Here is a 56093-nt window from a genome sequence, read left to right as displayed (position 1 = left end):
TAATGGCCGGCATGATTTATCCCTCCTTTTTCGGGAGGTATTTCTCGATATACTCCGGCTTGATACGCTTCAGCTCCGCGCGGGGCAGCAGGCTCAGCAGATCCCAGCCCAGGTCCAGGGTCTCGATGATGGAGCGGTTCTCATCGGTGCCCTGGGAGACATAGCGCTTCTCAAACTCGTCGGCAAACTTGGCGTACTGCAGATCGGTGGGAGAGAGGGCGGCCTCGCCCAGGATGCTCATGAGCTCCTTGTTCTCCTTACCGGTGGAGTAGGCGGCGAACAGCTGGTTCATGGTGCCCGCGTGGTCCTCGCGGGTCTTGCCGGGGCCCACGCCCTTATCCTTCAGACGGGACAGAGAGGGCAGCACGTCCACCGGCGGGTTGATGCCCTTGCGGTACAGCTCGCGGGACAGGATGATCTGGCCCTCGGTGATATAGCCGGTCAGGTCGGGAATGGGGTGGGTCTTGTCGTCCTCGGGCATGGTCAGAATGGGGATCATGGTGATGGAGCCCTTCTTGCCCAGCTGACGGCCGGCGCGCTCGTACATGGTGGCCAGGTCGGTGTACAGGTAGCCGGGGTAGCCGCGGCGGCCGGGGACTTCCTTCTTGGCCGCGGACACCTCACGGAGGGCCTCGGCGTAGTTGGTGATATCGGTCAGGATGACCAGCACGTGCATATCCTTCTCAAAGGCCAGGTACTCGGCGGCGGTGAGGGCCATACGGGGGGTGGCGATACGCTCGACGGCGGGGTCGTTGGCCAGGTTGGTGAAGAGCACGGTACGGTCGATGGCGCCGGTGCGGCGGAACTCCTGCACGAAGAAGTCGGACTCCTCGAAGGTGATACCGATGGCGGCGAACACCACGGCGAAGTTGCCGGCGTCGTCCCCCAGCACCTTGGCCTGACGGGCGATCTGGGCGGCCAGAGCGGCGTGGGGCAGGCCGGAGCCGGAGAAGATGGGCAGCTTCTGGCCGCGGACCAGGGTATTCAGACCGTCGATGGTGGAGATGCCGGTCTGGATGAACTCGTTGGGGTAGTCCCGGGCGGCGGGATTCATGGGCAGGCCGTTGATGTCACGGTACTCCTCGGCCATGATCTCGGGGCCGCCGTCAATGGGACGGCCCATGCCGTTGAACACCCGGCCCAGCATATCGCCGGACACGGGGAGCTGAAGGGGGTGACCCAGGAAGCGGACCTTGGACTGGGCCAGGTTGATGCCGGCGGAGGACTCGAAGAGCTGCACAACCGCGTTGTCGCCGTTGACCTCCAGCACCTTACAGCGGCGGATGGAGCCGTCGGACAGCTCGATCTCGGCCAGCTCATCGTAGGTGACGCCGGAGACCTTGCGGACCACCATCAGGGGGCCGTTGATCTCCTGAATGGTACGGTATTCACGGATCATGCCTCTTCACCTCCCTTGGCCGCAATGGCCTCGATCTCCTCTTCCATTTCCCGGGCCATATCGGCGTAGACGGCCTTGAACTGGTCGTCGGGCACGCTCTTGGCACGGCCCATCTTCTCACGGAAGGGGATATTGAACAGCTCTGCCACAGGGGCGCCCTTCTCGATGGCCGCCCGGCACAGCTTGTCGTAGTCCAGAATCATCTGGATCATCTTGTCCTGGCGCTCGTAGCTGGAGTACCAGTCCACTTCCATAAAGCCGTTCTGCTGGAGGAAATCCTCGCGGAGCATCTTGGCAGTCTCCAGGGTCAGCTGGTCGCCGGCGGACAGGGAGTCCTTACCAACCAGCTGCACGATCTCGTTCAGGCTGGCCTCCTCCTGGAGGATGGACATGGACTTGTCGCGGTTGACCATGAACTGGGGACCCAGGTGCTCGTCGTACCAGGGCTTCAGGGAGTCCAGGTACAGGGAGTAGGAGTTCAGCCAGTTGATGGCGGGGAAGTGACGGCGGTAGGCCAGGGAGGCGTCCAGGGCCCAGAACACCTTGACGATACGCATGGTGGCCTGGGACACGGGCTCGGACAGGTCGCCGCCGGGCGGGGAAACCGCGCCCACGGCGGTCAGGGAGCCCCGGCGGTCCTCGTCGGAGCCGATGCACTCCACCATACCTGCCCGCTCGTAGAACTGGGCCAGACGGGAGGACAGGTAGGCGGGGTAACCTTCTTCGCCGGGCATCTCTTCCAGACGGCCGGACATCTCACGCAGGGCCTCGGCCCAGCGGGAGGTGGAGTCGGCGATGACGGCCACATGGTAGCCCATGTCGCGGAAGTACTCGGCGATGGTGATGCCGGTATAGATGGAGGCCTCACGGGCGGCCACGGGCATATCAGAGGTGTTGGCAATCAGCACGGTCCGCTTCATCAGGGACTCGCCGGTACGGGGGTCCACCAGCTCGGGGAACTCCCGCAGCACGTCGGTCATCTCGTTGCCCCGCTCGCCGCAGCCGATGTAGACCACGATGTCCACGTCGGACCACTTGGCCAGCTGGTGCTGCATGACGGTCTTGCCGGAGCCGAAGGGGCCGGGGATGGCGGCGGTGCCGCCCTTGGCCACGGGGAACATGGCGTCCACGATACGCTGGCCGGACAGCAGGGGGGTCTTGGGGGGATACTTATGCTTGTAGGGGCGGCCCACACGGACGGGCCACTTCTGCACCATGGTGAGATTATGCTTCTCGCCCTTGTCGTCCACCAGCACAGCCACGGTGTCCAGCACGGTGAACTCGCCGGACTGGATGGACTCGATGGTGCCGCTCATCTTGGGGGGGATCATGATCTTGTGGAGCACCACGCTGGTCTCCTGGACGGTGCCGATGACGTCGCCGCCGATGACCTTGGCGCCGGGCTGGACGGTGGCGTTGAACTGCCACTTCTTCTCCCGGTCCAGGGCGGGGACCTCCACGCCGCGGGGCAGGTTGTTGGAGCCCGCCTTCTTCATGATGCCCTCCAGGGGGCGCTGGATGCCGTCGTAGATGTTCTCAATAATGCCGGGGCCCAGCTCCACGGACATGGGGGCGCCGGTGGTCTCCACCACGGCGCCGGGGCCCAGGCCGGAGGTCTCCTCGTAGACCTGGATGGAGGCGGAGTCGCCGTTCATGGTGAGGATCTCACCGATGAGGCGCTGCTCGCCCACACGGACCACGTCGGCCATGTTGGCGTCGGTCAGTCCGGTGGCCACCACCAGCGGGCCGGAGACTTTGACGATTTTTCCGCTCAAATAGCTCAACCTTCTTTCTCGTCGGCGCAAACTTCACATCCTTCGCGTCCCCGTAAACGGGAACACTCACTCGTGCCGTTGCGCCTCCTCCTCCCCGTCCGACCCGCTTGCGCTGGGCTCGGTCGGGGGTGCGGGCGGCCGTAAAGGCCGCCCCTACGTGCCTCGCAGAGTTTCCGGCGTATGGCGCCGGAAAGAAGATCAAAATCTGTGCGCAGCAGGACACGCGCCTGCGGAGCACACCCCTGCCTGCTCCGCCACCGGCGGGCAGCCACCCGCGCGGGCGCGGGTGAGGGGGGTATCGAAGGCGGTTTCCTCGGGAACCGCCTTCGTATCCAGGGTCGAACCTGCCGGGGGCAGGTTCGATGGAAATCAGGCGTTAGCCACCTTGATCTCAAAAGACATCGTCCCCCCTGGAAGGTCAGAGGATATCCGCGCCCACGGCCCGTTCCACGGCGCTCTTGACGTTGGCCATGCCGATGCCCAGAGAGCCGTCCTTGCCGGGGATGAGGATGATGGCCGGGGTGAGCTCATCCTTGTACCGGGCCACCTCCGCCGTCATACCGGCGGCGTACTGCTCGGTGAGGTAGATCACCGCGTAATTTTCCTTGGCCAGCTGGTGGAGGGTCTGCTTGGCCTCCTCCACCGTTTCAGCAGGAAACACATCCAGCCCCAGGGCCTTGAAGCCCAGCACGCTGTCCTTGTCTCCCAGCACTGCGATTCTGTACTTAGACATTTGGCCGCTCCTTTCTCCGCGCCCCGTCACACTGACAGACCGCGGGAGCGGTCAAATGTGTGCGCATATGCCGCGCGCCGCCGCGGCACGCGCTCTTATCAAATGTTTGAACTTGTTCAAACATAGGCTTCACGCAGCCTTTCCCGGATGGTGTCCCCGTCCAGCCCCGCCATGCGGCCGGACAGAATGGTGCGGATGGCGGTGAACTCGTTCTCCCTGGCGTACAGGTAGCCGATCACCGCCTGCTCCCCGAAGGGGATGCGGCGGGCCTGGGCCAGATAGCCCATCACCGCGTTGTCGCACAGGCGCTCAAAGGCGGTGAGCTCCCCGCTGCCGGGGGCGGTGAGGGCGGCGCCTGCGGCGGCCGCCTCGCTGAGGGGGCCCGCCCGGAACAGGGCGGCCAGGTCGCTGCCCTTGCCGGAAGTGAGGGTGTGTACCTCCACGTTGCCGCCGGGCAGCAGCACCTGATTGAGGAAATCGTTGCCCTTGCCCATACGGGCGGCCCGGACGGCGGAGCGCAGGTTGGTGGAATCAATGAGCAGGCGGACATACCCCTCCAGGAAGGGACTGCCCACCGCCTTGGCGGCCTCGCTCATCTCGGCGAAGTAGGCCCGGTCCAGCACGAAGTCGGCCAGCTGGGGATCGTTGCCGCCGTTGAGCAGCTCCCGGGCCTGGACGATGGCCTGCCGGAAGGGATCGGTGAAGTCCCGCAGGTTGTCCCGCTGGTAGGCCTCCTTGATCTGGGCGGCGGTCCAGCGACCGCCCTCCATCAGCAGCCGGTCGGGCTCAGCCCCTACGGCAGCGGCCTTGATAAGGGTCTTGGCGTTGTGGTAGTCGTATTTCATCTGGAACACGTCCACCAGCCGCTTGTCGGGCACCGCGCCCTTCAGCTCCTTGTACAGAGCGGCCCGGGCGGCGGAGAGCAGTTCGTCCAGCCCGGCATGGGTGAGGGCGGTCAGCTCCCCGTAGCCGCACTCGGTGAGGACCTTGGCGGCCTCATCGTCGGTGCGGGCGTCCAGCATCCGCTCCATCCGCTCCCGGGTGAGGAGACGGTTCTCCATGGCCCGGATACGGGCGGATATGGTCAGATAGTCGGTATCTTTGATCTTAGCCAAAATGTTGCCTCCTTACTTGCAAGGAGCGCATCAGTCAAAGAGCACCTTGGCCACCTCGCGGTCCATTTCGCCCCGCTGGAGGCGCACCAGCGTCTCAAAGGTGCAGTTGACCTCCACGTCCCCGTCGCTGAGGATGAGGCCCCCCTGAATGGGGCGGGACTGCTCGGACATGGTCAGGTGTCCGTCGCCCAGCTTCTCGTTGGCCTGGGTGACCACGGCCTTGCCGTAGCGGGCGCGGTCCTTCTGGGAGAAGATAACCGCCTCCCGGCCGGTGGAGGAGGCCTTCACGGCCAGGTCGGCCAGCAGGTTCACATACTCCTTGTCGGGCAGGTTCACCAGCTTCTCCAGCGCCAGGTCGTAGGCCTTGGAGAGCATCTCCTGCTTGGCGGCCAGCTCCAGCTTGCGGGCGTCCAGCTGGGCCACGCTGGCCAGCCGCTCTACGCGCTCGTCGGCGTTGCGGCGGCCACGGGAGAGGATCTCCTCGCTCTCCCGCTGGGCCTGAGCCTCATACCGGGCCGTGATCTCGTCGGCCTGACGGCGGGCCTCGGCGTTGATGTCGTCGATCTCCCGTCCGGCGTCGGCCGCGATGCGTCCGGTGATTTTTTCAATTCCGTCCATAGTCTACCTCTTGCTTAGAAGCCGAACATGATCATCAGGAAGGAGATGAGCAGAGACAGGATGGCGTAGAACTCCACGATGATACACAGCACCATGCCCTTGGACCAGTCGTTGGGGTTCTTGGCCACGATGTTGATGGAGGCAGCAGCCACGCGGCCCTGAGCGATACCGGAGAGCAGACCGCCGAGGGCCATGGGGATGCAGGCGGCCAGGACGATGAGGCCCTGAGCGATGGTCAGCTCACCCACGGTGCCGCTGAACAGGCCCATCTTCATCAGGGCCAGGAAGCCGATGACCAGGCCGTACAGGCCCTGGGTGCCGGGGATAACCTGCAGGATCATACACTTGGAGAACTGAGAGGGGTCCTCGGCCAGCAGGCCGGCGCCCGCCTCACCGGCCAGGCCGGTGCCCTTGGCGGAACCAACGCAGGCCAGGCCTGCAGCAAGAGCGGCGCCCAGGAAACCAAAGAACGCGCCAGCGTATTGGGTCAGAAATTCACCGAATGTCATGTTACTCTTCCTCCTTAATGTCGACATACTTTGTCGCAATGTTCAGGGGCCGCCAGGGGCGTCCGCCCTCTTCATAGAACTGCTTGAAAAATTCCAGGTATTGCAGACGGGACGTGTGGACGTAGGTGCCGATCACGTTCAGGCCGATGTTGAAGGCGTGGCCGATGATAAAGATGATGAAGAAGATGGGGATGCCGATGGCCGGGGGCATTCCGCCGCCGGGCATGGCGCCCAGAATGTTGAACACCTGGCCGATGACGGAACCGGCCAGCATCATGACCATCAGACGGGAGTAGGAGAGGATGTCTCCGAAGTAGCCCGTCACGCCGTTGTACACCGCACCGATGATGGCGGTCACCTTGCCGAAGCCCTTGGCCGTGCGGCCCTGGCCCAGCAGCATCAGGCAGCCGATGATGAGCACCACCGGGTAGCCCGCCACATTGCCGATGCCTGCGGCAAAGAGGCCGATACCCACAAAGATGACCCACCAGGTACCGATGTCCAGGATGGCGTCCACCACCTGGCCCCGGCGGCACAGCATCCAGAACTTCACCGCCATGCCCACCACGATCTGCACAAAGCCCACGGCCAGCGCAAAGACCAGCACGGTCATGGGGTCGCCCATGACGTTGAGCAGGGGACCGGGCACGCCCGTCACCCCGTCGGGCACCGACAGGAAGGGGATCACCGGCTGAGACAGGCCCAGCATACTGGTGAACTGAGCCAGGAAGTCGGAGAAGAAGCCGCCGGTGAAGAAGCCGATGACGGCAGAGGAAATGCCGCACATGATCATCAGCCGGATCAGCTGTCCGAAGCCACCCTTGGGGTGGACCTTGTGGTTGATGAAGGCGCAGGCCCCCGCCAGGATCAGGCCGTAGCCCAGATCGGCGAACATGAAGCCGAAGAAGAACACATAGAAGGGCATCATCAGCCCGTTGGGGTCCACACCGTCATAGGCGGGCAGGGAGTACATCTCCGTAATGGTGGTCAGCGGCTCGGTAAAGCGGTTGTTCTTCAGCTTCACCGGCACCACCGGGTAGTCCTCGGGCGCCGGGTCCTGGGTCTCCCAGCAGCAGGTGTACTGCCCCAGCTGCTCCAGCAGCTTTTTCTCGTCGGGGACAGGTACCCAGCCCTCCAGGAAGAAGGCGGAGCTGCTGTCCAGCAGGCGGCAGCGGGCCTCCTCCCGGGCGATCTCCTGATCCGCCCGGTCCAGGCACTGCTCCAGGGCGCCCTTTCTGGAGGCGTATTCCCCCACCTGGGCGATGGTGGACTCCAGCTCACGGGCGGCGTCGGCCAGCTGTTCATCCAGCCGCTTGTCGTTCTCCGCCGCCGTTCCCGTCCAGCCCCGCAGGGCCGCCCGGGAGAAGCCGTACTCCTTGAGCACCGCCTGGCAGTCCTCCTCCACGCTGCGGTGGCAGAGGAACACCAGATATTTCAGTTCGTTGTCCGCCCCCGCCCGCATGAGCTCATACAGGTCGGTGACCGCCCCCAGGGCCCCGTCCATGGCGTCCAGATCGGTGGACGCGGCCACGGTGCCGAAGGACACCGCCACCTCCGGGGTAGAGGCCGTCTCCAGGGGGATATCCAGCGCCAGCCAGGGAGCCAGCGCCAGCTTTTGAGTCCGCAGTTTGTTCTGCTCGGCGTACAGAGCCGAGATCTTCCGCTCCAGGGCCACCAGCTGCCCGGCGTCCGCCAGGCCGGTCCGGTAGGCCGCGTCGTCGAAGAGCTCTCCCTCTGTAATCACCGGTCTGGGGGTGAGGAGCCCGCCCTTCTGTTTGGGGCCGTACTTCTTCAGGGCTTTCAGGGCGTTCTCCACGCTGGAACGGGCATCCCTGGCCTCGTTCAGCGCCCCGGTGTCCGGCCGTGTGAGGCTGGCCCAGTCGGGGTCGTCCTTGCGGTCCCCCGGCTCGTCAATCTCCACACAGCCCAAATGCTGAAGCAGCCGCAGCATGGACTCCCGCTCGGATTGCATTCCGATGAGCCGCAGCCGCTTCATTTTCACAATGGACATCAGTTCTTCACTACCCTTCTCACGATGCTCTCAGCGGCGTCGGCCAGACGGCCCTCCGCCTTGGAGCGCAGGGCGTCGCAGGCCTTCTGCGTCTGGGCGTTGACCTCAGCGGCGTGCTTGGCCGCCGTTTCCTCCGCCGCCCGCATAAACTCACGGGCCTGGGCCTCGGCCTGAGCCCGGGCTTCCGCCAGCCGGGCCTTGCCAGCCCGCTCGGCCTCCGCCACGGTGCGCTTGGCCTCGGCCTGGGCCTCCGCCTTGCGCTGCTTGTTGGCCTGCTCGGCCTCAGTCACCTGCTTGATCGCTTCCAGAGACATACATTCACCGCCTTTCCCCATCTCTTGTCCCTCCGGACAATTTTCCCGATGTTACCTGAATCATACTTCAATCCCAGGCTGATTGCAAGTTTTAAAATTATGAGTTTAGTTTTTTATATGCATTTTTTCATCCTCAAAATCTTTTTATTTTCAGCTGTTTTTTTGTTAATCATGCAAATTCTTTAAATATTTTGCATGATTTTAATATGGCGCAAACTTCGTTAAATTCTTCACAAAAAATTTTGTGTATTTTTACCATAGTGTAAACAGGTAAAAAAAGGGCGCGCCGCGGCTGCGGCGCGCCCTTGGAGGCGGGGTTAGTCATCGCTGAGATAGTAAGGTTTCATCAGGCTGGGCTGCTCGGTGGAGTCCTTCTGGCCGTTGGAGCGCAGCACGATCTCCGGCGGACGGTCGGCACGGCCTCTGCCGCCCCGCTTCTTCCGTCCGCTCTTGGAGGCGGGGGCGGGGGACTGGGCCGCCGTCTGCTTCCCTCTCTGGGCCTTGGGCTGCTTCTGGGGCGTCTTCTCCTGAGTGGCCTGCTTCTCCTTGGGCCGCTTTTCCTTCCGGTTCTCCGTCTTCTCGGACCGGGGAGCGGGCTTCCGGGAGGCCAGCAGCCGGGCGGTGGCATCCATAATGATGTCGCTGGCCAGGGGATCGGGCCGGTGGAAGTCCTCAAACGCCGGCTCGGGCGCGGCAGGGCGGGTGGGAGCGGTGGCTACCAGGGCCTCCTCCAGGGTGGCGCTGTTGCGTACCCCCCGCCTGGACTTCTTCTTTTGTTCCAGCTGGGCGGGGGCAGGCTGCTCCGCCGCCTCAGCCGCTTTCTGGGCAGCCTTGGCCTTGCGCTCGGCAGCGGCGGCCTTGTTGGCGGCATCCCGCTGGCGGCGCTTCTCCTTGGCGGCGGCCCGGGCCTCGGCGTCCTCCGGGTTGATAATCCGGCCCTTCTTATCCTTGGGCAGGGGCTCAAAGACCTCCATGGGCCAGGGGTGGTCCTCCACCACCGGGATGGCCTTGCCCAGCAGCTTCTGGATGCCCTTGAGCTCCTCCTTCTCATTGATGTCGCAGAAGGAGATGGCGGTGCCGCCGTGGCCCGCCCGACCGGTACGGCCGATGCGGTGGACGTAGGTCTCGGGTACATCGGGCAGGTTGTAGTTAAAGACGTGGCTCAGCTCCTCGATGTCCAGGCCCCGGGCGGCGATATCTGTGGCCACCAGGGCGGTGACTTTGCCGCTCTTGAAGTCGGCCAGAGCCTGCTGCCGGGCGGTCTGGCTCTTGTTGCCGTGGATGGCGGCGGCGGCGATGCCAGCCTTCACCAGATCCCCGGCCACCTTGTTGGCGCCGTGCTTGGTGCGGGTGAACACCAGGGCATTCTTCACGTCGGGCTCCAGGATCAGGGAGGCCAGCAGCTTGGTCTTGTTGCCCCGGTCCACATAGTAGAGCTTCTGGTCGATGACCTCCGCCGGGGAGGACACCGGGTCCACCGCCACCTTCACCGGATTCACCAGCAGGGAGTCCACCAGTCCCTGGACCTCCGGGGGCATGGTGGCAGAGAAGAAGAGGGTCTGCTTCTTCTTGGGCAGCCAGCCCAGAATGCGGCGGACATCGTGGATGAAGCCCATGTCCAGCATCCGGTCGGCCTCGTCCAGCACAAAGACCTCCAGCCTGGACAGGTCCACAAACTTCTGGTTGTACAGGTCGCCCAGGCGGCCGGGGGTGGCCACCAGGATGTCCACACCCTTTTTCAGCTGCTCCACCTGGGGGTTCTGGCCCACGCCGCCGAAGATGACGGCGGAGCGGATGGGCAGGTGGCGGCTGTAGGCCACAATGTTCTCCTGGATCTGGAGGGCCAGCTCCCGGGTGGGGGTGAGGATGAGGGCCCGGATGCCCTTGCCCTTGCGGTCGCTGAGCCGCTGGAGGATGGGGGCAGCAAAGGCGCAGGTCTTGCCGGTGCCGGTCTGGGCGCAGCCCAGCACGTCCCGGCCTGCCAGAGCGGGGGGAATGGCTTTTTCCTGAATGGGGGAGGGGCGTTCATACCCCTGTTCGGCCAGCGCCTTCAGGATGGGCGCTTTCAGGCCGAGGTCCTGGAATGTCATGCGGTTCGTTCCTTTCGTTAGAAATGCCCCTTCCGCGCCGGGGGCACAAAAAATAAGACTGCCGCGCGGAGGCAGAAAAAACACGACGAAGCCCGCCGGCCAGCCGGCGGGCATTTCGTACATGATAGTTTACTGGAATATAGTATATCATTATTTCAAAAAAATACAAGGGGCGGTCAGCCCAGCCGGGCCACCACTGCCGCCACCGTCTGTTCCAGGGTGTTTCCCCCCGTCACATCCACCGTCAGGTCGGCGTATTTGCGGTACAGAGGCTCCCGGGCGGCGTACACGTCGGCCAGGGTCTGGCCGGGGGACATGGCAATGCCCCGGGTGGTGATGTTGCGGATGCGCCGCTCCAGCTCCTCCAGAGGCACATGGAGATACACCACCAGCCCCAGCTCCTTGAGGTGGCGGGCGGCCTCCTCCCGGCAAATTGCGCTGCCGCCGGGGGCAATGACAGTGCGGGTGCAGTCCAGATCCCGGATGACGGCCTCCTCTACGTCCAGGAAGGCCTCCACGCCCCGCTGGTCCAGGATGTCCTGGAGCAGGGCGCCCTCCCGCTGCTGGATCAGCAGATCGGCATCCACAAAGCGATAGCCCAGGGTCTTGGCCAGCAGCACCCCCACGGTGCTCTTGCCCGAGCCGGGCATTCCGATCAAGGTAACGTTTTGATACTCCACAGCGGGGTCATCCTTTCCCATGTCATGATCTTTGCCAGTATATCAAATCTTTTCCCCGGTTGCAAGGAAAATCGCCCCTTTTTCTGAACCTGGCGGTTTCCTATTTCCCCTCAAAAAAAGTGCTTGCAAAAATCGAACATATGTTGTATACTGAACGCGAACAAAAGTTCTAATCCTGTGTCGGGAACTTTTTGCCGCTCTGCGCCGTCAGAAAAGTACAAGGGTCCTTACAAAGTACGTTTTATAGGACACCTTATCCCGTATACTGGGATCAAACGCCGGAACAACAGGAGGGAAACGGTATGGAGACCATTTATCTGAATCTGGATGCCAGACGGATCACAGGATACGCAAACGAGTCGGACCAAAAGGCCTGCGTAGGTCAGGAGACGGTGTGCTATACCGTGCTGCCCCGGCGGAAGCCCGCCCGGCCGGAGGGAAAGGTGCTGGACTTTGAGGCCTGCCGCCGGGCCCTGGAAGGGGAGCCTGCGGCAGAAGAGATCCCGGAGGAGATTCCCGCGCCGGAGAAGGAAGCCCGGCCCCGCCGCCGGCTGGACCTGGCCCTGGCCGCCGATCTCATCGCGTCGGCGGGGATGCTTACCGCCGTGGCGGCGGTGGCAGTCCGGTTCTTCCTGGGATAATCAAAAACAGAACGCAGGACACCCAAAGGATGTCCTGCGTTTTTGTTGTGGTTATGGAATCCACAAAACCGGCCCTTCGGGTCGGCGGCGCTTTTGCGCCGTTCGAGCGTTTTGGCCTTTGGGCCAAAACCTCGGCGCAGGCGGAATTCATTTCCGCCGAGCATTTCAAATTCTCACGGAATCCAGAAAAAGAAAGAGACAGGACATATGTCCTGTCTCTTTCTTTTTCTGGAGCAGGTGACGAGGCTCGAACTCGCTACCTCCACCTTGGCAAGGTGGCGCTCTACCAGATGAGCTACACCTGCAAGCGACGGATGTTATTATAGCAATCCGTGCTTCCAATGTCAAGGGAATTTTTCGATTTTTTTATTTTTTCTTTTCAGGCCTCCTGGTCTGTCCACTGATAGCCCATTTCAGCCATTTGGGCCGCCGTCCAGGTCTTGCCGGTGCTGCGGCTCAGATCCACCCACACGGTCTGTCCGTTGCGGTCCACCTGGTTGAAAAAGTGGGGCTGACCCTGCAGGGTACCCTCTATGATCTGACCCTTCAGCCCCAGGCCGTCGCACAGCAGCTGGAAGGCTAAGGCCAGTCCCTCATCGTTGGCCCCCTGACCTACCAGCGCGTCCCAGGCGGTGGCGCCGCCGGTCTCCAGGTCCACCTTCACCACGTTGGGCAGCGTCCCCATCAGCAGGTCCAGCCGCCGGCTGGCGATCTGGTGCTGGATGGGGGTGAGGATGGCCGCCGACTGCTCCTGGAGCTGCTGGCTCTTCCGCTGGAGGGCCGTGGGCTCCTCCGGGTAGTCCAGCAGGATCTCCACAATGCGCTGGGTGCCGGTGTCGGTTTTGGGATAGAGCTCCACCGAGCACTCCGGCATCCCCAGCGCGGCGGCGGGGGTGTCGTAATAGGCCTGCCGTACCTGCTCCTCCACCGCAGCGGCGTCCCCGGTGAAGTAGCCCACCCGCAGGGCAAGCTCGGTCTTGAAGGCCGACAGGGCCTGGACCGCCTCCTCCCGGATGGCGCTGGTACCGGTGATGTTCACCAGGCTGCCCACCTGCTCGGGGGAGCGGCGGTAAGAGATAGTAATGGTGGCCTCATAGGTGGTGATGATGGTGGTATAGTCGTTCTTGATGAAGTCCACCGCGTAGGCTCCCAGGGGGTCGTCCTTGGCTACCTCCAGGCAGGCCCGGTTCAGGTCGGCCTCCACGTCGCCGTTATAGTCGGTGATCTGGATAACGCCCTCTTCTACCCCCTGGGAGACGAAAAACAGTATGCCGTTGACCAGCTCGGAATAGGTGCTGGCCTTGATGGTGGACTCATTTTCCCCCAGAACAGGATGCTCCGCGTGGGGCTCCACCACCGTATAGGCCTGCCCCGACAGGGAGCACCCGCCCAGCAGCAGGGCCAGGCTCAGGGCCAGGGCCGGTATGCACTTTTTCACAGGCCCCGCCCCCTTTCTTTCCTCAAAAGCCCAGGTCCTCGTCGATGAGCACCACCTCGGTGCGTCCGATGCCGTTGGATGCCTGCCACAGCACCGTCATGCCCCGGCACAGCCGCTCGGGGCTGTTGCAGTCGTAGCACTTGTCCCCCTTGACGGCGCAGGGGGTCTTACGCTGGAGACGGATGGCGTTTTTGGGGGAGGCCACGTTGCGGGCCCGCCATACCGCGCCGTCATAGTCGGGGGCTAACTTGTTGCGGCCCACCACCAGATAGAGCTCCTCATGGCCGAACACGGTGGAGGCAATGCGGTTGCCCACCCCGTCGATGTTCACCATCTCGCCGGTCTCCGCCAGACCGTTCACCGAGCACAGGTAGACCTGGGTGAAGGCGGCGTCCTCCTTGCGGCTGCCCTCCCAGTGGGAGACCACGGTGTTGTGGGTCTTGAGCCGGTCCAGAAGGCCCATCTCCCTGACGGTCACCGAACCGCCGATGCCGATGGTCTTGCCGTCCAGCTTGCCATCCAGATAGCCGGCGGCCTCCGCCGCCGTGGCAAAGCAGGACACGGCGTAGCCCCGCTTCTCCAGGTTGGCTTTTACCTTGGTGAAATCCGTCATGGAAACCCTTCCTTTCTCTGTGGGAGCCAATTAAATATCATCCTTGCTGTAGGTGCGGAAGCCCTCGCCCAGTACGTCGTGGGCGTCGCACACAATGAGGAAGGAGTGGGGATCAATCTCGTTGACCTTCTCCTTCAGGGGCACGATCTCCTTCTGCTTGAAGGCCACCATCAGTACCTTTTTCTCATTGCCGGAGTAGACTCCCTCGCCGTGGAGGAGGGTTGCTCCCCGGTCCATGGCGATGATGGCGTCGGCGATCTCCCGGTAGGAGTCGCTGATGATATAGGCCACCTTGGAGCTGTCCAGGCCGTACAGAACGGTGTCCATCACCTTGGTGGTGATATAGAGGGACACAATGCCGTACAGGGCGCTCTCCACCTTGCCGAAGGCGATGGCGGCCAGCACGATGACAATGAAGTCGGGGATAAGCACCAGGGTGCCCATGGGCAGCCAGGCAAACTTCAGCTTGAGCAGCCGGGCGATCAGGTCGGTGCCGCCGGTGGTAGCCCCCTTGGCGAACACCAGACCGATGCCGGCCCCCAGCAGGGCCCCACCAAAGATGGCCGCCAGCATGGTATCCATGGGCGGGAACTGATAGATCATATCCATCACGTCGATGGCAAAGGAGCTGAAGGTCATAGCGTACAGGGAGGACACCAGCAGGTGCCCACCGATGAACTTCCACCCCAGGAAGAAGAGGGGCACATTCATCACAAACACCGTGGTGCCCACCGGCAGGACGGGGATCAGGGCGTTGAGCACCTGGCCCAGGCCGGTGAGGCCGCCCATGGCCACCAGGTTGGGGGCGTAGAAGATGTTATAGGCCAGAGCGTACAGGATGGAGCCCAGGGTAATGACCACATAGCTTTTTACATAATAGCTCACAGTGTGTTTCAACGAATATTCCTCATTTCTCTGGCTGGATCACAGCAGGCTGATCTGTTCCTCGCCCCGGTCCTCCTCCTTGAGCAGGGCCCCCGCCACCGGCAGGGACCGTGCCCGGTACCGGGCGGCGTTGACAATGGTGGTATCCGCCAGCGGCACGGCCTTTTCCACCTTCCACTTGGGCTTGAGGGTCATGACGTTGACCCCCTGGGTGGAGCGGGTGGTCTTGGGGGTGAGGGCGGCGGTGTGGAACACCAGGCAGCGGCCCTCGGTGGAGGTGACTGCCACCTCCAAATCCTCCCTGATGTGGAGGGCGGCGGCCAGGGGGGACTTGTCGGAGTAGGCGCCGGTGAGCTTTCTCCGCTTGGTCTGAGTCTGGTAGGCAGCCACCTCTACCCGGGCTACCTTGCCGTTCTCAAAGAAGAAGAGGATATGGCCGGAGTAGTCGCTGGTCAGGCAGGCCCACACGAAGCTCTCGCCGGAGTCCATGCCCAGCTTGGTGGGTAAAAAGTCGCCCAGCACGCTGGCCTTGGCGTCGTCGAACTCGCTGAGGGGGGCCTTGTAACACTGCTGCTTGTCGGTGAACACCAGCAGCATATCCCGGTTGTTGCCCTCCCAGTACAGGTAGGGGCCGTCCCCCTCCTTGTACTTCTGCTCGCTGCTCATGCGGAGAGACTGGGGGGTGATCTTCTTGAAGTAGCCCTCCCTGGAGCAGAACACATGGACAGGATAGTCGGGGGTCTCGTCCTCCTCCTCCACGGCGCCGGCGGCCTGATAGTCGTAGACGATCTCGGTGCGCCGGGGAGAGGCGTACTTCTTCTTCACCGCCGAGAGTTCCTGGGAAATAATCTTCTTGATGCGGCCCGGGTTGTTGACGATGTCCTGGAGGTCGGCGATCTCCTCCTCCAGCCCGGCCACCTCTTCAATCCGCTTGAGGATATACTCCTTGTTGATGTTGCGCAGCTTGATGTCGGCCACATATTCCGCCTGGATGTTGTCGATGCCGAAGCCGATCATCAGGTTGGGCACCACCTCGGCGTCCTCCTCGGTCTCCCGGATGATCTTGATGGCCCGGTCAATGTCCAGCAGGATCTTTTTCAGGCCTTTGAGCAGGTGGAGCTTCTCCTGCTTCTTCTTCATCACATAGTAGGTGCGGCGGCGCACTCCGTCCATCCGCCAGCCGGTCCACTCCTCCAGAATCTCTCCCACGCCCATGACCCGGGGCATCCCGGCGATCAGGATGTTGAAGTTGCAGGAGCAGGCGTCCTGGAGGGTGGTGGACTTGAACAGCCTGGCCATCAGCTTGTCCGGGTCGGTGCCCCGCTTGAGGTCGATGGTGATTTTCAGGCCGTTCAGGTCGGTCTCGTCCCGCATATCGGCGATCTCTTTGATCTTGCCCGCCTTGATGAGCTCGGCCACCTTGTCCATGATGGCCTCCACCGTGGTGGTGTATGGGATTTCATACACCTCGATGAGATTTTCGCTCTTGAGGTAGCGCCACCGGGCCCGCACCTGGAAGGAGCCCCGGCCGGTGTCGTAGATCTGCTTTAAAGCAGCCTCGTCGTACAAAAGCTCGCCGCCGGTGGGGAAGTCGGGGGCCTTCAGGTACTCCATCAGGTTGACCTTGGGGTTTTTCAGATAGGCCGCCGTGGCGTCGCACACCTCAGCCAGGTTGAAGCCGCACAGGTTGGAGGCCATACCCACGGCAATGCCCTGGTTGGCGCTCACCAGCACGTTGGGGAAGGTGGTAGGCAGCAGGGTGGGCTCTTTCATGGAGCCGTCGTAGTTGTCCACAAAGTCCACCGTGTCCTGGTCGATGTCCCGGAAGAGCTCGGCGCAGATGGGGTCCAGCCGCACCTCGGTGTAACGGCTGGCCGCCCAGGCCATGTCCCGGGAGTACACCTTACCAAAGTTACCCTTGGAGTCCACCAGGGGGTGGAGCAGGGCGCCGTAGCCCCGGGAGAGGCGCACCATGGTGTCGTAGATGGCGGCGTCGCCGTGGGGGTTGAGCTTCATGGTCTGGCCCACCACGTTGGCGCTCTTGGTGCGGTTGCCGCCCAGCAGGTGCATCTGGTACATGGTGTACAGCAGCTTCCGGTGGGAGGGCTTGAACCCGTCGATCTCCGGGATGGCCCGGGAGACGATAACGCTCATGGCGTAGGGCATATAGTTGAGCTCCAGCGTCTCGGTGATGGGCTGCTCCAGCACCTCGGGCCGCAGGCCCATGACGTTGGGGTTGTTGACCTTCTTCGCCCCCTCCTGGGGGTCCTTTTTCTTTGCCAAATCGAATCATTCCTTTGTCAGTACAGACTGGCCGCTTTCAGTGGTTAGAATTATATCATTCCTTTGAAAAAAACGCAATTCATCGCCGTAAAGCGCCAAAACAAAGACCGGCGGCCTGCGCGTTGCGCAGGCCGCCGGAAGGGTTTACTCCATGACAGGAATGGTGACGTAGGTGCCGGTGCAGTCCACCGTAAAGTTGGTGACGGTCTCGGGCCAGTAGGTAACCTCCGGGTCCACGGAGTAGAGCACCAGGGCCAGCTGGTGGCCGGCCTCCACGGTGTAGTCCATGGGCTGGAGCTCCAGCTGGAAGGTGTAGAACTCGCCGGGAGTGACGGTGTCCACATTGTAGATGGAAGTGCGGTTCTGGATGTCCATCCAGCCACGGGTGATGATCTTGTGGTCGGTCTGGGTCAGGGCAAACTGCTGCAGGTCCTTGGCCGTCAGGCCGCCGCCCTGCCACACCGCGCCGCTCTCCAGGGTCTCGGTGGCCACAGCCTCACTGTACTGCTCCAGCATGACGGCCTTCATGCCGCCCTCGGGGGCCAGATCCACCAGCATGGCGCTGAGGATACCGGTGGGCTGGTCGGCGCTGGCCTTGATGGTGACGGTGGGAGTACCGTTGATGTGCAGGTCCTCCTCCACATCGAAGGTGAACACCTTGCTGGCGCTGGTGCTGCCGGAGATCACATCGTTCTCCCAGGCGTAGGCCATGTCGGTGCAGTACTCGATCCAGCCCTCGTCCACGTCAGCCAGAGAGGTGTCGAAGCTGGTGGCGGACAGGTCGCTGGAGAAGGCCGCCTGGCCCTCCCCGGCGTCAAAGCGCACGGTGGTGTCGCTGCCCCAGCTGTCATAGCTGGCCCAGCTCAGGTCGGTGTTGCTCTGGATGCGGACGTTGGCCTCGTCCTCGGCGCCGTTGTCCACCCCGTACAGATAGTGGGCGTACCAGCGGCCCAGGATGCCGTTCAGGTCCAGGCCGTCGATCTGGTCGGGAGTCATGTGGGCGCCCTGGTGGAGGACCAGCTTGGCCTCCTGACCGGCGGACTGGAAGGCGTCATACATCAGGTTAAACTGCTTGGGCCGCACGTTGAAGTCGTTGAGGCCGTGGATGATGAGGGCGGAACAGTTCAGGTTCTCCGCGCCGTTGGTGTAGTTGCGCTCGTCCCAGAAGAAGTTGTAGTCGCCGGAGAGGGCGTCCTGCTCCTCCACCATACCGCTGAGGTAGCGCTCATAGTCCAGCTGGATGGTGGAGTAGTCCGCCGGTTCCAGCTGGCGGGACATACAGTAGTCGGCCAGGATGTTGCAGTCGTCGCCGGGGTAGTACAGGCCGCCCGCCGCGGTGCCCTGGGAGCGGTAGTAGTCGTACCAGCTGGCGATGCCCGCCCGGGGCACGATGGTCTTGAGGCCCTCCACACCGGTGGAGGCCACGGCGAAGGCGGTGGAACCGGCATAGGACTGGCCGGTCATGGCCACATTGCCGTTGGACCAGTCGGCCTTTACCTCAATGCCGGAGGTCTTGTCGGTGTAAGCCTTCACGCTCTCGTCCCCGGCCAGCCACTGCACCACCGCGGCAAAGGCGGCGGTCTCATCAGCGCTGGCGCAGGTCTCAAAGCCGTCGGAGCCCAGGGTGCCCGGTCCAGCGCAGGACACATAGGCGTAGCCCCGCACCAGCCAGTAGTCATAGGAATCCACGTTCTCGGTGGTGGTCCACACATCGCCGCCGTCCCCGGCCTCGCCGGTGCCGGTGGCGGTCTGCCGGGTCAGCTGGGCCTCCTCGGTCTCAGCGGCAGTCCAGTCCCAGTCCTCCTTGGTCGTGGTGGTGGACTGCTGGGCCTGGGTGAGCTTGGCATCCACGATATGGGCGTTCCAGGTGTCCAGGTCATAGGCGTCGGTGCAGCCGGCGGAGTAGGGCCGGGCCTCAAAAATGGTGGCGGCCTTCATGCCCTCCTCGGTGGCGGCGGGGCGCTGGATCAGCACCTTGACCAGGTCGGCCTTGCCGTCGCTGTCGGTGTCCACGGGGGTCTCCACATACACCACTTCCCGGATGATGGTGTCATAGGGGAAGATGGGCTGGGCCTCGCCGTTGACGAACAGGGGCGCGGGGGTCTCGGCCTGGATGGTCTCCCGGTACTGGGCGGCCAGCTCCGCCATCTCCTTCAGGGAGCTTTCGGTCAGTACGTCCCCTCCGGCCAGAGTCAGACTGTGGGCCAGGGCGCTGTAATCGTTGGGCCAGGCGCCGATCTGTTTGTCGCTCAGACCCGCCCAGCGCATCAGGGCGGTGGCCGCCTCCAGCGGGGTGGCGGTACGCTGGGGCTGGAAGGCTCCGCCGCCGCTGCCCTGCATCAGGCCCTTGGCCTGGAGCAGATTGGCGGCGCCCTGACAGGCCGCGTCATCCGCCACGTCGGTGTAGACGCTGGGCTGGGCCTCGTAGGTCTCCAGCTCCTGGGTGTAGCCGCACAGCTCTACCAGCTGCTGTGCCAGCTCCCCCCGGGTCAGACCCTGGTCGGCGGCAAAAGCGGGGGTGAGCAGGCTCCCGCACAGCGCCAGGGTAAGGCCACAAGAAAGCAATTTTCTCACAATGATCCCTCCTGATCCATATTTTGTATTCTTCTGAATACGATGCGGATAAATTATACCAAACGCCGGTTATTTTTGCAAGAATATACAGGCCGGGATCTTTTCAGATCCCGGCCTGTATCCGTTACGAAATGTCTGCCAATTCCAGATATTTGTATCCATTTTCGGCGATGTGGTCCTTCCGGCCCTGGAGGTTGTCCCCCAGCAGCAGATCAAACACCCGGGCGGTGTTTTCCACATCCTCAGGCATGACCTTGATAAGCCGCCGTGTCTCGGGATTCATGGTGGTGAGCCACATCATGTCGGGTTCGTTCTCGCCCAGACCTTTGGAGCGGTTGATGGAGCACTTCTTGCCCGCCAGCTCGCCGTTTACAATGTCGTTCTTCTCGGCGTCGGAGTAGGCGAACCAGGTCTTTTCCTTATAATTGATCTCATACAGGGGGGATTCCGCGATATACACATAGCCCCGCTGGATGAGGGTGGGGGTGAGGCGGTAGAGCATGGTCAGAATCAGGGTGCGGATCTGGAAGCCGTCCACGTCGGCATCGGTACAGATGACGATCTTGTTCCACCGCAGGTTCATGAGGTCGAAGGCGGCCAGATCCTTGGCGTGCTTGTCGTGGACCTCCACGCCGCAGCCCAGCACCTTCAAAAGATCGGTGATGATCTCGCTCTTGAAGATCTTGGCGTAGTCGGCCTTGAGGCAGTTCAAAATCTTACCCCGGACGGGCATGATACCCTGGAACTCCGCGTCCCGGCTCAGCTTGACGCTGCCCAGAGCCGAGTCGCCCTCCACGATATACAGCTCCCGGCGGGTGGTGTCCTTGGTGCGGCAGTCCACAAACTTCTGCACCCGGTTGGAGATATCCACATTGCCGGACAGCTTCTTCTTGATGTTCAGCCGGGTGCGCTCGGCGTTCTCACGGGAGCGCTTGTTGATGAGCACCTGCTCGCCGATCTTGGCGGCGTCGAAGGGGTTCTCGATGAAGTAGACCTCCAGCTGGGAGCGGAGGAACTCGGTCATGGCCTCCTGGACAAACTTGTTGGTGATGGCCTTCTTGGTCTGGTTCTCGTAGGAGGTCTGGGTGGAGAAGTTGTTGCTCACCAGCACCAGGCAGTCCTCCACGTCGGCCCAGGTGATCTTGCTCTCGCTCTTCTGATACTTGCCCTGGGCCTTGAGCCAGGCGTCGATGCCCCCCACGAAGGCCGACTTCACCGCCTTCTCCGGGGAGCCGCCATGCTCCAGCCAGGAGGAGTTGTGGTAGTGTTCAATGATCTGCACCGTGTTGGAGAAGCAGAAGGACACAGACAGCTTCACCTTGTACTCGTCCTTGTCCGCCCGGTCACGGCCCCGCCGCTCGGTCTGCCAGAACACCGGCTGGGTCAGGGGGTTGTCCCCCGCCAGCTCCTTCACATAGTCCTCGATACCGTTTTCATACTTGAAGTCGGTGGTCTCGAACTTGCCCCCCACCTGATTGCGGAACCGGAAGGTAATACCGGCATTGACCACCGCCTGCCGCTTCAGCACGTCCAGGTAGTACTCCACCGGAATGTCGATGTCGGTGAACACGTCCAGGTCGGGCAGCCAGCGGAATTTGGAGCCGGTCTTTTTGCCGGAGTAGGGCTCCTTCTTCAGGCCGCCGATGTTTTCACCCTTCTCAAAATGGAGGGTATACTCGAAGCCGTCCCGGTGGATCACCGCGTCAAAGTAGCGGCTGGCATACTGGGTGGCGCAGGAGCCCAGGCCGTTGAGGCCCAGGGAGTACTCGTAGTTGTCGCCGGCGTTGTTGTTATACTTGCCGCCGGCGTACAGCTCGCAGAATACCAGCTCCCAGTTGAACTTCTGCTCCTTCTCGTTCCAGTCCACCGGGCAGCCCCGGCCGAAGTCCTCCACCTCGATGGACTTGTCCTCATACCGGGTGACAGTAATGAGATTACCGTGGCCCTCCCGGGCCTCGTCGATGGCGTTGGACAGGATCTCAAACACCGCGTGTTCGCAGCCCTCCAGCCCGTCGGAGCCGAAGATAACGGCCGGGCGCTTGCGGACTCGATCCGCCCCCTTCAGGGAGGAAATGGAGTCATTGCCGTAACTTTTTGGGGAAGAACTTCTTGCCATGGGCCTCTCCTCATATCGTAAAACTGCCGGCCCTCAGAGCCGGCGCAAAAGATGCGTATATATTATTATATTACCCTATTCCCGCCTAAAGTGTCAAGAAAGGCCGGACCACGGCAATCCGTGGTCCGGCCCTGTTGCTTATGCGGCCAGGTCCTCCAGTTCGGCCAGCGCCTCCCCCTGGGAGTCGGCGGAAAACCGGAAGCGTCCGGCGGCGTCGTATACCTCAATGTGTCCGTTTACATAGCGAAGTTCAAATTCCATGGTTCAGCGCTCCTTTCCTGTATCGTTGGGTACAGGATACCAGAGCAACTGTCCAATAAAACGGACTATTCTTGCAAGTCAGCCTTAAATTGTTCCCACGCCTCCGGGTTTCGAACATAATAAAGGGGACATTCCTTGCCGGTGACATCGTAGTGCCGGATGACTTGGTCGGTGTCCAGGCGGTACTCGTCCATAAGCCAGCGGACCAGCTTGATAAGGGAGTCGTAGGTGGCCTGAGTGAAGGCCCCGGTGTCGTCGGGGTGGCAGCACTCGATGGAGATGGTGTCCACATTCCGGGGGCCGGTACAGTAGGCGATCTCGTCCAGGGGGACGTTGCAGATGATCTCCCCGTCCAGGCCGATGAGGAAATGGCTGGAGGCGTAGGTCTCTCCGGTGGTGGCCAGGTTTCGGAAGTAGCTGTTGTTCTGCTGGGCGGTGGTGCCCGGGTTGCCCACATAGTGGACCACCACGCCGTTGACCTCCTCCAGGGGCTCGCCGGGCCGGGAATAGGGATTGATGGGGAGCAGCTCCTCGGTGATCCAGTCAGGCAGATCGCCGGAGGGCTGGGGGGCGGAGAAGGCCAGCCGCCAGATCAGGAAGGCCGCTCCAATCAGCACAAGAATGATAAGGGCGGGCAGCAGAGGGGAACGGCGGCGTTTTTTCACACGGGTGGGCATGGGCTTGTCCCTCCTTTTGGGGCTAAAACGCAGAAACACAGGCCCGCCGCCTGTTGCGGGCCTGTGTTTCCAAGATCTGAAAAAGAGAGGAAAGAGAGGAGTGGTATGTCTCAACCACGGTTCTTATCCTAACCTCTCACTGTGAACCCGTTTTGAACCGGATATGAACGTTTTGTAAAGGCTGATCCTGGTTATTCCGCCAGAGCCTTGGCCACGTCGGCCAGGTAATTCTGCTCCAGATCCTCGATCTTGCCGGCGTCGCAGGCGGCGGCCACAGCGGGATCGATGGGCAGACGGGCCAGCACCTTCAGGCCCAGACCGGCGGCCACCTGGTCGATGTGGCTCTCGCCGAAGATGGCGTGGCGCTTGCCGCAGTCGGGGCACTGGAAGTAGGAGTAGTTTTCCACCAGGCCCAGCACGGGGATGTGCATCATCTCGGCCATCTTGACGGCCTTGGTGACGATCATGCTCACCAGATCCTGGGGAGAGGTGACCACCACGATGCCGTCGATGGGCAGGGACTGGAACACGGTCAGGGGCACGTCGCCGGTTCCGGGAGGCATATCCACGAACATATAGTCCACGTCGCCCCAGATCACGTCGGTCCAGAACTGCTTGACGGTGCCGGCGATGACGGGACCGCGCCAGATGACGGGGTCGGTCTCATGCTCGGTGAGCAGGTTGAGGCTCATGATGCCGATGCCGGTGCGGGTCTCGGCGGGGTAAATGCCCAGCTCGCTGCCCTCGGCCCGGGTGTGGATGCCGAAGGCGGCGGGGATGGAGGGACCGGTAATGTCGGCGTCCAGCACGGCCACCTTCTTGCCCATGCGGCGCATAGCCACCGCCAGGGAGGAGGTCACCAGGCTCTTGCCTACGCCGCCCTTGCCGCTGACCACGGCAATGACCTTGCCGATGTGGGACAGGCCGTTGGCAGGGACGTGGAGATCTTGAGGGGCAGTGCGCTCGCCGCAGCTCTCGCCGCAGGAGGAACAGTTGTGGGTACATTCAGACATGGTATTTTTCCTTCTTTCCTATGTTGTTACCAGAGTTTTCGGATAGAAATAAGTCCGCAGGCGAATTCATTTCGCCGCAGGACACCGCTGCTTGCTCCGCCACCGGCGGGCAACCACCCGCGTGGGCGCGGGTGAGGGGGGTATCAGCCCTGCTGTGCCGCCTGCGGCGCGGCGGGGCTGTATCCAGGGGGGACTGGTCCCCCCTGGACATGATCAGTAACTGTATGTTCCGCCGCCGATAAACTCCCGGATCAGGGACTCGGGAGGCACCAGGGCCGGGTCCACCGGCTCAAAATACCCGAAGGCGTCCACCAGATCGTGGAACTCATGACAGCGGGGGTTGTCGGCGGGGATCTGTGCCACCGCTTCTCTCAAAGCGTGAGCGTAGTTGGCAAACACCGGCACCTCGTAGGGCAGGGAGGAGTCGATGATGATATTGGCCCGGTTCTTAAAGGGGGAGATGTACGTCTTCTCGCCCCGGCGCACATTATACCACATCAAAAGGGTTTCCAAAAGGTCTGTGCCCCGGAAATTATAGTCACGGACCGCCCGGCGGGAAATGCGCATCCAGGTGCCCTTGAACCGCATCTCCTCCCCCTCCAGCACGTTGGAGCGGGCGGAGATGTACAGGCCGGTGGCCTCGGGGTGGCGGCCGAAGATGTCGTCGTTGAGGGCGTGGATGCCCTCAAAGATGGCAATCTCGTTTTTGTCCAGCTTCAGGAAGGTGCCCCGGCTGTCGTTGCGCATCTGCCGGGCAAACTCATACTTGGGTACCACCACCCACTCGCCCTGGGACAGCCGGGAGAAGGTCTCGTCCAGCAGGTCCAGGTCCAACAGCGCCGGAGACTCGTAGTCGATGTCCCCCTCGGGGGTGCGGGGGGCGGTCTTGCGGTTGAGGGTTTTATAGTAGTTGTCCATGGAGATGGTGTGGGTATTCACACCCCGGCGCTCCAGCTCCTGCTCCAGCTTGAGGGCAGTGGTGGTCTTGCCCGAGCCGGAGGGGCCGGACAGCAGCACGATGGGGCTCTCCTTCATCCGCTCCAGGATGCGGTCCACCGCCGACGCAATGCGGCTTTGATAGGCGGCGTCGCAGGCCTCCAGAAATCCCTTGGGGTCGGTGCGGATGCTCTCGTTGATCTCTTGCAGCTGATAGGGCATAACGGACCTCCTTACAGGGCGCCGTGGAAGCGGGCCACCCGCTCCTTTCCGGCGCAGACAGCGTCGATCTTCTCGATATACTCCTTGGGATACTTGGGGTTGGCCACACGCTCGATGTAGCCGGTGGCCGGGTTGACCAGCTTGGTCACCCCGCCGCCTCCCAGGGAGACGATGGTGTGCAGCTCCTCCATCATGCAGATGTTATAGAGGCTCTCGGTGCCCGGCAGGCACCAGCCCACGTTCTCAAAGGAGCCGGACATATATTTCTGACGGTAGAGGTAATAGGGGATCTGCCCCGCCGTACGCAGGGCGGACCAGGCGTACTCCAGCATGGCGGCCACCTCTTCATCGGCGGGCACGCCGCTCCCCTCCTCCATCAGCCGGGAACCCTTCTTCATGGCCAGGGTGTGGACGGTGATATTCTCCGGCGCCAGGGCCAGCACCTGGTCCAGGGAGGACCGGAAGCCGTCCACGCTGTCGGCAGGCAGACCGGCGATGAGATCCATGTTGACGCAGGGAATGCCGCTGTCCCGGGCCATGGCGTAGGCCCTGCGGATGTCCTCGGCCCGATGGGCCCGGCCCATGGCGGCCAGCACATGGTCCTGCATGGTCTGGGGATTCACCGACACCCGGCCGCAGCCCCGGCGGAAGAGGACCTCCAACTTTTCCCGGGTAATGGTGTCGGGCCGTCCCGCCTCCACGGTGTACTCGGTGCAGGCGGACAGGTCGATGGAATCGGCGATCTCCCCCATGAGCCGGTCCAGCTGGGGGGCCGACAGGGTGGTGGGGGTGCCGCCGCCGAAGTAGACCGAGCGCACCTTCAACCCCGCCCCCGCCAGCATCTCACCGGTGGCCTTGATTTCCCGGGAAAGGCAGTCCAGGAAGGGGTCGATGAGCTTGAGGGCACGGCCCACGTCGGCGGACACAAAGGAGCAGTAGGCGCACCGGGTGGGGCAGAAAGGGATGCCCACATAGAGGGACACCTCTTCCGGTTTCAGACTCCGCTGGGCGTCCAGACTGGCCTGGGCGCAGTCCATGGCCAGCTGCCGCCGCAGGGGGGACACTCGGTAGGTATCTTTGAGTACCTTCTCCGCCTGGACGGGGGTGGCTCCGGCCAGCATGGCCTTGGTGGGGATCTTCACCGGCCGCACGCCGGTCAGGGCTCCCCAGGGGGGCTCGTTCCCCCGGGCGGCCACCCCGGCGTCGTAGAAGGCCAGCTTCAAGATCCGCTGGAGGGCCCGGCTGGTGGAGAGGTCGTCGGTGAGCTCTTCCAGTTTACACCGGCGGCTTGCCCCATATGACTGACCGTTGTAAGTCAGCCTGGCGGTGGCAGTGGCCCACAGCTCCCCCCGGCTCAGAGAGAGCACCAGATGGTCCTCTCCGGCAGCGGGGGGCTGGTCGTCGTATTCCGGCCGCTGGTCGGGGAAGAGGGTCAATAACATCTGTTCAGCGGCGTATTTGTAGTCGTGGCCGCGGAGGTAGAGTTTCATAGCGGAATGATCCTTTCCGGGGAAATCAGATTACCCCATGGCCTCCTGCATATAGTAGTTGCTCTTCCGCTCGGCCTCCAGGGTGGACATACCCATGTGGCCGGGGAGGACGTGGAAGTCCCCGGGCAGCTTGGCCAACCGGGCCAGGGAGGCCATAATCTCCTCATAGCTGCCGCCGGGCAGGTCGGTGCGGCCCATGGAGCCCTGGAACAGGGTGTCGCCGGTAAAGAGGGCCTCCCCCGCCATCAGGCACACCCCGCCGGGGGTGTGGCCGGGGGTATGGAGCACCTGCACGTCGATGCCCCCCACCTTCACCAGGTCGCCGTCGTCATAGGGGGTGGGCTCGGTGCCCAGCGGGGGGAACACCTGGCTGCCCAGCCGGGCGATATCGGCGGGGTGGAGGTACACCGGGATGTTGGGCAGGGCCTTGAGCAGCCCGGCCACGCCGGTGGTGTGGTCATAGTGGGCGTGGGTCAGCAGGATGGACTGGATCTCCACCCCATCCTCCCTGGCCTGGGCCAGGATGCGGCCGGCCTCGTCGCCGGGGTCCACCACGGCGGCGGTGTGGGTGTCCTCGTCCTCCAGCAGATAGCAGTTGGTGCCGATGGGCCCCACCTGTAAAACGCGAATTTTCATGGGTTGTCTGCCCCCTTCTTTACATGGTATCGGTGTCCAGCAGAATGGTCACAGGACCGTCATTCTGAGAATAAACCTGCATATCCGCCCCAAACTCGCCATGTTCGACGGTGAAGCCCCGTCCGGCGCACTCGGCCATGAACTTCTCGTACAGAGGGATGGCGATATCCGGCTTGGCAGCCCCGGAGAAGCCGGGGCGGCGGGACTTGGTGTCGGCGTAGAGGGTGAACTGGCTCACCACCAGCAGGGAGCCCCCCACCGCCTCCAGATTCAGGTTCATCTTCTCGTTCTCGTCCTCAAAGATACGCAGGCCGCACACTTTGTCGGCCATCTTGACGGCCTGGGCCTCGGTATCGCCGGGGGCCACCCCCAGCAGCACCAGGAAGCCCTGGCCGATCTCGCCGTTCACCTTGCCGTCAATGGTGACGGAGGCGTTCTTTACGCGGGTCACAACTGCACGCATAGTATAAATTCCTTTCTCATTTACCGGTATTCACGGACAAACCCCTTGGCAAAAATGGGGTCGATATCGAACACCGCCTTGTCTCCGGCGGTACATTTCAGGTCGGTCACGTCCACAATGGTCTCGATGGCGCCGATGCCGCCGATGACCCTGGCCTTCTGGCCGTTGACCCGGACGGTAATCTGCCGCTGGGTGAGCCACCGGCGAATGGCGTCCAGCAGGCCTCCCGCCCAGGGGCGGCCCATGCCGAAGCCGTTCTGGTACCCCACGGGCAGCACCGCCACCCGGGTGTTCTTCTTCAGGGGCGCGGGGGTGTTGCCCCCCACGATGTGGCCCTTGGGCACCCAGCGGGTCTCCTCCACCTTGACCTCGCCGTAGCCCACCCGGCGCAGGCCGTCCCCTCTGGCCCGGCGGCACCGGCCCATGAGCACCGTGCCCGCCCGGACGCCCCCCAGCCGGGCGGCGGGGTGGTGCATCAGCACATAGGACCCGGCGGCGTGGACGGTGCCCGTCTCAAATCCGGCGGCGTGGATGGCCTCCACCGTTTTGGTGAACTCCTCCACCTGGGCCGCCAGGGCCTTGCCCTTGCGGCTCTTGGTGTACAGCTGGGTACACACCCCGGACACGGCGATGCTGGACAGGTCCCGGAAGGTGGACAGGATCTTCTCCGGCTCGCTGGAGAGAAAGCCCCCGAAGCCCATGCCGGTGTCAATCTGGATGTGGGCCTCGGCAATGGTGGACCGGGCCTCTGCCACCCCGTTGAGGGCCATGCCGCTGTCGTGGGAGCCCACGGTGCAGATCACGTTCAGGTCCAGCAGCTGCTCCAGCTCCTCCCGGTCGGTGGTACAGCGGAGCATGAGGATCTCCTCCTCCACAAAGCCCGCCTTCCGCAGGGCGGCGGCCTCCGCCACCTCGGACACGGCGAAGCGGCCGATGCCCTCGGCCCGGAGGGCCTTTGCCAGCTCCACCAGACCGGCTCCCTGGCCGTCTCCGGTGACCACGCCGTAGATCACGGCGCCCCCCGCCCGCTCCTTGACCACGGAGATATTATTCTTCAGTGCATCCCGCTCGATGACCAGGGTTTTCATGGCTCCGCCGCCTTTCCGTGGATAGTCCTTTCCATTATATACTCCCTGCCGATTTGAGTCAATGAAAAGGGGACAGGCCTTGTGTTTGAGTGCAAAAAGTGCTATGATTGAGTATTGATACAGACTTTTCGGGAGGAACCGTTTTGAACCGACAGACCACCAAAATTTCTCCCGCCGACGTGGCGCGTCAGCGGGACTTCTGCCAGAAACTCCATGAGCGTAACGCCGCCCGTCCCACGCCCCCGCTGGCCTTCGTGGACACCTACGGCTGCCAGCAGAACGAGGCCGACTCCGAGCGGCTGCGGGGCTACCTGCAGGAGATGGGCTACGACTTTACAAACAGCGAGGCCGAGGCCGATCTCATCCTCATCAATACCTGCGCCATCCGGGAACACGCCGAAATGCGGGTGCTGGGCAACGTGGGCGCCCTGGTCCACACCAAGCGGGCAAAGCCCAACCAGCTTATCTGCGTGTGCGGCTGCATGGCCCAGGAGCCCCACCGTGCCCAGAAGATCAAGGAGAGCTACCGGCAGGTGGACCTGGTGTTCGGGCCCCACGCTCTGTGGCGGTTCCCGGAGCTCTTGTACCGGCTGGTGACCCGCCGGGGCCGCATTTTCGACATCACCGACGAGCCCGGCTCCATCGCCGAGGGCATCCCGGTGGTGCGCCAGGACAAGGTGAAGGCCTGGGTGTCCATCATGTACGGCTGCAACAACTTCTGCACCTACTGCATCGTGCCCTACGTCCGGGGCCGGGAGCGCTCCCGCCAGCCGGAGATTATTCTGGAGGAGATCCGGGGCCTGGTGGCCGAGGGATACAAGGACATCACCCTGCTGGGCCAGAACGTCAACTCCTACGGCAAGGATTTGGACAATCCCATGGACTTCGCCGACCTCTTGAAGGCGGCCTCCCAGATCGAGGGGGACTTCCTGCTGCGCTTTATGACCAGCCATCCCAAGGACGCCTCCCAGAAGCTCTTTGACACCATGGCGTCCTCCCCCAAGATCGCCCCCTGCTTCCACCTGCCCTTCCAGGCGGGCAGCGACCGGGTGCTGAAGGCCATGAACCGGGTGTATGACCGCTCGGGCTACCTGGACAAGGTGCGCCGTTTGCGTGAGGCCATCCCCGATGTGGTCATCACCTCCGACGTGATCGTGGGCTTCCCCGGGGAAACCGCCCAGGAGTTCGAGCAGACCATGACCCTGCTGGACGAGGTGCGGTTTGACGCCCTCTTTACCTTTATCTATTCCCCCCGTGTGGGCACCCCCGCCGCCAAGATGGACGACCCCGTCTCCAAGGAGGAGAAGGCGGCCTGGTTCCAGCGGCTGGTGGAGCGGCAGGACCAGATTTCCGAGGAAAAGCACGCGGCCTACATCGGCAAGACGGTGCGCTGCCTGGTGGACGGCACCGACGACAAGGGCCTCACCGCCCGCACCCCCGGCAACCGGCTGGTGCGCCTCACCGGGGACGAGTCCCTCATCGGCCAGTTTGTGGACGTGAAGATCACCGGGGCCAATAAGTGGTCTTTGATGGGGGAGAAGGCGGAGTAAAATACGGATTGCCACGCCAGTGTGCGCACTGGCTCGCAATGACAGGCAGGAGAACGGAGCCATGTATTACGTCTATATCCTGGCAAACGCCACCAATGTAGCCATTTACACCGGGGTAACCCGGGACCTGGTCCGCCGGGTCGCCCAGCACCGCGCCCATGCCGATCCCGCCAGCTATACCGCCCGTTATGATATTACAAAATTGGTCTATTTTGAGGCCACCCCATCCATCCAATCAGCCATTGCCCGAGAAAAGCAGATCAAATCCTGGTCCAGGAAACGAAAAAACGCCCTGGTCAACCGCCGGAATCCCGGATGGACTGATCTGTACCCCACACTATAGGGCCGTCATTGCGAGCCAGTGCGCACACCGGCGCGGCAATCCGTCCCTTTCCATTTCAATTATCATTTAGAAAAGGAGCGCCCGCCATGCCGTCCGAGCTGACCCCCATGATGCGCCAATATCTGAAAATGAAAGAGCTTCACCCGGACTGCATCCTCTTTTTCCGGCTGGGTGACTTCTATGAGATGTTCCAGGAGGACGCCAAGCTGGCCTCCAAGGAGTTGGATCTCACCCTCACCACCCGGGACCGGGGCAAGCCGGAGGATCAGCGCACCCCCATGTGCGGCGTGCCCTACCACAGTGCCGACGCCTACATCGCCCGGCTCATCGCCAAGGGCTACAAGGTGGCCATCTGCGAGCAGATGGAGGACCCCGCCACCGCCAAGGGGCTGGTGGACCGGGACATCATCCGCATCGTCACCCCCGGCACCATCATCGCCTCCTCCATGCTGGAGGAGGGCCGCAACAACTTCATCTGCGCCATCTACCAGGACTCCGCCGGGGCGGGGCTGTGCTTCTGCGACATCTCCACCGGAGAGATCTCCGTCACCTCCTTTACCGGCCCCGACAGCAGGGAGCACCTGTGCAACGAGCTGGGCCGCTTCTCCCCCCGGGAGGCCATGCTGTCCGACGGGGCCTACAGCGACGCCGCCCTGCTGGACTTTCTCACAGGCAAGCTGGAATGCCGGTGCGAGAACGGCGGGGAGGCCCGCTTCCGGCCCGATTCCGCCCGCGCCCTGGTGGAGGAACAGTTCACCGGCGGCCTGGATCAGCTGCCCCAGGGGGACGACCACGCCCTCCAGGCGGTGGGCGGCCTTCTCAGCTACCTCTACGAGACCCAGAAAACCGACCTCAGCCACATCACCACCCTCACCTGGTTCACCTCCGGCCAGTTCATGGAGCTGGACCTCACCGCCCGGCGCAACCTGGAGCTCACCGAGACCCTCCGCTCCAAGGAGAAGAAGGGGAGCCTGCTGTGGGTGCTGGACAAGACCCGCACCGCCATGGGCCACCGGCTCATCCGCGCCTGGATGGAGCGGCCCCTGCTCTCTCCCGGCGCCATCAGCCGCCGGCTGGGGGCGGTGGAGGAGCTGGTGGGCGACCCCATCGGCCGGGACGAGCTGAAAAACACCCTGCGGGAGGTCACCGATCTGGAGCGGCTCATCGGCCGCATCGTATACGGCACCGCCGGAGGCCGGGACCTGGCCGCTCTGGCCGCCGGTCTGGGCAGGCTGCCCCGGCTGCGGGAGCTGCTCTCCCCCTATTCCGGGGCCCTGCTCACCGCCCTGTCCGCCGCCCTGGACGACCTGCCCGACCTGCGGGAACTCATCGGACGGGCCATTGTGGACGAGCCTCCCTTCTCCGTCCGGGAGGGCGGCTTCATCCGGGCGGGATACGACCCGGAGGTGGACCGCCTGCGGGACATCCTCACCAACGGCAAGGACCTGGTGGCCGCCGTGGAAGCCCGGGAGAAGGAAAAGACCGGCATCAAGAGCCTGAAGGTGGGCTTCAACAAGGTATTCGGTTACTACATCGAGGTATCCAAGTCCTACTATGACCAGGTGCCCGAGGATTACATCCGCAAGCAGACCCTGGTCAACTGTGAGCGATTCATCACCCAGGAGCTGAAGGACCTGGAGCACGAGATCCTGTCCGCCCAGGACCGGGTCACCGCCCTGGAGTATCAGCTGTTCTGCGACCTGCAGCAGCAAGCTGCCGCCCGGGTGGGGGACATCCAGCGCTCCGCCGCCGCCGTAGCCCAGGTGGACGTGCTGGCCTCCTTTGCCGCCGTAGCCGTCGAGAACGGCTACTGCCGCCCCGAGGTGGACCTGTCCGACACCATCGACATCTCCGAGGGCCGCCATCCCGTGGTGGAAAAAATGCTGAAAAACGCCCTCTTTGTCCCCAACGATACCCGGATGGACGGAAAAGACAACACGGTGGCCATCATCACCGGCCCCAACATGGCAGGCAAGTCCACCTATATGCGGCAGGTGGCCCTCATCGTCCTGATGGCCCAGATGGGCTCCTTCGTCCCCGCCCGCTCGGCCCGCATCGGCATCGTGGACCGGGTATTCACCCGCATCGGAGCCAGCGACGACCTGAGCGCCGGCCAGTCCACCTTTATGGTGGAGATGACTGAGGTGGCGGAACTCTTAAAAAACGCCACCAGCAAGAGTTTGCTCATCCTGGACGAGATTGGCCGGGGCACCTCCACCTACGACGGTATGTCCATCGCCCGTGCGGTGCTGGAGTACTGCGCCGACAAAAAGCGGCTGGGGGCCAAGACCCTCTTCGCCACCCACTACCATGAGATCACCGCCCTGGAGGGAGTTATCCCCGGGGTGAAGAACTACAACATCGCCGCCAAGAAGAAGGGGGACGACATCCTCTTCCTGCGGAAGATCGTCCCCGGCGGGGCCGACCAGAGCTACGGCATCGAGGTGGCCAAGCTGGCCGGGGTGCCCGACAGGGTCATCACCCGGGCCCGCCACATTCTGAAAGAGCTGGAGGCCGGCGGGGTCCAGGCTCCCCAGGCCCCGGCGGCTCCGGCCACCGGCCAGATGTCCCTGCTGGACATGGGAGGCGGAGAGGTGGCCCGACGGCTCCAGGGGGTGGATCTCAACACCCTCACTCCCATCGAGGCCATGAACCTGCTCTTTGAATTGAAGCAGCTGGTATAAAACCAACCACAAAAAAGGAGGAACACACCATGCTCACCGGACGGCGCCGCCCCTGGCGCTCCCAGATCACCCGGGCGGAGTTTTACCGGGGCTGGGTCTTTTTCGCCCTGTATGTGTTTCTCTTCCCCTGGCTCATGGGCTGGGTCCAGCGCTCCTATCAGGGGGAGTTCCCGGTGGCCGAGGCCAACGTGGTCTACTACCTCATCATTGCCTGCCTCACCTTTCTGGTATTCTGGTCCTTCCTGAAAACCGGCTTCCGGCTGCTGCTGGACTGGCTGCCCGAGAACCTGTTTGCCTTTATCACCGGCCTGGTGGGAGCCGAGGTGCTCTCCTTCCTGGTGGGCCTGATCCCCCTGCCGGTGCAGAACCCCAACCTGATCAGCTACCCCGAGCAATACTACTTCGCCCCCACCGCCACCGTCTTTATTCTGGTGGTACTCATGCCCCTGGTGGAGGAGCCCCTGTTCCGGGGCCTGCTCTTCGGCTCGGTCCGCAGCTACAGCCGGCCCCTGGGCTATGTGCTGTCGGTGGTCCTCTATTCCTTCTACTGCGCCGTCCAGTTCGTGTATGCCTTCGGGACCCTGGACCTGCGGTACCTGCTGCTGATGCTCCAATACGCCCCCATGGCCCTGGCTCTGGCCTGGTGCTACGATCGGGGCGGCTCCATCTGGAGCGCCATCGTCCTGCATATGGCCCTCAATGGGTTTACGCTGCTGGGGGCGCTGCACTGATCCCGCGGAGTGCCGGGTGCGCCGCCCCTGCATTCATCCATTCCTCCGTTTAGAAAGCAGGTATTTCTATGCCTCACATCCAACAACTTGACTCCCATGTAGCCGACCTGATCGCCGCCGGCGAGGTGGTGGAGCGGCCCGCCTCCGTGGTGAAGGAGCTGATGGAAAACGCCATCGACGCCGGAGCGGACAAGCTGACGGTGGAGATCCAGCACGGGGGCATGACCCTGATCCGGGTCACCGACAATGGCTGCGGCATTGCCGCCGATGAGGCCCCCACCGCCTTTCTCCGTCACGCCACCAGCAAGCTGCGTACCGAGTACGACCTGGAGGCCATCGGCACCCTGGGCTTCCGGGGCGAAGCTCTGGCCGCCATCTCCGCCGTGTCCCGGATGGAGCTGCTCACCCGCACCGCCGACGCCCCCCTGGGCACCGCCCTCTCTCTGGAGGCGGGGGTGGTGGTAAGTCAGGAGGAGGCGGGCTGTCCCCAGGGCACCACCATGGTGGTGAAGGATCTGTTCTACAACACCCCCGCCCGGCTCAAGTTTATGAAGAAGGACTCTGCCGAGAGCGCCGCCTGCTTCGCCATGATCCAGCGGCTGGCCCTGTCCCACCCGGAGGTGAGCATCAAGTTCCTCCGGGACGGCAAGCAGGACCTGCTCACCCCCGGCGACGGCAAGCTCCAGTCCGCCCTGTACGCGGTCCTGGGCCGGGACCTGGCACTTGGCTTCACCCCGGTGAAGGGCTCCGGGGAGGATATGAGCGTCACCGGCTTTGTGTCCCTGCCCACCTGTTGCCGGGGCACCCGGGGCTATCAGCACTTCTTCGTCAACGGCCGGTATGTAAAGAGCCGCACCATGATGGCCGCCCTGGAGGAGGCCTACGCCAACCAGAAGATGGTGGGCAAGTTCCCCGGCTGCGTGCTCCACCTGACCACCAAGCTCAACGCCGTGGACGTGAACGTCCACCCCACCAAGCAGGAGGTCAAGTTCGGCAGCGATAAAAAGGTATTTGACGCGGTGTATTACGCCGTAAAGTCCACCCTGGAGGCTGACCGGTCCCGGCCCTCCGCCCTGGCGGACAGCCCCCGGCTGGCCCCCAAGGCAACTCAGGACACGGTGACCCCTCACCAGACCACCTTCCGCACCATGACGGCGGAGCAGTTCCGCAAGACGGCAAACAAACCCGCCCCGTCTCTGCCTCTCCACGATATTGCCGCCCGGCCTGCCCAAACCGCTCAACCTGTGCGGGCGGCCACAAGGGTGGCCCCTACAACTCCGCCCCAGCCTGTGCGGCCCGAGCCCAAACCGGCTCCGGCTCCCACCCCATCGTCTGTAAGGACTGCTGTCCCAGATATCCCGGTCAAAACCACCCCGCCTGTGGAGGTTGCTCCCGAGACCCCGCGGGCGACCACAAGGGTCGCCCCTACGGTGGTCGAAAAGGAACCCGTTCCCACCATCCCCCCTGTGGAACCCCAGACTCCCATCCAGCCCGAGCCAGAAGAAACACCCTGGCGTATGGCGGGTGAGGTCTTAAACACCTACATCATCGTGGAGCAGGGGGACAAGGTGCTCCTCATCGACAAGCACGCCGCCCATGAGCGGATGAACTTTGACCGCCTGAAGGCGGCGGGATACACCCCCATGGTCCAGACCCTCCTGACCCCGGTGGTCTTTACCCCTCCGGCGGAGGAGGGAGCCGCCCTGCTCTCCCAGCTGCCCCTGCTGGAGCGCTTCGGCTTTGAGGCGGAGGACTTCGGCGGCGGAGCCATCATCGTCCGCACCGCCCCCGACGACGTGGACGCCGCCGCCATTCCCGACGTGCTGCTGGAGCTGGCGGGCAGGCTCATCACCTGCGGCACCGCCGACCCGGACAGCGCCCGGGACGCCCTCCTCCACACCATGGCCTGCAAGGCGGCCATCAAGGGGGGCCAGAAAAACGGGGAGGCCGAGCTGCTCAAGGTAGCTAAAGCTGTCATGGCGGGGGAAGTGAAATATTGTCCCCATGGCCGCCCGGTAGCCATCGAACTGACCCGCAGCCAGATCGAAAAGCGGTTCGGACGGGCATAACTCCCCGGGAAATGTGGTCCCTTCCCCAGAATCCGACAAAACCTTTCCAGTAATTGGTATATATTGGATGCATCTCAGAGAAAAAGGAGTGCATCCAAATGCAAAAGACACCCAACCTGCAAGACCTGTTCCTGCTCCGCGCCCGGCGGACCCGGGCCAACGTCACCACCTTTTTGATGAACGGCTATCAGCTGAAAGGCCAGATCGTGGGCTATGACGCCTTTGTGGTGGTACTTATGACGGGGGACAAGCAGCAGGTGATCTACAAGCACGCCATCTCCACCATCGTGCCCGAACGGGCCATCTCTCTGGAGCGGGAGGAGCGTGGCGACTGACCAAAGGAGCGCCTATGAAGCAAGGTTCTTTGAATTCCCGCATCGTGATGCTGGTGGTACTGGCCGCGGTGCTCATTTCCATCGGAGTCTCCGCCTTCAACAGCCTGCGGGAGCTCTATCCCACGGTGCTGGCCTATACCTACACCGTCAGCGACAGCGTGGAGGCCACCGGCTTTCTGGTCCGGGAGGAGAGTGTCCTCACCGGCCAGGGCGGCACGGTGGAGGTCCTCCCCGAGGAGGGGGAGAAGGTAAGCCGGGGTGAGACCGTGGCCCTGCTCTACCAGAGCGACGCCGGACTCACCCAGCGGGAAACCCTCCAGCAGCTGCTGCTGGAGCAGGAGCAGCTGGAATATGCCCTGGCCCAGACCGGCGGCAGCGGCGACTCCGCCCAGCTCAGCGACCGGGTGGCCGACGCCATTGCCAATCTCCGGGGGGCTTCCGCCTCCGGCGACCTCACCGGTCTGGAGAGCCAGACCATGGAGCTGAAGAGCCTGATTTATAAGCGCAGCTATACCTTTGATGCGGAGGGGGAGGACTCCACCGCCGCTCTCCAGGCCTCGTTGGACGACGTGAAGGTCCAGATCCAGTCTTTGACCGCCCAGGCCTCCCAGAGCACCAGCCGGGTCACCGCCGCCCAGTCGGGCATTTTCTCCGGTCTGGTGGACGGATACGAGAGTCTCATCACCCCCGCTATGATGGAAACCCTTACCCCGGCCCAGCTGAAGGACCTGTCCAACCAGAAGCCGGCGGAGGATACCTCCGCCATTGGCAAGCTCATCACCAATTCCACCTGGTACTTTGCCTGCACCCTGCCGGAGGCGGACGCCGAGCGGCTGGTGGAAGGGCGGAGCATCACCGTCCGCTTTTCCCGGGACTGGTCCGGCGAGGTGGACATGAAGGTGGAGCGGCTGGGGGACCCGGTGGACGGGCAGGTGGTGGTGGTACTGTCCACCGACAAGTTCCTGTCCGACACCACCCTGCTCCGGCGGCAGACGGTGGAGCTGGTCTTTGAGACCACCTCCGGCATCCGCCTGCCCAAGGAGGCCCTGCGGGTGGAGCAGCAGACCGTCACCGACAGCGAGACCGGCGAGGAGTCCCAGGTATCGGTCACCGGCGTGTATGCCCTGGTGGGCCAGTGTGCCGAGTTCAAGCCGGTATCCATCCTGGCCGAGGAGGACAACTACATCCTGGTCACCGCTGCCGATACCTCCACCACCACGGCAGCCAAAAAGGCCCTGCGGGCGGGAGACCAGATCATCATCTCCTCCGGCGAGCTCTATGACGGCAAGGTCATCGATTAGTTTGGACGATCCCTCTGCGCCCCAGACGCGCAGGCGGTTTTGCCTTATTTATGTGTGTATTTTTTGGAGGTGCCTATTATGTCCCTGGAAGAGAAAGTAGCGCAGGTCAAGGCCAACATCGCCGCCGCGGCCCGGGAAGTGGGCCGTGACCCGTCCGAGATCACCCTGGTGGCCGCCACCAAGGTCCAGACCTCGGATACCATCCGGCAGGCCATTGCCGCCGGTATCACCATCTGCGGAGAGAACCGGGTGCAGGAGATGACCGCCCACCTGGACGACGACGCCTATGCCGGGGCCGCCCTCCATTTCATCGGCCATCTGCAGACCAACAAGGTCAAGCAGGTGGTGGGCCGGGTGGATCTCATCGAGTCGGTAGGCTCGGAGCATCTGCTGGACGCCATCGAGGCCCAGGCCGCCAAGCTGGACCTGATCCAGGACATCCTGCTGGAGATCAACATCGGCGGGGAGGAATCCAAAAGCGGAATTTCTCCCGACGAGCTGCCCGCTCTGGCCCAGAAGGCGGCCGCCTGTCCCCATGTGAATCTGCGGGGGCTGATGGCCATCCCTCCGGTGGCCGAGGGACCCGACGGAAACCGGCCCTTTTTTGCGAAAATGCGTCAGCTTTTTGTTGACATAAGAGACAAGATGTCGGATAATGGAATCACAATCGACTGTCTTTCTATGGGAATGAGCGGCGATTATGAGGACGCCGTCCGCGAGGGCGCCACCCTGGTGCGCGTAGGCACCGCCCTGTTCGGCCCCCGCCCTCCCATGCATAAAGCTTGATATGATTCAGGAGGTAACCGAATATGGGATTGTTTGATGAACTGCGGCGGCTGGCCCGCCCCTACGAGGACGAGCCGGAGGACGACTACGAGGACGACTTCGAGCCTGTCTCCCGCAGTGAGCGGATGGACCGCACCGGCGGCGACCGGCTGGAGCGCAAGAGCGCCAAGAGCCAGGCCGCTCAGGAGTCCACCGGCAGCCTCTATTCTCTGGATAACGAGCGCCGCAGCAACAAGGTGGTCAACATCCACACCACCACCCAGCTGCAGGTGGTGCTGGTGAAGCCCGAGCGCTTCGAGAACGCCAGCGAGATCGCCGACCACCTGCGTGAGAAGCGCACCGTGGTCCTCAACCTGGAGTCCACCAACAAGGACATTGCCCGCCGCCTGCTGGACTTCCTGTCCGGCGTGGCCTACGCCAACGAGGGCAAGATCAAGAAGGTGGCTATCTCCACCTACATCATCACGCCCTACAACGTGGACATTCTCGGTGATCTCATCGATGAGCTGGAGAACAACGGGCTGTATTTCTAAAAGCAGTCTTAGGAGAACAACGTCCACGTTGTCCCGCCGGGAGTCCGGCGTCCCAAGCGTTTTTGCACAGCAAAAACCTTGATGCCGGGCGAATTCATTTCGCCCGGGCAGATCCAAAATCGGGGTCCCCGCACGATGCGCAGCATCGGGTGGGAACAAGACACAAAAAATCAGGGGGAATCAACCTATGCTTACGCCGCAGGAAGTTTCGGAACACGCCTTTACCAAGGCGTTTAACGGATATAATATGTCGATGGTGGACGAATTTCTGGATATCCTGACGGCGGATTACACCACCCTCTACAAGGAAAACGCCACCCTGAAGGCCAAGATGAAGGTACTGGTGGAGAAGGTGGAGGAGTACCGCTCCACCGAGGACGCCATGCGCAAGGCCCTGATGACCGCCCAGAAGATGGCGGACGACCTGGTGGCTGAGGCCGAGAGCAAGCGCAACCAGCTGATGCAGAACGCCGAGGCCGATGCCAAGGCCCGTATGGCCGAGCTGCAGCAGGCCATTCGGGACGAGCAGATGCGCCTGGCCGCCGCCCAGCAGTCCACCGCCGCCTATGTGGGCAAGCTGAAGGAGCTCCATCAGCACGAGATGGATTTCCTCAGCGGCCTGTCCAATCTGACCGCCGCCGCCCCTGTGTCCGTGGACCCGGTGGGGGATACCGCCCGGGACATCGAGGAAAACGTGGAGCGGATCATCCAGCAGGAGCAGGAGGACACCACCGATCTGTCCGCTCCCAAGGCCTCCGAGGGCGCCAAGGAGAGCAGCCTGTACGATGAGCTGATGGAGCTCAGCGGCCGGAAGGCCCCCGCCGCCCATCCGGTGGAGGAGGACGAGGATGACGTGGTGGAGGAGCCCACCCGCCGCATCGACTTTGACAACCTGCAGTTCGGCAAGGACTACGAGATCCGCTGAACCGCTGACAAACCATGACGGAAGGCGCCGCGGTTTTCCACGGCGCCTCCTTTTTATCTGGAGGCATGACCATGCACTATCTGCACACCACCCTTTACGTCACCGATCTGGAGGCTTCCGTCTCCTTTCTGGAGAATTGGACCGGGCTGAAGGTCCTCCGCCGGTTCTCCATGGGCGACGCCCACTTTGCCTTCCTCTCCGGCGGGGAGGGGGAGACCGCTGTGGAGCTGATCCAGGGCGCCGGCCACTCTGACGTCCGCTATGCCGGTCTGTCCCTGGGCTTCGCCGTGGCCGACCTGGACGGGGAGCGGGCCCGGGCGGAGGCCGCCGGGCTGAACCCCACCCCCATCCGTGAGCCCCATCCGGGGGTCCGCTTCTGTTTCCTCACCGGTCCGGACGGACTTACCGTTCAGCTGATGCAAAAGGGGTAAAACCCCTTGACAGAAGCCTTGCAAACAGGTAAGATACTGGGAGACGCCAAAAAAGGGCGTCTCCCAGTGATTTTCATCTGCAAAATGCTGTGACGAGGACGAGTACCGCCCCCAACCCTGCGCAGAGAGCCGCCGTTTTGGTGCAAGGCGGACAGGACGGGCCGGGAAAATCACCTCTGAGCATGGCCGCCGAACGGAGTAAGCGGCCCCGGCTGGCCCCGTTACAGGCTGTCGAGCGGTCCCGGCCCGTCCGGGACAATGAGAGTGGTACCGCAGAGGTGTGCGCCTTTGTCTCTTGAGAGACGAAGGCGCTTTTTGTTTGCCTCCAACCCCGTTTTTTATTTATTTTCAATATAAAAAGGAGAAACACCCATGGACTACAACCAGACTGTCCACCTGCCCCAGACCGACTTCCCCATGCGGGCAGGCCTGCCCAAGCGGGAGCCCGATATGCTCCAGGAGATGTACGACCACGACCTGTACAACAAAATGGTGGGGCGCAACGAGGGCAAGCCCAGCTTCGTCCTCCACGACGGCCCGCCCTACGCCAACGGCAACATCCACATCGGCACCGCCCTGAATAAGATCCTGAAGGACATGATCGTCAAGCACAAGAACATGACCGGCTTCTGCGCCCCCTATGTGCCCGGCTGGGACACCCACGGTCTGCCCATCGAGTCCGCCGTTCTCAAGGACAAGAAGGTCAAGCGGGACGAGATGACCACCGCCCAGTTCCGCACCAAGTGCCGGGAGTACGCCGAGAGCTACATCGCCAAGATGACCGAGCAGTTTAAGCGCCTGGGCGTGCTGGGCGAGTGGGACAACCCCTATATCACCCTGCTGCCCGAGTTTGAGGCCAAGCAGATCGAGGTCTTCGGCAAGATGGCCGAGAAGGGCCTGATCTACAAGGGCATGAAGCCGGTGTACTGGTGCCCCGCCGACCAGACCGCTCTGGCCGAGGCCGAGATCGAGTACGCCGACGACCCCTGTACCACCATCTTCGTGAAATTCCCCGTCCGGGACGACAAGGGCAAGCTGGGCCGGTACGCCGACCTCAGCAAGACCTACTTCGTGATCTGGACCACCACCCCCTGGACCATCCCCGGCAACTTCGCCATCTGCCTGAACGCCGACTTCGACTACGTGCTGCTCCAGGTGCCCTCCGGCGACGTGTATATTCTGGCCAAGGACCTGGCTGAGAGCGTGTGCAAGGCCGCCCACATTGACTATGAGGCCTGCAAGGTGCTGGCCGAGCTGAAGGGCAGCGAGTTTGAGCTGATGACCGCCACCCACCCCCTCTTCGACCGTGAGTCCGTCATCCTCAACGGCGAGCACGTCACCCTGGACGCCGGTTCCGGCTGCGTCCACACCGCCCCCGGCTTCGGCGCCGAGGACTTCCAGATCTGCCAGCAGTACGACAAGGCCGGCCTGACCAACATCGGTGTGCCCGTGCCCGTCAACGCCAAGGGCGTCATGACCGATGAGCGCTACAACGGCCAGTTCTACGCCAAGGGCAACGACCTGGTGGTGGAGGACCTGGAGAAGGAAGGCTTCCTGGTGGCCAAGGAGCAGATCACCCACTCCTACCCCCACTGCTGGCGCTGCAAGAACCCCATCATCTACCGCGCCACCGAGCAGTGGTTCTGCTCCGTGGACGCCATCAAGGACACCGCCGTCAAGGCCTGCGATGACATCCAGTGGCACCCCGGCTGGGGCAAGGAGCGCATGATCTCCATGATCTCCGAGCGCAACGACTGGTGCATCTCCCGTCAGCGCGTGTGGGGCGTGCCCATTCCCATCTTCTACTGCGACGACTGCGGCGCCGACATCGTCACCCCCGAGACCATCGCCCATGTGGCCGCCCTCTTCCGGGAGCACGGCTCCAACGTGTGGTTTGACCGTGAGCCCCGCGACCTGCTGCCCGAGGGCTTCGTGTGCCCCAAGTGCGGCAAGGCCCACTTCTCCAAGGAGACCGACATCATGGACGTGTGGTTCGACTCCGGCTCCACCTGGGCTGCCGTGGCTGCCGAGCGTCCCTACCTGAAGTACCCCGCCGACCTGTACCTGGAGGGCGGCGACCAGTACCGCGGCTGGTTCCAGTCCTCCATGCTCACCTCCATCGCCGTCAACGGCGTGGCCCCCTATCACCAGATCGCCACCCACGGCTGGACCGTGGACGGCGAGGGCAAGGCCATGCACAAGTCTCTGGGCAACGCCGTGGCCCCCGATGAGGTCATCAAGGAGTACGGCGCCGATATGCTCCGCCTGTGGGTGGCCTCCGCCGACTACACCCAGGATATGCGTATCTCCAAGGAGATCATGAAGCAGCTCTCCCAGGCCTACCTGAAGATCCGCAACACCGCCCGCTATATGCTGGGCAACCTGTGCGACTTTGATCCCGACGCCAACCTGGTGCCGGTGGAACAGCTGATGGATCTGGACCGCTACGCCCTCCACTGCCTCAACGAGCTGGTGAAGAACGTCCGGGCCGCCTACGACCGCTACGAGTTCCACGGTGTGTACCGGGCCATCTACAACTTCTGCGTGGTGGATATGTCTAACTTCTATCTGGACATCATCAAGGACCGGCTGTACTGCGGCAGCGAGGAAGAGCGCCGCTCCGCCCAGACCGCCCTCTACTATATCCTGGACGGCATGACCCGCCTGGTGGCCCCCATCCTGGCCTTCACCTCCGACGAGATCTGGCACGCCATGAAGCACGCCAAGGGCGTGGACGCCGAGAGCGTGCTGCTCAACGATATGCCCGAGGACAACGCTGCCTTCGCTCTGGACGAGGCCGCCAAGGACCGCTGGGCCAAGCTGGTGGCTCTCCGTGACGCCGTCAACAAGGCCCTGGAGAACGCCCGCAACGCCGGCGTGTTCAAGAAGGCCCAGGACACCGAGGTGACTGTCTCCGTGTCCAACCAGGACGCCGGCTTCCTGAAGGACGTGGACCTGGCCTCCCTGTGCATCGTGTCCAAGGTCACCGTCACCACCGACAGCGTGGAGGGGGAGAAGAACGAGGAGTGCCTCATCCCCTGCACCATCGCCGTCAAGCTGTCCGAGGCCCCCAAGTGCCCCCGCTGCTGGAACCACAACGACGCCATCGGCACCGACGGCCATCACGCCGAACTGTGCCCCCGCTGCGCCGCTGTTGTGGGCGAGTAAGCCATATTGTGAAAAAGGGCCTGTTGCAAAATAGCTGTTTTGCACAAACCTGTCATTGCGAGCCAGTGCGCACACTGGCGTGGCAATCCGTTTCCCCGGCAAAAGGGACGGATTCCCACGAAAAACGGCCGCCCGGTGGGCGGCCGTTTTTCTCGGAATGACGGGTCTTTGTACGAGCTGCACATTTTGCAACAGGCCCTTTTTTGCGGGCGGCCATAAAGGCCGCCCCTACAGCAGACCGGGTGGGTCCGGTGTTTCCCGTAGGGGTGGCCTTTATGGCCGCCCGCCGTCCCGACCGATGGGCCCGTTTTCCGCCTCATAGGCCCGGATGTGGACCCGAAGGAGCTGGCGGACGTAGCCCGACAGGCTGCGGCAGGACTGCCGGGCCAACCAGACCGCTTTTTCTTTGGTCTCCGGGGTGACCTGGATGGAAATGGTGCGTGCTTTCTTTTTGTCCTCCATAGAAATGCCCCCTTTCGCTCATAATATCATTCTTAATCACTCTAGTCAACTCTATATAAATCTTTGTGAAATATCACTCTTATTGATATTATAAAGATACAAATAGATACAACGAGGAGGGAATGAGTATGGGCGTTCAGGAAGCCCCCTATTCTCTGCGGCTGGAGCATGAGGTCATGCAGAAGATCCGCGTTCTGGCCGCCAAGGAGCGGCGCTCCATCAATATGCAGCTGTGCATTGCCGTGGAATCCTATCTGAACCAGTACGAGCAGGAGCACGGGGAGATCCCCGTTCCCGCCGAGGATTGACCCCTTAGGGCCGTCCGTGTTACAATGAGAGGAACGATCTGTCAAAGGAGCCTAAAAACTATGCTCTATGCCATTTTGGCCTCCGCTCTGGTGGTGCTGGACCAGCTGGTGAAATTCCTGGTCCGGGCCTACATCCCCATGGGGGAGGGGGTCCCCTTTCTGCCCCACATCCTCCAGCTGACCTACTACCAGAACACCGGCGCGGCCTTTTCCATCTTTGAGGAACATACCTGGATTCTCACCCTGATCTCGGCGGCTGCCTCCATCCTTATCATCGTGCTGATGGTCAGAAAGACCTTCAACCACCCCTTCGGCATGGTCTCCCTGGCCCTGGTGCTGGCCGGTGCGGTGGGCAACCTCATTGACCGGCTCTTCCTGGGCTATGTCACCGATATGTTCCAGACCCTGTTTATGAACTTCCCCATCTTCAACGTGGCAGATATCTGCATTGTGTGCGGCGGCATCGCCTTCTGTGTCTACTTCCTGCTGTTCTGCAAAGAGGAGGACAAGGCATGACCCCCCTGCATCTCACCGCCGACCGGGCGGGGGAGCGGGCCGACCAGTTTCTGGCCCGGATGCTGCCCGAGCTGACCCGCTCGGCAGCCCAGCGGCTGCTGGAGGATGGGGCCGTTACCCTGAACGGCCTGCCGGTAAAGAAAAACTACAAGACCAGCCTGGGGGATGAATTGGTGCTGGCCCTGCCCGACCCCGCCCCCATCGACGTGGTGCCCCAGGACATCCCCTTAGACGTGATCTACGAGGACGACGACGTCATCGCCGTCAACAAGCCGGTGGGCCTGGTAGTTCACCCCGCCGCCGGGCATCCTGACGGCACCTTGGTCAACGCATTGTTATATCACTGCGGTAATTCACTCTCCGGAATCAACGGAGAGCTGCGCCCCGGCATTGTTCACCGCATTGACCGGGACACCTCGGGGCTCATCATTGCCGCCAAGAACGACTTTGCCCACCTGTCTCTGGCGGAGCAGCTCCAGGACCACTCCCTGTACCGGGAATACGAGGCGGTGTGTGTGGGCAATTTAAAGGACGAGTCGGGCACCGTGGACGCCCCCATCTTCCGCCACCCCACCGACCGGAAGAAGATGGCGGTGAACAAGCTCCAGGGCCGGCGGGCGGTGACCCACTGGTCGGTGCTGGAGCATTTAAACGGCTATACCCACATCCAGTGCCGCCTGGAGACCGGGCGCACCCACCAGATCCGGGTCCACATGGCCTACATGGGCCACCCCCTGCTGGGGGACGTGGTATACGGGTCCAAAAAGCCCTGGCCGGGGCTGGCGGGCCAGTGCCTCCACGCCCGGCGGCTGTCCTTCATCCACCCCCGCACCGGGGAACGGGTCACCCTGGAGTGCCCGCTGCCCCACTGGTTTGAGGCGGTGTTGACAAAGCTGCGCGCTATGGTATAAACTTTATAATATCAGTTTAATTCAGAAGGGAGGCGGCTGCCATCGGAAAGTTTGACGGTGTTCTGCTGGTCAGCGATTTTGACGATACCCTCTATGGTGAGAATATGCAGGTGGCCCCCGCCAACCTGACCGCCCTGGACTACTTCACCCGGGAGGGGGGCATCTTTACGGTGGCCACCGGACGGGCCCACCCCACCTTTGCCCCTCATGCCCGCTGCGCCCCCATCAACGCGCCGGTGGTGCTGTCCAACGGCTCGGCTCTGTACGATTTCCATGAGGACCGGATGGTATACGAGACCTTCCTGCCCCAGCGGGTGCGGGAGGACTTGGAGCAGGTGGCCCGGGACATTCCGGAGATCGGCTTTGAGGCCTACAACCACGACGATATCTACGTCTATCAGCCCAACGAGGTCACCCACCGGCATCTGACCCGGGCGGGGGCCACCGCGTCGGAGGTACCCATTGCCCGGATGCCGCTGCCCTGGAGCAAGGTCATTTTGCAGCAGCGCAACGAGATCCTGCTGGAGACCCAGCGGTATATGCTGGATCGGTGGGCGGAGCACTACGAGGTCATCTTCTCCAACGCCGTGCTGCTGGAGCTCACCCGGAAGGGGAGCAACAAGGGCGGCATGGTGGCCTATCTGGCCCGTTATCTGGGCATTGATCCCAAAAAGATCTACTGTGTAGGGGACAACCAGAACGACATCCCCATGTTGGCCATCTCGGCCATCCCCTTCGCCCCCTCCAACTGCGCCCAGGAGGTCAAGGACTGGGGCGCCCGCATCCTGTGTTCCTGCGAGGAGGGCTGCGTGGCCCAGATCGTGGAGATTCTGGACTCCATTTATTAAAACGCAAAAAGGACCGCATCCGATGGGGTGCGGTCCTTTTTTGTTTACACATAGCCCAGCAGGCCCCGGACGGAGACCTCGCCGGAGGAGAGAGCCTCCTCGCTGCCGTCGGCCCAGCGCACCACCAGGGCGAAGGTATCGTCCACCCCCACCGCCGTGCCGATGCGCTCCTCCTGGCCCCGCAGCACCTTGATCTGGCGGCCCACGGTGATGCAGCCGGCCCGGTACCGCTCCAGCCACTGGTCCCATTGCCCGGGAAAGTCCCGGTCCAGCCTGTCCAGGGCGTCCAGCAGGGCGGCGGCCATCTCCGCCCGGCGGGGAGCCTTTCCCATAGCCTGGGCCAGGGAGATGGCCACGGGGGCCACCTCGGGGCCAAAATCTTCTTCTGTCTGGGTCAGGTTCACCCCGATGCCCGCCACCACATAGCGCAGGGCGGCGGTCTCACCCTCCAGCTCCAGCTCAGTGAGGATGCCGCACAGCTTGCGCCCATCCAGAATCACGTCGTTGGGCCACTTGATGCCGGGACGAATGCCGCACACCTGCTCCACCGCGTCGCACACCGCCACCGCCGACCAGGCAGTGAGAGCGCTGACCTGCTCCAGGGGACAGTTTGGCCGCAGCAGGGCGGACAGGTACAGCCCCCCCGGCGGAGACACAAAGCTGCGGCCCCGGCGGCCCCGGCCTCCGGTCTGCTGGGCGGACACCACCACCAGCCCCTCGGGCACCTGATCCACCGCCCGGCGCTTCACCTCGTTGTTGGTGGAGTCCACCGTGTCCAGGCACACCAGGTTAGAGCCGATCTTCCGGCCGGGGACCATCAGCTCCCCGGGGGAGAGGAGATCGGGGGAGTCCTCCAGAGCATAGCCCCGGCGGGGAGCGGAGGAGATCACATACCCCTCCTGCCGCAGGCCCTCCATGGCCTTCCACACCGCCGCACGGCTCACCCCCAGCTTCTGGCTCATGGCCTCCCCCGACAGGGGAGCGCCCCCCTGGGCCTTCAGCAGGGCCAGTACCTCATCCCGCAGCATGGTCATCCATCCTTTCCCCTTCCGGCGGGCCACCCTAAAGGTCGCCCCCACATTTTTTCTATGGTATATTGTAGCCTGCCTCAGCTCTCTTTGTCAACCAATTTGATTTTATAGTTGACATTCTCTCTATTGTAAACTATAATCCAATTAGAGTTTACAATATGCCCAGGAGGTACCACCATGAAAGTCAAGTCTCTGGTCCACGTCGCCGTAATGGCGGCCCTCATTACCCTGTGCGCCTGGATCACCATCCCCACGGTAGTGCCCTTTACCTTGCAGACCTTTGCCATTTTCCTGGCGGTGGGCATCCTGGGGGGCAAGCTGGGCTCCCTGTCCGTGCTGGTCTACCTGCTGCTGGGAGCGGTGGGCCTGCCGGTGTTCTCCGGCTTTTCCGGCGGCATCGGTCGGTTTGCCGGGGTCACCGGCGGCTATCTCATCGGCTTTCTCCTCATCCCCCTGGTGATGTGGGGGGCCCAGACACTCTTTGGCAAAGGCCCGGTGGTCTTTGTGCTGTCCGCCGTTGTGGGGCTGGCGGTGTGCTACGCCTTCGGCACCGCCTGGTTCGTCCTGATGTACGCCGCCACCAGCGGCCCCATTGGGGTGGTATCCGCTCTGTGGAGCTGCGTCATCCCCTTCCTCATCCCCGATGCCCTCAAGCTGGCTCTGGCCCTGGTCCTCAGCCGCCGGCTGGCCCCTGTGATGGCAAAGGCCATGGCGTGACTCATATCCCATGCCCCTGTCCCATATAGTAGAGACAAGACTATGTGGGAAAGGGGCATTGTCATGCCGTATGAAAGTGAGCGGGGCCGGCCGGAGGTGGCCCACCATCTGATCCTGGAGGACCGGGAGCGCCTGTCGGTGTCCGGGGTGGAGGAGGTGGAGAGCTTTGACGAAAACACCATCGTCATGCACACCTCCCAGGGCACCCTGATTATCCGGGGGGAAAATCTGCACATTGAAAAGCTGAGTCTGGACGGCGGGGACCTGAAGGTGGAGGGGGACGTGGACTCCCTGACCTACGAGGACGGCCGGGGGGATCGCTCCGGCGGCTTCTTTAGCCGCCTGTTCCGCTGAGATGGAGATCTGGGTTTCTGAGCAGGCCCTTTTTCTGCTGGGAGCGGTGGGCCTGGGGGCGGCGGCAGGGCTGATCTACGACCTGCTGCGCATCCTGCGGGTACGCCTGCCCCTCCCTCTCATCGGGGGACTAATGGACCTGCTGTTCTGGCTGGTGGTGACGGCGGCCATCTTTGTCTACTCCACGGTGGCGGGCCGGGGACAGGTGCGGGGCTATCTGCTGGCCGGGATACTGGCCGGCGGCGGGGTCTACTTCTGGGCCCTGAGCCGGGGCTTTTTGTGGCTGGGCTACCGGCTGGCCGATCTTGTTGGGGTGGTGTGGCATATTGTTACACTACCCCTTGTGGTGATGGGGAAGGTCTGTAAAAAAATCGGAAAATCCGCAAAAAAAGCCTTCCATTATCGTCCGAAGTGGTATAAAATAAATACAATATCCGATGAAACGGAAGATACCCCCCGGTCAGACCGGGCCGCCGACGGGGAAGGAGTCACCCATGAAACTCAAGAAAGCATCCCTTCTGACCAAACTCGTCATCCTGGCGCTGCTCATCGGCACGGCCACCGGCCTGCTGACCATGCGCAGTCAGCTCCAGGCCGCTCAGGCCGATCTGGCCGCCGCCCAACAGCAGGTGGAGGAGCAGAAGCAAGTCAACGCCGACCTGGCCGACGCCGTGGAAAACAGCGGCGATCCGGACCGGCAGGCTGACCTGGCCCGTGAGAAGCTGGGCCTGGTGGAGCCGGGCGAATACGTCTTCCAGTTCACCGATTGAATTTTGAAAGAGAGGATTTTTCAGGCAAATGGAGTTTGGTGTTGGTACGATTGTGGAAGGAAAGGTCACAGGCATCACGAAGTTCGGCGCTTTCGTCTCGCTGCCCGAGGGCAAATCGGGGCTGGTGCATATCTCTGAGATTGCCTATTCCTATGTAAACGATGTAAAGGATCATCTGAAGGAAGGGCAGGAGGTCAAGGTCAAGGTCATCGGCATCGACGAGAACGGCCGTATCAACCTCTCCATTAAGAAGGCTATGGATCCGCCTCCCCGTCCCGCCGGTCACGGCGGTCAGGGCCGTCCCGGCGGACGCGACCGCGGCTTCAACGGCGGTTTCCGTGGCAAGCCCGCTCCCGCCGAGCCCACCACCTTTGAGGATCGGCTGAAGCAGTTTATGGCCTCCTCCGACAGCAAGCTGTCCGAGCTGCGCCAGGCTGAGCGCCGCAGCTCCCGCCGCGGCGGCCGGAAGTAATTCCATCCGTACATCACAAATCCCCGCGTCTCAAGACGCGGGGATTTTTCTTTGCCGGGGCGAAGTCATCCCCCCAGCACCTGCCACACCCCCAGTGCGATGAGGAGCAGGCCGGACAGGGGGAGGGCGAACCGGCCCAACAGCCGCCCGGCCACCTTGTCGGCCAGCACCCGGCCCAGGGGCAGAGCAGCCAGGGTAAGTATGAAATTGGCCAGAGAGGCCAGAACCGGGCCTACGCCGGAGGCCCCGGCGGCCACACCCACCCCGGCGTTGTTCACCGCCAGGGCGGCGGCCAGAGCCACCCAGCCCAGCAGGCTCTTCCCGGCGGCGGGGGTATCCTCCTGTCCGGTCTCTCCCAGACCCCGCAGCCAGTCCAGCACAAACCACAGCCCGATCCCCGCCAGCACCAGCCCCCCCAGGGCTCCGGCAAAGCTGCGGCCCAGGGTGGCCGCCGCCCCCTCGCCCAGCACCAGGGACAGCCAGGTGATGAGGGTGGTCAGCCCGGCGATCACCAAGGTGTGGGCAGGGGAGGGACGTACCCCCCGTACCGCCCAGCCCATGGCCAGGATCACCGTATCAAAATTACAGGCGGCGGCAAACAGGACCGCCGCCGCCAGCATGGAAAACCACTCCATGGAGCACCTCCTGTTCCGCCCATTCTATTCGGGGTACGAATCAGCGGTGCATGGGGTGGTTTTTTGTGGGGGGTTGTGCTATACTGGCATTTAAGCCAATGACAAGGAGGTCTGTCATGGACAGCAAGGAAGTATTTCTTCAGATTTACCGGGACAACATCCACCGGGAGGGCTCCGACGCTCTGCTGGACTACCTGGAGCACAAGAGCGACTTTTTCACCTCTCCCGCCTCCGCCCGGTTCCACGGCTCCTACCCCGGCGGCCTGTGCGAGCACAGCGTCAACGTCTACCGCTGCCTGGAGGCCTATCTGGAGCGGGAACGGGTACGGGAGCTGTATGGCCTGGATTACTCCCCGGAGACGGTTGCCCTGGTCTCCCTCCTCCATGACGTATGCAAAATCGGCTGCTACCGGGGCGGCACCCGCAATGTAAAGGGCCCCGACGGCAAGTGGCAGAGCGTGCCCACCTTCTTCTATGAGGATAATCTTCCCTACGGTCACGGGGAGAAGAGCGTGTACATTCTCTCCGGCTTTTTGCGCCTCACCCGGGAGGAGGCCATGGCCATCCGCTGGCACATGGGCTTCTCCGGCGACGAGGACAAGCGGCTGGTGGGGCAGGCCTTCCAGCAGTATCCTCTGGCCTTCGCCCTCAGCGTGGCGGACATGGAGGCCACCTATTTTCTGGAGAAAGACGAGGCGTAATGGCTGTGGCAAAACGAGAAAACGACCTGGGCCGGGACCCGGTAGGCAAGCTGCTGCTGCGGCTGGCGCTGCCCTCGGTCACCGCCCAACTGGTAAACGCCCTGTACAACATTGTGGACCGGATCTACATCGGCCACATCGAAGGAGTGGGAGACCTGGCCCTTACCGGTCTTGGCGTATGCTTCCCGGTGCTGATGTTTGTCTCCGCCATCTCCGCCCTGGTGGGCATGGGCGGCGGCTCCCGGGCTGTGGTACGGATGGGCGAGGGCAAGGAGGATCAGGCCAACGCCATCCTGGGTAACTGCACCGCCCTGCTCATCGCCCTGTCGGTGCTGGTGACCGCCCTCTTCCTGGCCATCAAGGAGCCTATGCTCCTCCTCTTCGGTGCCACGAAGGAGACCATCGGCTTCGCCACCGACTATCTGACCATCTATCTGTGGGGCACCATTTTTGTGGAGATCTCCCTGGGGCTTAACTTCTTTATCACCTCCCAGGGCTTTTCCACCATCTCCATGGCCACGGTGCTCATCGGCGCGGCGACCAACATCGTGCTGGACCCGGTGTTTATCTTCGGCTTCAATATGGGCGTCAAGGGCGCTGCCCTGGCCACCATCACCGCCCAGGGCGTCTCTGCGGTGTGGGTGCTCCGGTTCCTCACCGGCAAGCGCACCAGGCTGCGGCTGCAAAGTCGGTACTTCCGTATCAATCCCAAGGTACTGGCCCCGGTAGTGGCTCTGGGCGTATCCCCCTTCATCATGAACGCCACTGAGAGCCTGGTAAACGTAGCCTTCAACGCCTCCCTGAAGGCCTACGGCGGCACCTCCGCCGTGGGGGCCATGACCATCTGCTCCAGCGTGCTGCAGATCTTCTTCCTGCTCCTCCAGGGCATCGCCCAGGGGGCCCAGCCCATCATCGGCTTCAACTACGGCGCTGGCAACCTGGACCGGGTGAAGAAGGCTTTCAAGCTGCTGCTCATCAGCGCCTTTACTTTCAGCTGTACCGCCTGCCTGGCTCTGGAGCTCTTCCCCCACGCCTTTGTGATGCTCTTCAACGATAAGCCGGAGCTGGTGGATCTGGCGGTGTGGGCCCTGCGGATCTATGTGTGCGGAATGTTTATGCTGGGGGTCCAGACCTCCTGTCAGCAGACCTTCGTGGCCCTGGGCCAAGCCAAGATCTCCCTGTTTCTGGCCCTGCTGCGGAAGGTCATCCTGCTGCTTCCCCTCATTCTCATCCTGCCCCGGCTCATCACCGGCCACCAGGTCATGGCGGTGTTTCTGGCTGAGCCGGTGGCCGACGTTCTGGCCGCCCTCACCACCGGGTCCATGTTCCTGTGGCGTTTCCCCCGCATTCTGGCCCGCCGCCAGAAGGAACTGGATGCCAAACACGCCTGAACCTAAACAAAAAAAGGACGTATCGCCTTGGCGATACGTCCTTTTTCTATTATTCTTCCTCGGCGGCCTGGAGCTGGCCCGCCTCCCGCAGGGTACGGCGCAGGCGGCTGAGGGTCACCTGGGTCATACCCAGGAAGGAGGCAACGTGCTTCCCGCTGACATGGCGGTGCAGGTCCGGATAGGCCCGCAAAAACCACTGATACCGGTCCATGGCGTCATACTGGTACATGGCGGCCTTCACCTCCCAGTGGCGCTTGAGAGCGTCCAGCAGAAAACAGCTGTACAGGCGATAGAGCTGGGGATATTCCTCCAGCATTTCCAGTACCAGACTCATGGGCAGCTCCAGCACCAGGCTGTCGGTAAGTGCCTCAATGTTGATGGTGGCCGGCTCCCCCAGGGCGATACAGGCCGTGGCCGGGGACCCCGGCTCAAAGGCAAAGCAGTCGGTGATGTCCCGGCCGCCGGCATCCAGAAAATAGCCCCGCAGCAGCCCCTGGACCAAAAAGGTCAGCTTGGTCGGCGTTTCCCCTTCCCGGTAAAGCAGGTGGCCCTTTTTTACGTTCCGCAGTTCGCCCCACTCCGTGAGCCTCTGGATGAGGGACTGGTCCGACAGTCCGAACAGGTGATGGTAAAGTTCTGGCAGATCCATCTCTCACCCTCCCAACACAAAATATTAGTGTTTTATTTTATCATATTTTGCGTGGTTTCTACATTATCCCAGGTTAATTCCTATGAAATTGTTGTCCAAATACCGGCAGATACCGGGTCACACCCGGGGGGTCAGTCCGGCCAGACGGCAGAGAATGGCTGCCGTCTCCGCCCGGCTGATATTGGTATTGCCGTGGAAGCTTCCATTGTTATCTCCCTCCACGATGCCGGCCCGGTACCACAGGTAAACCACGGGGCCGTAGGGATCGGTCTCCTGTACGTCGGGGACCTCACCGTTGAACACCACCTTGATGACCTCCTTCTCCTCCGAAGGCACCGCCCGGTCCAGCAGATCCACCATCTGGAAGCGGGTGGCCTTGTTCAGCATGGTGGACAGAGGCACCTCACTGGTGGTAAACAGGCCCTGATCCACGCAGTAATTGTAGGCGCCCAGGTACCAGGCGCCGTCGGAGGTGGGAACGCTCTCCCCCTGGCGCTCGGCGTACAGCCGGGCGGTGAGGGTGACCACCTCGGCCACGGTGAGGGTGGCGTTGGGGCTGAACTTATCGCCGCCGGTGCCCTTCATCAGGCCGGCCTGGGCGGCCTTCACCGCATAGTCGGCGTACCACTGGTTGGCGGGCACGTCGCTGAAGGAGAAGTCGCCGTTCTCACCGTCGCCGGGATCGGGGGTGGGGTCGGGATCAGGATAGGGATCGGGGTCGGGATTAGGGTCAGGGTCAGGATCAGGCTGCTGTCCGCCGCCCTCCCCAACGGGATAGGAGTGGACCCCGGAGCTGTCCAGCACATAGAACACGGGGGTAGAATCGTGGGTGGAGTACCACACCACCTTGCCGTTGTAGCTGATGGGATGGCAGCGGGACATCTGCACGCCGTCAGCGGTCTTGATGTCGGAGACGGTGCCGTCGGCGGAATAGGTAGCATACTGGATGCTTTCCTTATTGTAATAGTAGCCGTTATCCCACTTCTCAGCCAACTGCCACAGGATGTAGCCGCCGTCCGGACCGGTGGGAACCAGCACAGGCTGAGAGCCGTACAGCTCGGAGTCGCTGGGCCAGGAGGTAAGCTGACGCACGGTGGTGCCGTTGGAGGAGACGTCATCCTTGCTGGTATAGCTCAGGAAGATGTTCATGGGGTCTTGTCCGATGGTGGAAGCCGAGCCCTTACCGGTGCTGCTGTAGGCGGCCAGGTAGCCGGAGGAGGTCTCCGCCAGGTCGGTCACATTGGCGCCGGTGGTATTCTCGCCCACCCTGCCGGACCAGGTGGTCAGGTTGAAGGTTTTGCAGCCGTTGGCGAAGGTGTCGCTCCCCGCCTTGTTGTCGTAAATGGACAGACAGGCCCCTCTGGGGTAGGCGTCGCCGTGGTCCAGAGCCACCAGCCGCCCCTGGCTGTCCACCAGGATGAACTGGTTGAAGGAGTGGGACACATAGCCCTTGTTGGACACCACGTCGTGATAGCCGTCGGTGATGGTCATATCGGACTCACGCACCGAGAAGGTCAGATTGGCCTGGTGGTTCAGCCCGTCGCCGGACTGGTACATCTCATGGCTGGTACGCACATAGAGGTAGCCGTTGTACTCGTCGCACCGCAGGCTGCCGGCATCAAAGGGGATGGTGGTGTTGGCCCCCCGCAGGCTGGCCTGGCCCAGGCGGTTCCAGTCCTTGTCGTACTTCACCACCCGGATGACCTCGGCGTTGTCGTCCTCACTGGGGTTCTCCTGGCCGAAAATCACAAAGTTGTAGTCCTCACCGGCATAGAAGCCGCCCCACAGGTCCAGCTCCATATCCAGATCCACCGAGGAGATCAGCTGGAAGTTGCTGTCGTAGGTCTCGGCCACCAGCCGGGGATAGGCGCTCCATTTCATAAAATTTCCCTGGGCATCGACGATTTTGACACCCTGGAAGTTTTCCACCCGCACCAGGTTGTCGCCGTCCTGGTACAGGTAGGCGTCAATGGGCACCGCCCAGTTGCCGTTGTAGGTGCCGCCGGCAATGGTGGATTTCAGGGGCGTCGGTTCTGCGGCCCAGGCCGCCGGCAGCATGGAGATCGCCATGGCCAGAACACACAGACAGGAAAGCAGGCGGAAAGATTGTCTTTTCATTGTTCATTCTCCTTCTCTTGATTTTGGGGTTTCGCGGGAGCTTTGTCTGTTAGTGTTCCGAACCGGCAGCCCGGTTTTAAAGCCGGACAAAATTTTTTTATTTTTTTTGCGCGGGTCAGCTGGCGCTTACGGTGACCTGGAAGGACACGTTGTCGGTGAAGGTCAGCACACCATCCTGACTATCCACGCGCAAGGTGACTACGCCGCTGATGGTGGCTGTGCCCGGGGCGTTGGCAGTGAGCTGACAGCTGGTGGGCTCCTGGTCACCCACCGTCACCACCGATGGATTGCTGCTGCTCCACACGGTAGAGGCGATGGTAAAGCTGGTATACAGGGAATAGGAGGAAAATCCGTGATACCGGCTCTGCCCCACACTGAGGGTGATGCCGTCCAACTGGTAGTCCCAGGGCACTTCATTCTTGGCCTGCACGGTAATGGTATAGTGGACGTTGGGTTCCCGGGGGTTGACAGCCGTCAGCACCACCGTGCCGGGGGACAGGATGGTAAACCAGCCGGAGCTGTCAATGGGCGCCACACTGGAATTGGAGGAGCTGTAGGTCAACCCCGCCGGCAGACCGGCGTCAGAGGGATTCAGATTTCCCCACTGTCCTCCAAAGCTGTAGCCGCGCCCCAGCTCAGCGCTCATGCTCCGGTTCTCCACCACCGGGGTCACCGGGGTTGGTGTAGGCGTGGGGGTTGGTCTGGGTGTTGCCGTGGGACTGGGGGTAGCGGCAGGCGTGGGAGAGGGTGACGTGGTAGAGCTGGTGGTGGCTG

Annotated in this window: 55 protein-coding genes, 1 tRNA gene and 1 other annotated feature (1 of these 57 running past the window's edge); of the genes, 23 read left to right on the top strand and 33 right to left on the bottom strand. The window is 62.7% G+C overall.

The window, feature by feature from the left end; all coding sequences use genetic code 11:
- The 11 genes from B5G40_RS12770 to B5G40_RS12720 form a co-directional block, all read right to left on the bottom strand.
- A protein-coding gene (locus tag B5G40_RS12770; RefSeq protein WP_087399850.1) for a V-type ATP synthase subunit D crosses the window boundary here: on the bottom strand, positions 1-13 show its 5' portion. 692 nt of this gene lie to the left of the window's left edge; only the first 13 of its 705 coding nucleotides appear in the window; the start codon lies at positions 11-13; its stop codon lies off the left edge, out of view.
- Between the two features lie 3 nt (positions 14-16).
- Positions 17-1399, bottom strand: coding sequence for a V-type ATP synthase subunit B (locus B5G40_RS12765; RefSeq protein ID WP_087270896.1), 1383 nt, complete (start codon positions 1397-1399; stop codon positions 17-19).
- On the bottom strand, positions 1396-3174 hold the full coding sequence (locus tag B5G40_RS12760; RefSeq protein WP_087399849.1) for a V-type ATP synthase subunit A: 1779 nt from the start codon (positions 3172-3174) through the stop codon (positions 1396-1398). Before B5G40_RS12760 ends, B5G40_RS12765 begins: the two co-directional genes overlap by 4 nt.
- A 418-nt stretch (positions 3175-3592) precedes the next feature.
- A complete protein-coding gene (locus tag B5G40_RS12755; RefSeq protein ID WP_087330863.1) occupies positions 3593-3907 on the bottom strand; it encodes a V-type ATP synthase subunit F in 315 nt (104 codons plus the stop codon).
- A 116-nt stretch (positions 3908-4023) separates the two neighbouring features.
- Entirely contained in the window at positions 4024-5022 is a 999-nt protein-coding gene (locus B5G40_RS12750; protein ID WP_087399848.1) for a V-type ATPase subunit, read from the bottom strand.
- A gap of 30 nt (positions 5023-5052) precedes the next feature.
- The gene (locus tag B5G40_RS12745) at positions 5053-5640 is read right to left on the bottom strand and encodes a V-type ATP synthase subunit E (RefSeq protein ID WP_087330859.1); all 588 of its coding nucleotides are present in this window, start codon (positions 5638-5640) and stop codon (positions 5053-5055) included.
- A gap of 14 nt (positions 5641-5654) precedes the next feature.
- Positions 5655-6149, bottom strand: a complete 495-nt coding sequence (locus tag B5G40_RS12740) for a V-type ATP synthase subunit K (protein ID WP_087189193.1) — start codon at positions 6147-6149, stop codon at positions 5655-5657.
- Position 6150: 1 nt separating this feature from the next.
- Positions 6151-8160 carry a V-type ATP synthase subunit I gene (locus B5G40_RS12735; RefSeq protein ID WP_087399847.1) on the bottom strand — a complete coding sequence of 670 codons (2010 nt, stop codon included), beginning with the start codon at positions 8158-8160 and terminating at the stop codon, positions 6151-6153.
- Positions 8160-8474, bottom strand: a complete 315-nt coding sequence (locus tag B5G40_RS12730) for a V-type ATPase subunit subunit G family protein (RefSeq protein ID WP_087399859.1) — start codon at positions 8472-8474, stop codon at positions 8160-8162. The genes B5G40_RS12735 and B5G40_RS12730 overlap by 1 nt, the downstream gene beginning before the upstream one ends.
- A 317-nt stretch (positions 8475-8791) precedes the next feature.
- Positions 8792-10564, bottom strand: coding sequence for a DEAD/DEAH box helicase (locus B5G40_RS12725; protein ID WP_087399846.1), 1773 nt, complete (start codon positions 10562-10564; stop codon positions 8792-8794).
- Between the two features lie 176 nt (positions 10565-10740).
- On the bottom strand, positions 10741-11265 hold the full coding sequence (locus B5G40_RS12720) for a shikimate kinase (protein ID WP_087399845.1): 525 nt from the start codon (positions 11263-11265) through the stop codon (positions 10741-10743).
- A 281-nt stretch (positions 11266-11546) separates the two neighbouring features.
- Between B5G40_RS12720 and B5G40_RS12715 the strand changes: the two genes are divergently transcribed.
- On the top strand, positions 11547-11885 hold the full coding sequence (locus tag B5G40_RS12715) for a hypothetical protein (RefSeq protein ID WP_087399844.1): 339 nt from the start codon (positions 11547-11549) through the stop codon (positions 11883-11885).
- Positions 11886-12114: 229 nt separating this feature from the next.
- On the opposite strand, the gene B5G40_RS12710 is transcribed toward B5G40_RS12715, so the two are convergent.
- From B5G40_RS12710 to B5G40_RS12645, 15 genes are all read right to left on the bottom strand, one after another.
- A tRNA-Gly gene (locus tag B5G40_RS12710) sits at positions 12115-12190 on the bottom strand.
- Positions 12191-12264: 74 nt separating this feature from the next.
- Positions 12265-13323: a hypothetical protein gene (locus B5G40_RS12705; RefSeq protein ID WP_242959425.1), complete on the bottom strand. Its 1059-nt coding sequence runs from the start codon at positions 13321-13323 to the stop codon at positions 12265-12267.
- Positions 13324-13345: 22 nt separating this feature from the next.
- Positions 13346-13936 (bottom strand): lactate utilization protein, encoded by a 591-nt coding sequence (locus B5G40_RS12700; RefSeq protein WP_087330914.1) that lies wholly within the window; start codon positions 13934-13936, stop codon positions 13346-13348.
- Positions 13937-13966: 30 nt separating this feature from the next.
- Positions 13967-14821 carry a YitT family protein gene (locus B5G40_RS12695; RefSeq protein ID WP_087399857.1) on the bottom strand — a complete coding sequence of 285 codons (855 nt, stop codon included), beginning with the start codon at positions 14819-14821 and terminating at the stop codon, positions 13967-13969.
- A 39-nt stretch (positions 14822-14860) separates the two neighbouring features.
- Complete coding sequence (locus B5G40_RS12690) at positions 14861-17104, bottom strand: DNA gyrase/topoisomerase IV subunit A (RefSeq protein WP_087399843.1); 2244 nt, start codon at positions 17102-17104, stop codon at positions 14861-14863.
- Positions 17105-17248: 144 nt separating this feature from the next.
- On the bottom strand, positions 17249-19678 hold the full coding sequence (locus B5G40_RS12685) for a Xaa-Pro dipeptidyl-peptidase (protein WP_087399842.1): 2430 nt from the start codon (positions 19676-19678) through the stop codon (positions 17249-17251).
- Positions 19679-19802: 124 nt separating this feature from the next.
- Positions 19803-21794, bottom strand: a complete 1992-nt coding sequence (locus B5G40_RS12680; RefSeq protein ID WP_087270862.1) for a DNA gyrase/topoisomerase IV subunit B — start codon at positions 21792-21794, stop codon at positions 19803-19805.
- 138 nt (positions 21795-21932) lie between these two features.
- Positions 21933-22055, bottom strand: a complete 123-nt coding sequence (locus B5G40_RS17480; RefSeq protein WP_275532448.1) for a hypothetical protein — start codon at positions 22053-22055, stop codon at positions 21933-21935.
- Between the two features lie 65 nt (positions 22056-22120).
- A complete protein-coding gene (locus tag B5G40_RS12675; protein ID WP_087270860.1) occupies positions 22121-22732 on the bottom strand; it encodes a peptidoglycan recognition protein family protein in 612 nt (203 codons plus the stop codon).
- Between the two features lie 191 nt (positions 22733-22923).
- Positions 22924-23745 (bottom strand): Mrp/NBP35 family ATP-binding protein, encoded by an 822-nt coding sequence (locus tag B5G40_RS12670; protein WP_087399841.1) that lies wholly within the window; start codon positions 23743-23745, stop codon positions 22924-22926.
- Positions 23746-23958: 213 nt separating this feature from the next.
- Positions 23959-24903, bottom strand: coding sequence for a uridine kinase family protein (locus B5G40_RS12665; RefSeq protein ID WP_087399840.1), 945 nt, complete (start codon positions 24901-24903; stop codon positions 23959-23961).
- 11 nt (positions 24904-24914) lie between these two features.
- Positions 24915-26393, bottom strand: coding sequence for a coproporphyrinogen dehydrogenase HemZ (hemZ, locus tag B5G40_RS12660; protein ID WP_087399839.1), 1479 nt, complete (start codon positions 26391-26393; stop codon positions 24915-24917).
- 30 nt (positions 26394-26423) lie between these two features.
- Complete coding sequence (locus B5G40_RS12655) at positions 26424-27029, bottom strand: MBL fold metallo-hydrolase (protein ID WP_087399838.1); 606 nt, start codon at positions 27027-27029, stop codon at positions 26424-26426.
- Between the two features lie 19 nt (positions 27030-27048).
- Entirely contained in the window at positions 27049-27492 is a 444-nt protein-coding gene (gene dtd / locus B5G40_RS12650; protein WP_087399837.1) for a D-aminoacyl-tRNA deacylase, read from the bottom strand.
- A gap of 20 nt (positions 27493-27512) precedes the next feature.
- Positions 27513-28580, bottom strand: coding sequence for an alanine racemase (locus B5G40_RS12645; RefSeq protein WP_087270844.1), 1068 nt, complete (start codon positions 28578-28580; stop codon positions 27513-27515).
- Between the two features lie 143 nt (positions 28581-28723).
- Here B5G40_RS12645 and miaB point away from each other — a divergent pair, with 143 nt between their 5' ends.
- The 12 genes from miaB to ileS all read left to right on the top strand — a co-directional run bounded on the left by miaB (position 28724) and on the right by ileS (position 43436).
- The gene (miaB, locus tag B5G40_RS12640) at positions 28724-30130 is read left to right on the top strand and encodes a tRNA (N6-isopentenyl adenosine(37)-C2)-methylthiotransferase MiaB (RefSeq protein ID WP_087399836.1); all 1407 of its coding nucleotides are present in this window, start codon (positions 28724-28726) and stop codon (positions 30128-30130) included.
- A 61-nt stretch (positions 30131-30191) separates the two neighbouring features.
- The gene (locus B5G40_RS12635; RefSeq protein ID WP_087188912.1) at positions 30192-30473 is read left to right on the top strand and encodes a GIY-YIG nuclease family protein; all 282 of its coding nucleotides are present in this window, start codon (positions 30192-30194) and stop codon (positions 30471-30473) included.
- Positions 30474-30559: 86 nt separating this feature from the next.
- Complete coding sequence (gene mutS / locus B5G40_RS12630) at positions 30560-33157, top strand: DNA mismatch repair protein MutS (protein ID WP_087399835.1); 2598 nt, start codon at positions 30560-30562, stop codon at positions 33155-33157.
- 29 nt (positions 33158-33186) lie between these two features.
- On the top strand, positions 33187-33888 hold the full coding sequence (locus B5G40_RS12625; protein WP_087399834.1) for a CPBP family intramembrane glutamic endopeptidase: 702 nt from the start codon (positions 33187-33189) through the stop codon (positions 33886-33888).
- A gap of 68 nt (positions 33889-33956) precedes the next feature.
- A complete protein-coding gene (gene mutL, locus B5G40_RS12620; RefSeq protein WP_087399833.1) occupies positions 33957-35957 on the top strand; it encodes a DNA mismatch repair endonuclease MutL in 2001 nt (666 codons plus the stop codon).
- Between the two features lie 98 nt (positions 35958-36055).
- Positions 36056-36292, top strand: coding sequence for an RNA chaperone Hfq (gene hfq / locus B5G40_RS12615; RefSeq protein WP_087188916.1), 237 nt, complete (start codon positions 36056-36058; stop codon positions 36290-36292).
- Positions 36293-36306: 14 nt separating this feature from the next.
- Positions 36307-37593, top strand: a complete 1287-nt coding sequence (locus B5G40_RS12610) for an HlyD family efflux transporter periplasmic adaptor subunit (protein WP_087399832.1) — start codon at positions 36307-36309, stop codon at positions 37591-37593.
- Positions 37594-37671: 78 nt separating this feature from the next.
- Positions 37672-38379, top strand: coding sequence for a YggS family pyridoxal phosphate-dependent enzyme (locus B5G40_RS12605; RefSeq protein WP_087188918.1), 708 nt, complete (start codon positions 37672-37674; stop codon positions 38377-38379).
- Positions 38380-38402: 23 nt separating this feature from the next.
- Positions 38403-38912 (top strand): cell division protein SepF, encoded by a 510-nt coding sequence (locus tag B5G40_RS12600; RefSeq protein ID WP_087188919.1) that lies wholly within the window; start codon positions 38403-38405, stop codon positions 38910-38912.
- 187 nt (positions 38913-39099) lie between these two features.
- Positions 39100-39837, top strand: coding sequence for a DivIVA domain-containing protein (locus tag B5G40_RS12595; RefSeq protein WP_087399831.1), 738 nt, complete (start codon positions 39100-39102; stop codon positions 39835-39837).
- A gap of 71 nt (positions 39838-39908) precedes the next feature.
- Positions 39909-40268, top strand: a complete 360-nt coding sequence (locus B5G40_RS12590) for a VOC family protein (RefSeq protein ID WP_158099534.1) — start codon at positions 39909-39911, stop codon at positions 40266-40268.
- A gap of 80 nt (positions 40269-40348) precedes the next feature.
- Positions 40349-40567: a binding site (T-box leader), on the top strand.
- 73 nt (positions 40568-40640) lie between these two features.
- Positions 40641-43436, top strand: coding sequence for an isoleucine--tRNA ligase (gene ileS, locus B5G40_RS12585; RefSeq protein ID WP_087399830.1), 2796 nt, complete (start codon positions 40641-40643; stop codon positions 43434-43436).
- 273 nt (positions 43437-43709) lie between these two features.
- Here ileS and B5G40_RS12580 read toward each other — a convergent pair whose 3' ends face one another.
- Positions 43710-43898, bottom strand: a complete 189-nt coding sequence (locus tag B5G40_RS12580; protein ID WP_087399829.1) for a hypothetical protein — start codon at positions 43896-43898, stop codon at positions 43710-43712.
- Between the two features lie 128 nt (positions 43899-44026).
- Between B5G40_RS12580 and B5G40_RS12575 the strand changes: the two genes are divergently transcribed.
- The 4 genes from B5G40_RS12575 to B5G40_RS12560 are packed head-to-tail and all read left to right on the top strand — an operon-like array spanning position 44027 to position 46481.
- The gene (locus tag B5G40_RS12575; RefSeq protein WP_087272846.1) at positions 44027-44206 is read left to right on the top strand and encodes a hypothetical protein; all 180 of its coding nucleotides are present in this window, start codon (positions 44027-44029) and stop codon (positions 44204-44206) included.
- Between the two features lie 60 nt (positions 44207-44266).
- The gene (gene lspA, locus B5G40_RS12570) at positions 44267-44722 is read left to right on the top strand and encodes a signal peptidase II (protein WP_087399828.1); all 456 of its coding nucleotides are present in this window, start codon (positions 44267-44269) and stop codon (positions 44720-44722) included.
- Positions 44719-45633: an RluA family pseudouridine synthase gene (locus B5G40_RS12565; RefSeq protein ID WP_087399827.1), complete on the top strand. Its 915-nt coding sequence runs from the start codon at positions 44719-44721 to the stop codon at positions 45631-45633. The genes lspA and B5G40_RS12565 overlap by 4 nt, the downstream gene beginning before the upstream one ends.
- 41 nt (positions 45634-45674) lie before the next feature.
- The gene (locus B5G40_RS12560; RefSeq protein ID WP_087399826.1) at positions 45675-46481 is read left to right on the top strand and encodes an HAD-IIB family hydrolase; all 807 of its coding nucleotides are present in this window, start codon (positions 45675-45677) and stop codon (positions 46479-46481) included.
- Positions 46482-46525: 44 nt separating this feature from the next.
- Here B5G40_RS12560 and B5G40_RS12555 read toward each other — a convergent pair whose 3' ends face one another.
- On the bottom strand, positions 46526-47515 hold the full coding sequence (locus B5G40_RS12555) for a biotin--[acetyl-CoA-carboxylase] ligase (RefSeq protein WP_242959423.1): 990 nt from the start codon (positions 47513-47515) through the stop codon (positions 46526-46528).
- 174 nt (positions 47516-47689) lie between these two features.
- On the opposite strand from B5G40_RS12555, the gene B5G40_RS12550 reads away from it, so the two are divergent.
- Both B5G40_RS12550 and yabP read left to right on the top strand, forming a co-directional pair.
- A complete protein-coding gene (locus B5G40_RS12550; protein ID WP_087188928.1) occupies positions 47690-48229 on the top strand; it encodes a biotin transporter BioY in 540 nt (179 codons plus the stop codon).
- Positions 48230-48292: 63 nt separating this feature from the next.
- Positions 48293-48583, top strand: coding sequence for a sporulation protein YabP (yabP, locus tag B5G40_RS12545; RefSeq protein WP_087399855.1), 291 nt, complete (start codon positions 48293-48295; stop codon positions 48581-48583).
- A 130-nt stretch (positions 48584-48713) separates the two neighbouring features.
- On the opposite strand, the gene B5G40_RS17040 is transcribed toward yabP, so the two are convergent.
- Entirely contained in the window at positions 48714-48908 is a 195-nt protein-coding gene (locus B5G40_RS17040; protein ID WP_162614485.1) for a hypothetical protein, read from the bottom strand.
- Positions 48909-49077: 169 nt separating this feature from the next.
- On the opposite strand from B5G40_RS17040, the gene B5G40_RS16935 reads away from it, so the two are divergent.
- Entirely contained in the window at positions 49078-49353 is a 276-nt protein-coding gene (locus tag B5G40_RS16935) for a septum formation initiator family protein (protein ID WP_087330569.1), read from the top strand.
- A gap of 28 nt (positions 49354-49381) precedes the next feature.
- Positions 49382-49825, top strand: a complete 444-nt coding sequence (locus tag B5G40_RS12535; protein ID WP_087188930.1) for a S1 RNA-binding domain-containing protein — start codon at positions 49382-49384, stop codon at positions 49823-49825.
- A gap of 65 nt (positions 49826-49890) precedes the next feature.
- Here the strand turns inward: B5G40_RS12535 and B5G40_RS12530 are convergent, their stop codons facing one another.
- The gene (locus B5G40_RS12530; RefSeq protein ID WP_087272831.1) at positions 49891-50460 is read right to left on the bottom strand and encodes a sporulation protein; all 570 of its coding nucleotides are present in this window, start codon (positions 50458-50460) and stop codon (positions 49891-49893) included.
- A gap of 116 nt (positions 50461-50576) precedes the next feature.
- On the opposite strand from B5G40_RS12530, the gene B5G40_RS12525 reads away from it, so the two are divergent.
- Together B5G40_RS12525 and B5G40_RS12520 are read left to right on the top strand one after the other, a co-directional pair.
- A complete protein-coding gene (locus tag B5G40_RS12525; RefSeq protein WP_087272828.1) occupies positions 50577-51161 on the top strand; it encodes a hydrolase in 585 nt (194 codons plus the stop codon).
- Entirely contained in the window at positions 51161-52552 is a 1392-nt protein-coding gene (locus tag B5G40_RS12520; RefSeq protein ID WP_087399824.1) for an MATE family efflux transporter, read from the top strand. Before B5G40_RS12525 ends, B5G40_RS12520 begins: the two co-directional genes overlap by 1 nt.
- Positions 52553-52601: 49 nt before the next feature.
- Here B5G40_RS12520 and B5G40_RS12515 read toward each other — a convergent pair whose 3' ends face one another.
- From B5G40_RS12515 to B5G40_RS12505, 3 genes are all read right to left on the bottom strand, one after another.
- Entirely contained in the window at positions 52602-53201 is a 600-nt protein-coding gene (locus tag B5G40_RS12515; protein ID WP_087188934.1) for a Crp/Fnr family transcriptional regulator, read from the bottom strand.
- 117 nt (positions 53202-53318) lie between these two features.
- Positions 53319-55319 carry an S-layer homology domain-containing protein gene (locus tag B5G40_RS12510; RefSeq protein WP_087399823.1) on the bottom strand — a complete coding sequence of 667 codons (2001 nt, stop codon included), beginning with the start codon at positions 55317-55319 and terminating at the stop codon, positions 53319-53321.
- Between the two features lie 115 nt (positions 55320-55434).
- Complete coding sequence (locus B5G40_RS12505) at positions 55435-55965, bottom strand: Ig-like domain-containing protein (RefSeq protein WP_087399822.1); 531 nt, start codon at positions 55963-55965, stop codon at positions 55435-55437.
- Positions 55966-56093: the final 128 nt, after the last annotated feature.

It is taken from the genome of Flavonifractor sp. An9, from assembly GCF_002161245.1.
Classification (GTDB): Bacteria; Bacillota; Clostridia; order Oscillospirales; family Oscillospiraceae; genus Flavonifractor; species Flavonifractor avicola.
The sequence above is the reverse complement of the archived record's forward strand: the minus strand, read 5'-3'. Positions and strand labels throughout refer to the sequence as shown.

What these genes read in the sequence shown, in the direction of transcription:
- B5G40_RS12765 (WP_087270896.1), bottom strand. Translation starts at nt 1,399, where the DNA reads ATGATCCGTGAATACCGTACCATTCAGGAGATCAACGGCCCCCTGATG.
- B5G40_RS12755 (WP_087330863.1), bottom strand. Translation starts at nt 3,907, where the DNA reads ATGTCTAAGTACAGAATCGCAGTGCTGGGAGACAAGGACAGCGTGCTG.
- B5G40_RS12745 (WP_087330859.1), bottom strand. Translation starts at nt 5,640, where the DNA reads ATGGACGGAATTGAAAAAATCACCGGACGCATCGCGGCCGACGCCGGA.
- B5G40_RS12740 (WP_087189193.1), bottom strand. Translation starts at nt 6,149, where the DNA reads ATGACATTCGGTGAATTTCTGACCCAATACGCTGGCGCGTTCTTTGGT.
- B5G40_RS12735 (WP_087399847.1), bottom strand. Translation starts at nt 8,160, where the DNA reads ATGTCCATTGTGAAAATGAAGCGGCTGCGGCTCATCGGAATGCAATCC.
- B5G40_RS12730 (WP_087399859.1), bottom strand. Translation starts at nt 8,474, where the DNA reads ATGTCTCTGGAAGCGATCAAGCAGGTGACTGAGGCCGAGCAGGCCAAC.
- B5G40_RS12725 (WP_087399846.1), bottom strand. Translation starts at nt 10,564, where the DNA reads ATGACATTCCAGGACCTCGGCCTGAAAGCGCCCATCCTGAAGGCGCTG.
- B5G40_RS12720 (WP_087399845.1), bottom strand. Translation starts at nt 11,265, where the DNA reads ATGGGAAAGGATGACCCCGCTGTGGAGTATCAAAACGTTACCTTGATC.
- B5G40_RS12715 (WP_087399844.1), top strand. Translation starts at nt 11,547, where the DNA reads ATGGAGACCATTTATCTGAATCTGGATGCCAGACGGATCACAGGATAC.
- B5G40_RS12700 (WP_087330914.1), bottom strand. Translation starts at nt 13,936, where the DNA reads ATGACGGATTTCACCAAGGTAAAAGCCAACCTGGAGAAGCGGGGCTAC.
- B5G40_RS12680 (WP_087270862.1), bottom strand. Translation starts at nt 21,794, where the DNA reads ATGGCAAGAAGTTCTTCCCCAAAAAGTTACGGCAATGACTCCATTTCC.
- B5G40_RS17480 (WP_275532448.1), bottom strand. Translation starts at nt 22,055, where the DNA reads ATGGAATTTGAACTTCGCTATGTAAACGGACACATTGAGGTATACGAC.
- B5G40_RS12675 (WP_087270860.1), bottom strand. Translation starts at nt 22,732, where the DNA reads ATGCCCACCCGTGTGAAAAAACGCCGCCGTTCCCCTCTGCTGCCCGCC.
- B5G40_RS12670 (WP_087399841.1), bottom strand. Translation starts at nt 23,745, where the DNA reads ATGTCTGAATGTACCCACAACTGTTCCTCCTGCGGCGAGAGCTGCGGC.
- B5G40_RS12665 (WP_087399840.1), bottom strand. Translation starts at nt 24,903, where the DNA reads ATGCCCTATCAGCTGCAAGAGATCAACGAGAGCATCCGCACCGACCCC.
- hemZ (WP_087399839.1), bottom strand. Translation starts at nt 26,393, where the DNA reads ATGAAACTCTACCTCCGCGGCCACGACTACAAATACGCCGCTGAACAG.
- B5G40_RS12655 (WP_087399838.1), bottom strand. Translation starts at nt 27,029, where the DNA reads ATGAAAATTCGCGTTTTACAGGTGGGGCCCATCGGCACCAACTGCTAT.
- dtd (WP_087399837.1), bottom strand. Translation starts at nt 27,492, where the DNA reads ATGCGTGCAGTTGTGACCCGCGTAAAGAACGCCTCCGTCACCATTGAC.
- B5G40_RS12645 (WP_087270844.1), bottom strand. Translation starts at nt 28,580, where the DNA reads ATGAAAACCCTGGTCATCGAGCGGGATGCACTGAAGAATAATATCTCC.
- B5G40_RS12635 (WP_087188912.1), top strand. Translation starts at nt 30,192, where the DNA reads ATGTATTACGTCTATATCCTGGCAAACGCCACCAATGTAGCCATTTAC.
- mutS (WP_087399835.1), top strand. Translation starts at nt 30,560, where the DNA reads ATGCCGTCCGAGCTGACCCCCATGATGCGCCAATATCTGAAAATGAAA.
- B5G40_RS12625 (WP_087399834.1), top strand. Translation starts at nt 33,187, where the DNA reads ATGCTCACCGGACGGCGCCGCCCCTGGCGCTCCCAGATCACCCGGGCG.
- mutL (WP_087399833.1), top strand. Translation starts at nt 33,957, where the DNA reads ATGCCTCACATCCAACAACTTGACTCCCATGTAGCCGACCTGATCGCC.
- hfq (WP_087188916.1), top strand. Translation starts at nt 36,056, where the DNA reads ATGCAAAAGACACCCAACCTGCAAGACCTGTTCCTGCTCCGCGCCCGG.
- B5G40_RS12610 (WP_087399832.1), top strand. Translation starts at nt 36,307, where the DNA reads ATGAAGCAAGGTTCTTTGAATTCCCGCATCGTGATGCTGGTGGTACTG.
- B5G40_RS12605 (WP_087188918.1), top strand. Translation starts at nt 37,672, where the DNA reads ATGTCCCTGGAAGAGAAAGTAGCGCAGGTCAAGGCCAACATCGCCGCC.
- B5G40_RS12600 (WP_087188919.1), top strand. Translation starts at nt 38,403, where the DNA reads ATGGGATTGTTTGATGAACTGCGGCGGCTGGCCCGCCCCTACGAGGAC.
- B5G40_RS12595 (WP_087399831.1), top strand. Translation starts at nt 39,100, where the DNA reads ATGCTTACGCCGCAGGAAGTTTCGGAACACGCCTTTACCAAGGCGTTT.
- B5G40_RS12590 (WP_158099534.1), top strand. Translation starts at nt 39,909, where the DNA reads ATGCACTATCTGCACACCACCCTTTACGTCACCGATCTGGAGGCTTCC.
- ileS (WP_087399830.1), top strand. Translation starts at nt 40,641, where the DNA reads ATGGACTACAACCAGACTGTCCACCTGCCCCAGACCGACTTCCCCATG.
- B5G40_RS12580 (WP_087399829.1), bottom strand. Translation starts at nt 43,898, where the DNA reads ATGGAGGACAAAAAGAAAGCACGCACCATTTCCATCCAGGTCACCCCG.
- B5G40_RS12575 (WP_087272846.1), top strand. Translation starts at nt 44,027, where the DNA reads ATGGGCGTTCAGGAAGCCCCCTATTCTCTGCGGCTGGAGCATGAGGTC.
- lspA (WP_087399828.1), top strand. Translation starts at nt 44,267, where the DNA reads ATGCTCTATGCCATTTTGGCCTCCGCTCTGGTGGTGCTGGACCAGCTG.
- B5G40_RS12565 (WP_087399827.1), top strand. Translation starts at nt 44,719, where the DNA reads ATGACCCCCCTGCATCTCACCGCCGACCGGGCGGGGGAGCGGGCCGAC.
- B5G40_RS12555 (WP_242959423.1), bottom strand. Translation starts at nt 47,515, where the DNA reads ATGACCATGCTGCGGGATGAGGTACTGGCCCTGCTGAAGGCCCAGGGG.
- B5G40_RS12550 (WP_087188928.1), top strand. Translation starts at nt 47,690, where the DNA reads ATGAAAGTCAAGTCTCTGGTCCACGTCGCCGTAATGGCGGCCCTCATT.
- yabP (WP_087399855.1), top strand. Translation starts at nt 48,293, where the DNA reads ATGCCGTATGAAAGTGAGCGGGGCCGGCCGGAGGTGGCCCACCATCTG.
- B5G40_RS17040 (WP_162614485.1), bottom strand. Translation starts at nt 48,908, where the DNA reads ATGCCACACCACCCCAACAAGATCGGCCAGCCGGTAGCCCAGCCACAA.
- B5G40_RS16935 (WP_087330569.1), top strand. Translation starts at nt 49,078, where the DNA reads ATGAAACTCAAGAAAGCATCCCTTCTGACCAAACTCGTCATCCTGGCG.
- B5G40_RS12535 (WP_087188930.1), top strand. Translation starts at nt 49,382, where the DNA reads ATGGAGTTTGGTGTTGGTACGATTGTGGAAGGAAAGGTCACAGGCATC.
- B5G40_RS12530 (WP_087272831.1), bottom strand. Translation starts at nt 50,460, where the DNA reads ATGGAGTGGTTTTCCATGCTGGCGGCGGCGGTCCTGTTTGCCGCCGCC.
- B5G40_RS12525 (WP_087272828.1), top strand. Translation starts at nt 50,577, where the DNA reads ATGGACAGCAAGGAAGTATTTCTTCAGATTTACCGGGACAACATCCAC.
- B5G40_RS12520 (WP_087399824.1), top strand. Translation starts at nt 51,161, where the DNA reads ATGGCTGTGGCAAAACGAGAAAACGACCTGGGCCGGGACCCGGTAGGC.
- B5G40_RS12515 (WP_087188934.1), bottom strand. Translation starts at nt 53,201, where the DNA reads ATGGATCTGCCAGAACTTTACCATCACCTGTTCGGACTGTCGGACCAG.
- B5G40_RS12510 (WP_087399823.1), bottom strand. Translation starts at nt 55,319, where the DNA reads ATGAAAAGACAATCTTTCCGCCTGCTTTCCTGTCTGTGTGTTCTGGCC.
- B5G40_RS12505 (WP_087399822.1), bottom strand. Translation starts at nt 55,965, where the DNA reads ATGAGCGCTGAGCTGGGGCGCGGCTACAGCTTTGGAGGACAGTGGGGA.